At 61.8% G+C, this 57,671-nt stretch carries 48 protein-coding genes and 2 tRNA genes (1 of these 50 only partly in view); 16 read left to right on the forward strand and 34 right to left on the reverse strand.

The genetic code is table 11. From position 1 onward, the window contains the following. Positions 1-317, forward strand: partial view of a 4-aminobutyrate--2-oxoglutarate transaminase gene (gene gabT, locus HJD22_RS01815; RefSeq protein WP_208655479.1) — the end only. 982 nt of this gene lie to the left of the window's left edge; only the last 317 of its 1,299 coding nucleotides appear in the window; its start codon lies beyond the left edge, outside the window; its stop codon occupies positions 315-317. 260 nt (positions 318-577) lie between these two features. After that, the gene (locus HJD22_RS01820; RefSeq protein ID WP_208655480.1) at positions 578-1,987 is read left to right on the forward strand and encodes an amidase; all 1,410 of its coding nucleotides are present in this window, start codon (positions 578-580) and stop codon (positions 1,985-1,987) included. Positions 1,988-2,450: 463 nt separating this feature from the next. Here the strand turns inward: HJD22_RS01820 and HJD22_RS01825 are convergent, their stop codons facing one another. From HJD22_RS01825 to HJD22_RS01870, 10 genes are all read right to left on the reverse strand, one after another. Beyond that, entirely contained in the window at positions 2,451-3,863 is a 1,413-nt protein-coding gene (locus HJD22_RS01825) for an amidase family protein (RefSeq protein ID WP_208655482.1), read from the reverse strand. Positions 3,864-3,897: 34 nt separating this feature from the next. Further along, complete coding sequence (locus tag HJD22_RS01830) at positions 3,898-4,599, reverse strand: cyclase family protein (protein ID WP_208655483.1); 702 nt, start codon at positions 4,597-4,599, stop codon at positions 3,898-3,900. A gap of 60 nt (positions 4,600-4,659) precedes the next feature. After that, positions 4,660-5,391 carry an ABC transporter ATP-binding protein gene (locus tag HJD22_RS01835; RefSeq protein ID WP_208655484.1) on the reverse strand — a complete coding sequence of 244 codons (732 nt, stop codon included), beginning with the start codon at positions 5,389-5,391 and terminating at the stop codon, positions 4,660-4,662. Beyond that, entirely contained in the window at positions 5,388-7,160 is a 1,773-nt protein-coding gene (locus tag HJD22_RS01840; protein WP_208655485.1) for an ATP-binding cassette domain-containing protein, read from the reverse strand. Before HJD22_RS01840 ends, HJD22_RS01835 begins: the two co-directional genes overlap by 4 nt. After that, positions 7,157-8,032: a branched-chain amino acid ABC transporter permease gene (locus HJD22_RS01845; protein WP_208655486.1), complete on the reverse strand. Its 876-nt coding sequence runs from the start codon at positions 8,030-8,032 to the stop codon at positions 7,157-7,159. Before HJD22_RS01845 ends, HJD22_RS01840 begins: the two co-directional genes overlap by 4 nt. A 46-nt stretch (positions 8,033-8,078) precedes the next feature. Further along, positions 8,079-9,203, reverse strand: coding sequence for an ABC transporter substrate-binding protein (locus HJD22_RS01850; protein ID WP_217267802.1), 1,125 nt, complete (start codon positions 9,201-9,203; stop codon positions 8,079-8,081). Positions 9,204-9,513: 310 nt separating this feature from the next. After that, positions 9,514-10,476, reverse strand: coding sequence for a LysR family transcriptional regulator (locus HJD22_RS01855; RefSeq protein ID WP_208655488.1), 963 nt, complete (start codon positions 10,474-10,476; stop codon positions 9,514-9,516). Positions 10,477-10,703: 227 nt separating this feature from the next. After that, positions 10,704-12,854: a catalase HPII gene (katE, locus tag HJD22_RS01860; RefSeq protein ID WP_208655489.1), complete on the reverse strand. Its 2,151-nt coding sequence runs from the start codon at positions 12,852-12,854 to the stop codon at positions 10,704-10,706. A 168-nt stretch (positions 12,855-13,022) separates the two neighbouring features. Further along, entirely contained in the window at positions 13,023-13,265 is a 243-nt protein-coding gene (locus tag HJD22_RS01865; RefSeq protein ID WP_208655490.1) for a GlsB/YeaQ/YmgE family stress response membrane protein, read from the reverse strand. A gap of 48 nt (positions 13,266-13,313) precedes the next feature. Continuing rightward, on the reverse strand, positions 13,314-13,862 hold the full coding sequence (locus HJD22_RS01870; protein ID WP_208655491.1) for a DUF924 family protein: 549 nt from the start codon (positions 13,860-13,862) through the stop codon (positions 13,314-13,316). A gap of 97 nt (positions 13,863-13,959) precedes the next feature. Between HJD22_RS01870 and HJD22_RS01875 the strand changes: the two genes are divergently transcribed. The 6 genes from HJD22_RS01875 (at position 13,960) to HJD22_RS01900 (ending at position 19,683) form a co-directional block, all read left to right on the forward strand. Further along, entirely contained in the window at positions 13,960-14,166 is a 207-nt protein-coding gene (locus HJD22_RS01875) for a hypothetical protein (RefSeq protein WP_208655492.1), read from the forward strand. A gap of 281 nt (positions 14,167-14,447) precedes the next feature. Further along, entirely contained in the window at positions 14,448-15,464 is a 1,017-nt protein-coding gene (locus tag HJD22_RS01880; RefSeq protein WP_208655493.1) for a GlxA family transcriptional regulator, read from the forward strand. A gap of 19 nt (positions 15,465-15,483) precedes the next feature. After that, positions 15,484-16,662 (forward strand): MFS transporter, encoded by a 1,179-nt coding sequence (locus tag HJD22_RS01885; protein WP_208655494.1) that lies wholly within the window; start codon positions 15,484-15,486, stop codon positions 16,660-16,662. A gap of 24 nt (positions 16,663-16,686) precedes the next feature. Beyond that, a complete protein-coding gene (locus tag HJD22_RS01890; protein WP_208655495.1) occupies positions 16,687-18,090 on the forward strand; it encodes a YcjX family protein in 1,404 nt (467 codons plus the stop codon). After that, on the forward strand, positions 18,087-19,142 hold the full coding sequence (locus tag HJD22_RS01895) for a YcjF family protein (protein ID WP_208655496.1): 1,056 nt from the start codon (positions 18,087-18,089) through the stop codon (positions 19,140-19,142). Before HJD22_RS01890 ends, HJD22_RS01895 begins: the two co-directional genes overlap by 4 nt. Positions 19,143-19,242: 100 nt before the next feature. Then, complete coding sequence (locus tag HJD22_RS01900; protein ID WP_208655497.1) at positions 19,243-19,683, forward strand: universal stress protein; 441 nt, start codon at positions 19,243-19,245, stop codon at positions 19,681-19,683. A 245-nt stretch (positions 19,684-19,928) separates the two neighbouring features. Here the strand turns inward: HJD22_RS01900 and HJD22_RS01905 are convergent, their stop codons facing one another. Then, a complete protein-coding gene (locus HJD22_RS01905; RefSeq protein WP_208655498.1) occupies positions 19,929-20,729 on the reverse strand; it encodes a Cof-type HAD-IIB family hydrolase in 801 nt (266 codons plus the stop codon). A 170-nt stretch (positions 20,730-20,899) separates the two neighbouring features. Between HJD22_RS01905 and HJD22_RS01910 the strand changes: the two genes are divergently transcribed. Both HJD22_RS01910 and HJD22_RS01915 read left to right on the forward strand, forming a co-directional pair. Next, on the forward strand, positions 20,900-22,840 hold the full coding sequence (locus HJD22_RS01910; RefSeq protein ID WP_208655499.1) for an exoribonuclease II: 1,941 nt from the start codon (positions 20,900-20,902) through the stop codon (positions 22,838-22,840). A 379-nt stretch (positions 22,841-23,219) separates the two neighbouring features. Continuing rightward, on the forward strand, positions 23,220-25,076 hold the full coding sequence (locus HJD22_RS01915) for a cellulose binding domain-containing protein (RefSeq protein WP_208655500.1): 1,857 nt from the start codon (positions 23,220-23,222) through the stop codon (positions 25,074-25,076). Positions 25,077-25,147: 71 nt separating this feature from the next. On the opposite strand, the gene sucD is transcribed toward HJD22_RS01915, so the two are convergent. From sucD to sdhC, 9 genes are all read right to left on the reverse strand, one after another. Beyond that, positions 25,148-26,020: a succinate--CoA ligase subunit alpha gene (gene sucD, locus HJD22_RS01920; RefSeq protein WP_208655501.1), complete on the reverse strand. Its 873-nt coding sequence runs from the start codon at positions 26,018-26,020 to the stop codon at positions 25,148-25,150. After that, positions 26,020-27,186 carry an ADP-forming succinate--CoA ligase subunit beta gene (gene sucC, locus HJD22_RS01925; protein WP_208655502.1) on the reverse strand — a complete coding sequence of 389 codons (1,167 nt, stop codon included), beginning with the start codon at positions 27,184-27,186 and terminating at the stop codon, positions 26,020-26,022. The genes sucD and sucC overlap by 1 nt, the downstream gene beginning before the upstream one ends. 143 nt (positions 27,187-27,329) lie before the next feature. Further along, positions 27,330-28,769, reverse strand: coding sequence for a dihydrolipoyl dehydrogenase (gene lpdA / locus HJD22_RS01930; protein ID WP_208655503.1), 1,440 nt, complete (start codon positions 28,767-28,769; stop codon positions 27,330-27,332). 54 nt (positions 28,770-28,823) lie between these two features. Continuing rightward, complete coding sequence (odhB, locus tag HJD22_RS01935) at positions 28,824-30,398, reverse strand: 2-oxoglutarate dehydrogenase complex dihydrolipoyllysine-residue succinyltransferase (protein WP_208655504.1); 1,575 nt, start codon at positions 30,396-30,398, stop codon at positions 28,824-28,826. Between the two features lie 37 nt (positions 30,399-30,435). Then, on the reverse strand, positions 30,436-33,270 hold the full coding sequence (locus tag HJD22_RS01940; protein ID WP_208655505.1) for a 2-oxoglutarate dehydrogenase E1 component: 2,835 nt from the start codon (positions 33,268-33,270) through the stop codon (positions 30,436-30,438). Positions 33,271-33,529: 259 nt separating this feature from the next. After that, positions 33,530-34,240, reverse strand: a complete 711-nt coding sequence (locus tag HJD22_RS01945; RefSeq protein WP_208655506.1) for a succinate dehydrogenase iron-sulfur subunit — start codon at positions 34,238-34,240, stop codon at positions 33,530-33,532. Positions 34,241-34,249: 9 nt separating this feature from the next. Next, positions 34,250-36,019 carry a succinate dehydrogenase flavoprotein subunit gene (gene sdhA, locus HJD22_RS01950; RefSeq protein ID WP_208655507.1) on the reverse strand — a complete coding sequence of 590 codons (1,770 nt, stop codon included), beginning with the start codon at positions 36,017-36,019 and terminating at the stop codon, positions 34,250-34,252. 3 nt (positions 36,020-36,022) lie between these two features. Further along, positions 36,023-36,370: a succinate dehydrogenase, hydrophobic membrane anchor protein gene (gene sdhD / locus HJD22_RS01955; protein ID WP_208655508.1), complete on the reverse strand. Its 348-nt coding sequence runs from the start codon at positions 36,368-36,370 to the stop codon at positions 36,023-36,025. Beyond that, positions 36,364-36,741: a succinate dehydrogenase, cytochrome b556 subunit gene (gene sdhC / locus HJD22_RS01960; RefSeq protein WP_208655509.1), complete on the reverse strand. Its 378-nt coding sequence runs from the start codon at positions 36,739-36,741 to the stop codon at positions 36,364-36,366. The genes sdhD and sdhC overlap by 7 nt, the downstream gene beginning before the upstream one ends. Before the next feature lie 403 nt (positions 36,742-37,144). On the opposite strand from sdhC, the gene gltA reads away from it, so the two are divergent. Both gltA and HJD22_RS01970 read left to right on the forward strand, forming a co-directional pair. Continuing rightward, the gene (gltA, locus tag HJD22_RS01965) at positions 37,145-38,431 is read left to right on the forward strand and encodes a citrate synthase (RefSeq protein WP_208655510.1); all 1,287 of its coding nucleotides are present in this window, start codon (positions 37,145-37,147) and stop codon (positions 38,429-38,431) included. 68 nt (positions 38,432-38,499) lie between these two features. Continuing rightward, a complete protein-coding gene (locus HJD22_RS01970; protein ID WP_208655511.1) occupies positions 38,500-39,384 on the forward strand; it encodes an NAD(P)-dependent oxidoreductase in 885 nt (294 codons plus the stop codon). 553 nt (positions 39,385-39,937) lie between these two features. Here HJD22_RS01970 and HJD22_RS01975 read toward each other — a convergent pair. The 7 genes from HJD22_RS01975 to zwf form a co-directional block, all read right to left on the reverse strand. Then, positions 39,938-40,013: transfer RNA gene (locus tag HJD22_RS01975), tRNA-Glu, on the reverse strand. 27 nt (positions 40,014-40,040) lie between these two features. Beyond that, positions 40,041-40,116, reverse strand: a tRNA-Ala gene (locus HJD22_RS01980). A 60-nt stretch (positions 40,117-40,176) separates the two neighbouring features. Next, positions 40,177-41,673 (reverse strand): glutamate--tRNA ligase, encoded by a 1,497-nt coding sequence (gene gltX / locus HJD22_RS01985; protein WP_208655512.1) that lies wholly within the window; start codon positions 41,671-41,673, stop codon positions 40,177-40,179. 71 nt (positions 41,674-41,744) lie between these two features. Next, on the reverse strand, positions 41,745-42,641 hold the full coding sequence (locus HJD22_RS01990; RefSeq protein ID WP_208655513.1) for a LysR family transcriptional regulator: 897 nt from the start codon (positions 42,639-42,641) through the stop codon (positions 41,745-41,747). Between the two features lie 242 nt (positions 42,642-42,883). Next, positions 42,884-43,546, reverse strand: coding sequence for a bifunctional 4-hydroxy-2-oxoglutarate aldolase/2-dehydro-3-deoxy-phosphogluconate aldolase (locus HJD22_RS01995; RefSeq protein ID WP_208655514.1), 663 nt, complete (start codon positions 43,544-43,546; stop codon positions 42,884-42,886). A 21-nt stretch (positions 43,547-43,567) separates the two neighbouring features. Next, positions 43,568-44,233 (reverse strand): 6-phosphogluconolactonase, encoded by a 666-nt coding sequence (gene pgl / locus HJD22_RS02000; protein WP_208655515.1) that lies wholly within the window; start codon positions 44,231-44,233, stop codon positions 43,568-43,570. 1 nt (position 44,234) lies between these two features. Continuing rightward, positions 44,235-45,728: a glucose-6-phosphate dehydrogenase gene (zwf, locus tag HJD22_RS02005; protein WP_208655516.1), complete on the reverse strand. Its 1,494-nt coding sequence runs from the start codon at positions 45,726-45,728 to the stop codon at positions 44,235-44,237. 266 nt (positions 45,729-45,994) lie between these two features. On the opposite strand from zwf, the gene HJD22_RS02010 reads away from it, so the two are divergent. The 3 genes from HJD22_RS02010 to HJD22_RS02020 all read left to right on the forward strand — a co-directional run bounded on the left by HJD22_RS02010 (position 45,995) and on the right by HJD22_RS02020 (position 48,487). After that, the gene (locus HJD22_RS02010; RefSeq protein ID WP_208655517.1) at positions 45,995-46,861 is read left to right on the forward strand and encodes a MurR/RpiR family transcriptional regulator; all 867 of its coding nucleotides are present in this window, start codon (positions 45,995-45,997) and stop codon (positions 46,859-46,861) included. A gap of 114 nt (positions 46,862-46,975) precedes the next feature. Continuing rightward, entirely contained in the window at positions 46,976-47,773 is a 798-nt protein-coding gene (locus HJD22_RS02015; RefSeq protein ID WP_208655518.1) for a hypothetical protein, read from the forward strand. A gap of 87 nt (positions 47,774-47,860) precedes the next feature. After that, positions 47,861-48,487, forward strand: coding sequence for a hypothetical protein (locus HJD22_RS02020; protein WP_208655519.1), 627 nt, complete (start codon positions 47,861-47,863; stop codon positions 48,485-48,487). 21 nt (positions 48,488-48,508) lie between these two features. On the opposite strand, the gene HJD22_RS02025 is transcribed toward HJD22_RS02020, so the two are convergent. The 3 genes from HJD22_RS02025 to HJD22_RS02035 form a co-directional block, all read right to left on the reverse strand. Then, on the reverse strand, positions 48,509-49,363 hold the full coding sequence (locus HJD22_RS02025) for a universal stress protein (protein WP_208655520.1): 855 nt from the start codon (positions 49,361-49,363) through the stop codon (positions 48,509-48,511). A gap of 330 nt (positions 49,364-49,693) precedes the next feature. Then, on the reverse strand, positions 49,694-50,512 hold the full coding sequence (locus HJD22_RS02030) for a slipin family protein (protein WP_208655521.1): 819 nt from the start codon (positions 50,510-50,512) through the stop codon (positions 49,694-49,696). A 58-nt stretch (positions 50,513-50,570) separates the two neighbouring features. Then, a complete protein-coding gene (locus HJD22_RS02035) occupies positions 50,571-52,025 on the reverse strand; it encodes a nodulation protein NfeD (RefSeq protein WP_208655522.1) in 1,455 nt (484 codons plus the stop codon). Positions 52,026-52,283: 258 nt separating this feature from the next. Between HJD22_RS02035 and HJD22_RS02040 the strand changes: the two genes are divergently transcribed. After that, on the forward strand, positions 52,284-52,469 hold the full coding sequence (locus HJD22_RS02040; RefSeq protein WP_208655523.1) for an ATP-binding cassette domain-containing protein: 186 nt from the start codon (positions 52,284-52,286) through the stop codon (positions 52,467-52,469). Between the two features lie 4 nt (positions 52,470-52,473). Here the strand turns inward: HJD22_RS02040 and HJD22_RS02045 are convergent, their stop codons facing one another. The 4 genes from HJD22_RS02045 to HJD22_RS02060 all read right to left on the reverse strand — a co-directional run bounded on the left by HJD22_RS02045 (position 52,474) and on the right by HJD22_RS02060 (position 57,498). Then, positions 52,474-53,418 carry a cyclodeaminase gene (locus HJD22_RS02045; RefSeq protein WP_208655524.1) on the reverse strand — a complete coding sequence of 315 codons (945 nt, stop codon included), beginning with the start codon at positions 53,416-53,418 and terminating at the stop codon, positions 52,474-52,476. A 29-nt stretch (positions 53,419-53,447) separates the two neighbouring features. Continuing rightward, positions 53,448-54,446, reverse strand: a complete 999-nt coding sequence (gene eutB, locus HJD22_RS02050) for a hydroxyectoine utilization dehydratase EutB (RefSeq protein ID WP_208655525.1) — start codon at positions 54,444-54,446, stop codon at positions 53,448-53,450. Between the two features lie 88 nt (positions 54,447-54,534). Next, entirely contained in the window at positions 54,535-55,941 is a 1,407-nt protein-coding gene (locus HJD22_RS02055) for an aminotransferase (RefSeq protein ID WP_208655526.1), read from the reverse strand. 78 nt (positions 55,942-56,019) lie between these two features. Further along, the gene (locus HJD22_RS02060) at positions 56,020-57,498 is read right to left on the reverse strand and encodes an NAD-dependent succinate-semialdehyde dehydrogenase (RefSeq protein ID WP_217267803.1); all 1,479 of its coding nucleotides are present in this window, start codon (positions 57,496-57,498) and stop codon (positions 56,020-56,022) included. Positions 57,499-57,671: the final 173 nt, after the last annotated feature.

Genomic DNA, 57,671 nt, shown 5'->3' on the forward strand with positions numbered 1-57,671 from the left:
ACAAGCTGGGCAAGCGTTTCGCAACTTGGCAGCAAGAGCTCGACTGCATCGACAATGCCCGCAATCTGGGCGCCATGGCCGCCTTCGAACTGGTCTCGGACAAAACCCAGCGCACTCCCAATGCCGAGCTAGCTGCGGCACTGTGCAAGAAGGCCCGCGAGAATGGCCTGATCCTGCTCTCCTGCGGCATGTATGGCAACACCATCCGCTTCCTGATGCCGGTCACCATCGAGGACGAAATACTGGAAGAGGGTCTTGACATCGTCGAGTCCTGCCTCAAGGCGCTGATTGGCAACACCGCCACGGCTCCCGCCTGATCGCAAGACCAGTACCGCACGGTCTCTGTCGCCCGGCTGAATAGCCGGGCGTTTTTTGTGACACGCTGCCAGAGGGCTCTATTTTTTATACAAATACTGCACATTTACAAATACTAAAGATCATCTGTACAAAGATAATGCCTAAGCGCCACCTAGTCCGGATCCTCAACGCCTAACCCGACGAACGGTTTTTACTGAGCGTGTCATGGCCTAGTCTGATGGCAGAGATCAGGGAGAACTCAGGCTGACAAGGAGGTGATGTGAAGGATGCCGATCTAGGGTCGATGAACACCGGCCAACTCTTCGACCTCTTCCAAGCCGGAAGGGCATCACCGCTGGAAGCGGTCCAAGCCGCTCTCGAGCGCATCGAGCGCTTTAACCCAGTGGTCAACGCCTATACCCATGTGGACCGGGAAGGCGCCGAGCGCGCCGCCCGCGACTCGACGCAGCGCTGGACGCGTGGTGAGCCATTGAGCACCATCGACGGGATGTCTGTCTCACTCAAGGACTTGACCGAAGTGGCGGGCATGCCGGCACGCAAAGGCTCGCGTACTGTCGCGGATACTCCTTGCAACAAAGATGCCCCGGTGGCGCGCATGCTGCGCGAGGCTGGCGCAATCTTGCTCGGCAAGACCAATACCCCGGAATTCGGCTGGAAGGGGCTGACCGACAACCGCGTCTATGGCACGACCTGCAACCCCTGGAATACGCGTCTGACCCCCGGCGGCTCCTCAGGTGGCGCCGCCGTGGCGGCCGCCCTGAACATGGGCGTACTGCACCAGGGCGGCGACTCGGGCGGCTCGATACGCATTCCCGCAGCATTCACCGGCGTGTTCGGGTTCAAGCCCACCTTCGGCTGGATTCCCCAGTGGCCGCCGGCCAACGAACCGACGCTATCGCACCTCGGCCCGTTGACCCGCAGCGTGCCGGATGCGGTGCGCATGCTCAACGTGATCGGGCGTTACGACTATCGCGATCCTTACATGATACGGGGCATGCCCGATGATTGGGGGATGAATCTCGATCAGGGGCTGAATGGCCTACGTATTGCCTACTCCCCCGACCTGGGCTATGCCACGGTGGACGAACAAGTGGCCCAGCGCGTGCGCGAGGCGGCCCGAGCGCTCGAAGCGCTTGGCGCGGAGGTCGTAGAGGTCGACCCCGGCTTCGAGTCACCCCTCGAGACGTTTCAGACGCTGTGGTTCACCGCCTCCCTGGAAGCATGGACACAGTGCGACGAGCGCCAGCGGCTCGACCCCGGCATGGTCGCCACGGCCATGCGCGCGCGGGACTTCAGCGCACTCGACCTGTTCCAGGCCGTCAAGGCTCGCGCTCGGCTGGCCGCAAGGCTCGAGTACTTCAACCAGCAGTATCATCTATTGATGACGCCAACGGTGCCGATCGCTCCCTTCGAGACCGGCCACGACGTGCCGCCGGGCAGTGGCCTGCGCGACTGGGAGGAGTGGTCGCCCTTCACCTATCCGTTCAACCTTACCCAGCAACCCGCCGCCTCGGTGCCGTGCGGCTTTACCGACGTCGGCCTGCCGGTGGGGTTCCAGCTCGCCGGCGGCAAGTTCGACGATGTGCGCATCCTGCGCGCCTGCCACGCCTACCTGAGCGCCCATCCGCCACGCTTTCCGAGCGGACCGAGCCCGGCGAGGCCCGACTGAAACGCTCAAGGAAGCCGGAAAGCGGCCAGGACGGCACTCATACATCATTAATATATCATCAATGAATTCCACTCATTGAGCATCCTCATGTATAACGAAAGCCAATAGGTACCCCTTTGTTAAGCTCTGTGTTCATGAGGGGCTCGCCCCCTGTCCGCGCCGGTAACGGTGAAAACGCCGTGCAACGTCTCGGAGGGTTGCCGCATCGTGGGCGAGGGGCACCTCAGCAAGGCCCTGGACGCCTTCTGCCGGGAGCGCGAAGCCATCGTCAGCGAGAACGACAGCCGCGGCGGCGAGATAATGACTTGCCTGGAGCATCAACGAGGACTCGGAGGCTCCATCGGCACGCTGGCCGAATCTATTCTTGCCATCATCCATCAGCCTTTCTTCGGCCCCGCTCCATGCTTCCCTTCCCTTTAAGCCCACCCCTTACGTTTCCCTATCAAGGGAAGACAGTAGCCGCTTACACCACCGGCGACTTCAAGTTGTAACCGTGGGGCTGAACGCGCTCGAGGGCGGCGGCGGCGCGGATGACATCGGCCTCGCCGTGGGGGCTTCCGGCAATCTGCAACCCGACCGGCATTTCGGCGGCGGTGAGCCCCGCGCAGACGGAGGCGGCAGGTTGCCCGGTGAGGTTGAAGGGATAGGTATAGGAGGCCCAGGTGACGAGACTTTTCTCCTCGTCGTAATCGGGCGGGACGTTCCGTCCCGCCTCTAGAGAGGAAACCGGCAGTGTGGGTGAAAGCAGCAGGTCGTGGCGCTCGAAGAAGGTCCGCATCCTCTCGCGCAGGGCGTAGCGCTGAAACACGCTGTCGTAGTAGTCGCGCATCTCCTGGGCGAGGGCGATGTCGAGTACCCTGGCCACGGCGGGGTCGAGCAGTTCCCTTTGATTTTCCAGTACCGGGCGCAGACGGGCGCCGACCCCGGCATAGAACTCCGCCTTCCAGAGCTCGGCGGGATCCTCCTCGAACACCGCTTCGACCTCCTCAATCTCGGCGCCCTGCTCCGCCAGTTGCCGCGCCGCGCGCGTGGTGATCTCCACCACCTCGTCATCGGGTCTGGCATAGCCGAGGGTAGGACTCCAGGCGATGCGCAGCCCCTTGAGCGACGCCTGTGCCGCCTGGCCAAGATCCGGCAGCACCCCGGCCACCGCGAAGGGGTCTCGGGCGTCATAACCGGCGATCACCTGGGTCAGCAGCGCCGCGTCGGCCACGTTACGCGCCAGCGCCCCGACATGGGCCAAGGTCGGCGTGGCCGAGGTGGGCCATACCGGCACTCGTCCGAAATGCGCCTTGAAGCCGACCAGGCCGGTGAACGCCGCGGGAATGCGCAGCGAGCCGCCGCCATCAGTACCCAGGGCAATCGACGTGATGCCCGCCGCCACCGAGGCCGCCGCCCCGGCGCTGGAGCCACCGGGCGTCTTGTCCAGATTCCAGGGGTGGCGGGTGATGCCGGTCAAGGGCGAGTCGCCCACCGGCTTGCAGCCAAACTCGCTGGTGGTGGTCTTGCCGATGACGATGGCGCCCTGCGCCTTGATGCGCTCCACCGCCGGTGCGTCGTCCTTGGCGATGTTGCCCGCCATGGCCCGCGAGCCGGAGGCGAAGGGCTGCCCGGCCACGGCGATGAGATCCTTCACCGAGATCGGCAGGCCATGCAGCGCGCCGAGCGGCTCGCCGCGCATCACCGCCCGCTCGGCGCGCCGGGCGGCGTCCAGCGCCTCTTCCGGCATCAGCACGAAAAAGGCGTTGAGGGAATTCTGCGTCTCTTGTGCTCGTTGCAGCGCCCGTTCGGTGAGCTCCACCGGCGAGACGTGCCGGGTGGAGACGAGGCGAGCCAGCTCATGGGCACTCATGAAGTCCAGTTCATTCGATGACATACTGCGGCCTCCTGTTTACCGAACGGGCTATCGCTCACTCTTCGACGATGGCGAAGGCGCGTACCGGCGAGCCGGAGCCGCCCTTGAACTTCAGCGGCGCGCCGAAGAACTGGAATTCGCCCTTGCCAAGCAGCTCTTCCAGATTCACCAGCCACTCCCAGTGGCTGATGCCCAGTTCGCGGCAGAGACGGTGCTGGGCGAAGATGTCGTCCGTCGGCTTGTCGGTGGAAGGCCCTTCGACGCCATGCATTTTCGAGCCACGATCATAGAGCCACTGAGTGGCGTCGGCGGTCAGCAGCGGGTTTTTCCATACCGAGTCCAGGCTCGGATAGTTACGCTTGTGGAAGCCGGTGCAGAGCAGCACGATATGCCCATCCACCTTGACTCCCACCTTGGCTTCGGCCTCTTCCATGTCCTTCACGGTGATTTCACCGAGATCGGGAATATGCTGGAGGTCGAAACAGACCGCCTTGCCCATGAACATTTCCAGCGGCATTTCGTCGATGGAGGCGCCATCCGGCTTGACGTGACGGAAGGCATCCACGTGGGTGCCCACATGATCGAGCATGGCGATGAAATTGGTCTGGAAGGTCATCGCATCTCCCGGCACACCGAGACCAAGCGCCTTGGAGCTTTCGTGGCTCAAGTGAGTGGTCATCACCGGGCGCTGGAAGAGTTTGTGCGCCGGCATGTTGTCTTCGAGCAGTAGGCTGAGGTCGATGATACGTTGTGACATTGTTTTCTCCTTCAGGGTGGACAAGCGCCACGGGTTAGTGGGCGCACAGCAGGTTTTTCCTCAATGGGCTTTCTTGCCTAGAAACGACTCCATCACCTCGGGATCATTGGCGATCTGCGCGCTCGGCCCCGACACGGCGATGCGGCCGTTGGAGACGACATAGGCGTGGTCGGCGATGCTCAGGGCGTAGGAGGCGAGCTGCTCGACGAGCAGAATAGTGAGCCCTTCCCGGTTAAGCTCCGCCAGCACCTCGATCAGTTGGGTGACGATCTTCGGCGCCAGGCCCAGGGAAAGCTCGTCGATGATCAACAGCTCGGGATCGGCCATCAGGCCGCGGGCGATGGCCAGCATCTGCTGCTCACCGCCCGACATGGAGCCCGCCTGCTGGTGTAGCCGCTCCTTGAGGCGCGGGAACAGTTCCAAGGCACGTTCGAAGGCCGCCTGCGTCTTGTCGCTCTTGAGCCCGCCGTGGACGTAGGCGCCGAGGATCAGGTTGTCCTCCACGCTCTGATCGGGAAACAGCAGCCGCCCTTCAGGCACCATCACCAATCCCTGCGCGGCCTTCTTGTTCGCCGACAAGCCGATGGTCTCCTTGCCCTCGAACAGCACCTTGCCGGCGGAGGGCTTCACCAGCCCGGTGGCGCCCTTCACCATCGATGATTTACCGGCGCCGTTGTTGCCGATCACGGCGACGAGTTGGCCTCGCGCCACGCTCAGACTGATGTCGCGCACCGCAATGGCAGCGCCGTAGCGCAGTTCCATGTTGCGAATGTCCAGGAGCGTTTCACTCATTGTCCGCCTCCGAAATAGGCCTCGATCACACGTGGGTCTTCCTGCACGACGGAGGGCGCGGCGCTGGCGATGACCTGGCCGTAATCGAGCACGGTCACGGTATCCGCCACCGCCATGATGAGATCGACGTGGTGCTCGATGAGCAGCACCGTGATGCCGAATTCGGCGATTTTCCGGATCATCTCGCCCAACTCGTCGATCTCCTGGGTGGTCAGCCCCGCCGCCGGTTCATCCAGCAGCAGAATGCGCGGCTCCGAGGCCAGCGCACGGGCGATCTCCAACCGTCGCTGCATGCCAAAGGGCAGAAAGCGTGCCCGCTCGCTGGCATAGGCCGCCAAACCAACGAAATCGAGCAGATCGATGGCCGCCTGCCGCGCCGCGCGCTCCTCTCGGCGCATCCGCGGGGCATGCAGTAGCGCATGGAGGAGGCCGTAGCCGAGGTGGCGCTGACGCCCGACAATGACGTTCTCCAGCACACTCATCTCGCCGAACAGCTCGGTGTTCTGGAAGGTGCGGGCCATGCCGAGATTGGAGAGTTCATGGGAGCCCTTGCCGTCGAGCGCCTCACCGTTCAGCTCAAAGCTGCCGGAGGTGGGGCGATAGAAGCCCGAAATGGTATTGACGAAGGTGGACTTGCCCGCTCCGTTGGGTCCGATGAGAGCGTGAATCTCGCCGGGCTTGACCCGCAGGTTGGCATCGGCAAGCGCCGTCAGGCCACCGAACTTCACCGTCAGCCCCTGGGTCACCAACTCCGCTCGCTGGGCGGGCTTGAGCATCCCCACCCGCTGGCTGATCATCTGCGGATCGGACACCGGCATCGCCTGGCGCTTCTCGGGCAGGTAGCGCTTCATCAAGCTGTCCAGCGAGCCCATGATCCCCTGCGGCAGCACGAACATCACGATCAGCAGCAGCGCGCCGTAGGCGAAGGTCTGCCAGATGGAGAACTGCTGCAGATATTCCGGCAGGTAGGTCAGGATATAGGCACCGATCACTGGCCCGAAGGTGGAGCCCGCGCCGCCGAGGATCACCATCAGCAGGAAGCGGATACTGTCCCCGAAGGTAAAGATGTCCGGCGAAATGTAGGCATTCATGAAGGCGTAGAAGACCCCCGCGATGCCCGCCAGCATCGAGGAGATGACGAAGGCCAGGGTACGCAGGATCGTCACGTTGATACCCAGCGCCCGTGCCGCGATCTCGCTCTGGGCGGAGGCGCGCATGGCGCGTCCGTAGCGCGATGTCATCAGGTTGTGGATCAGCAGCGTTGCAGCAAAGAGCCCCACCGCCAGCACCGCGTAGAAGGCGTAACCGGTGAGCGCGATACCGAATAGATTGGGCTGGGGAATGCCGCTCAGTCCCGTGGTGCCGCCGGTCAGTGCCGACCATTCGATCGCCACGTTCTCGACAATGATGCCGAAGGCAATGGTAATGACCGCCAGGTAGACGCCCCGCACGCGCACAGTCGGATAGGCGAGAACGGCGCCGAACAGTCCCGAGATCAGCGCCGCTGCCACGCTCGCGGTGACGATGTCGAAGCCAAAGCGTATCGCGGTGATACCTCCGGCGTAAGCGCCCAAGGCAAACAGGCCTGCCTGCCCTAGCGACACCAGGCCGGTGAGCCCCACCAGCACGTTGAGCCCCACGGCGATGATGCCGTAGATCAGAAAAAGCATGAAAACGCGTAGTTCGTACTCGTTGGCGGCGTTCATGGGCACGATGATGAGGATCAGCGCGAAGAGCAGGAAGCCGAGGGTGTGAAGATGCCGGGTCATACCTTGAGCACCTCGCGCTTACCGAATAGCCCCTGTGGCGCCATCAGCAGCACCAGGATCATCAGACTGAAGCCGATGATCTCGCGAGCCGCGGTGGAGATGTATCCCTCGACAAAGCGCTCCACGATACCGAAGACCAATCCCACGATGACCACGCCCGGCGCGCTGGTGATGCCGCCGACGATGGCCACCACGAAGCCCTTGAGCCCGAGCAGCACCCCCATGGTGGCCGATGCCTGGACAATGGGCGCGATCAGAATGCCGGCGGCGGCACCCATCAGGCTCGCCAGACCAAAGGAGAAGGCGACGATGGCATTGACGTTGATGCCCATCAACGCCGCCGCGTTCGGGTTGTGCGCCACCGCCTGCATCGCTCTCCCCACCAGGGTATGGCGCTGCATCAGCTTCAGTCCCAGCATGGCGAGCACGGCGATGATAGGGATCATCAACTCCTGCGGATAGATGCCGGCGCCCAAGATACGCATCGCACGCTCTACTCCCGGTGTAGGCAACGGCAGTGAATAGCCATCGGTGCGGATGGTGGCGAGGCTCTCGATCATGACGCCGATGGCGATGGTCGAGAGCATCCAGCCGATGGACCCCGAATGGGAGGCGAAGGGACGCACGGCGATACGCTCGAGTACGACGCCGAACAATGCCCCCGCTGCGATGGCGATCACCGCCGCGAGCCACAGCGGCAAGCCGGCGGCCATCATGAAGATGGTGAGCAACGCGCCGATCATCAGGGTGTCGCCATGAGCGAAATTCACCGCCTTCGCCGACGACCACATGATGTGAAAGCCCAGCGCAACCAGCGCGTAGATGCCGCCTATCGCCAATCCCGACAGGACGTATTGCATGATAGTGGACATGACTTACCTCAAGCGACGTGGAAGCCGCATCGAATGGGGAGACGGCTCAGTCGTCGGTGTCGTAGGGAGAACCTTCGAAGGGAATCAGAATGCCGTCGTGCCAGACGGTGAGCAGATAGTGCTCCGGCAACAGCGCATCCTGACGCTCTTCGTTGCCGGCTTCGAAGGCCGGGCGGTAGTCGGTGACCAACCCTTCGCGCTCCACTTCGTAGAGTGCCTGCTGCACCGCTTCCCATTCGAAGGTGCCGGCAATTTCGATGGCGTCGGCCAGCAGATAGACGCCATCGTAGGCGTTGGCGATACCGGATCCGGCGCGGATTTCACTGGGATCGCCGATTCCATAGTCGGACTGGAGCTTCTCCAGAATGGAAGCACCGAGTTCGCTCTGCTCGCCCATGAAGGAGTAGGTCTGCATCACCCGTACATCGTTGGCCAGCGGGCCGGCCAACTCGCCCAGATTGCCGCTGATGCCCCAGGCGCCGATCACTGTCGAATCGAAGCCTACCCGGTCCATGGAACGCAGTAGCTGGTTGCCCTCGCGGTCCAGTGCCCATACGATCACCACCTCTGCTCCCGCATCGCGTGCGCGGATGGCCTGGGGCGACATGTCCTGGTCGTTCCAGTTGAAGGTCTCGGCGACGGTGAGCTCGAGCTCCGCCTCGGCCATGGCGGCCTCGATGTCGGGCAGCGCGCCGTTGCCCCAGCCGGTGTTCTCGTAGAAGAAGGCGATGCGCCCCTCCGGAGAGACCTTCAGCGCCTCGTCGACCAGGAACTGCGCCACCCACTTGTCCTTGGCCGAGATGCGGAACATGTAATTGGGATCCTGGCCGTTCTCGACGATGGTGGTGTTGGCCGCCCACACGCCCATATAGGGAATGCCAATAGCGTGCACGGGATCGACCTGAGCCAGCGCCGCCGTGGAATGGTAGCCGCCGAGGATGGCGATGCAGTTGTCCGCCAGGGCGATGCGGCGGGTATTGTCCACGGCTCGGGGCGGCGTGCCGGCATCGTCGTACTGAACGAAGCGCAATTCCTGGCCCAGCACACCGCCCTGTTCGTTGATCTCGTCGATGGCGATTTCGGCGCCGATGGCGATGGCTCGGCCGCTGAAGGCCGCCGGGCCGGTGATGGCGGCGGAATTGCCTATACAAGCTTCCCGCTCATTTGCCATCAATGGAGAAGAACTCAGGGCAGCTCCGGTTGACAATGCGGCTATCATAGCCGTGGAGCGAAAGAGCCCAGTTTCATATTTATATTTATTAAACATGATCAATTTCCCATTATTAGAGATGTTGGAAGGGTAGTCTGCAAAGGCAAACCCGAATCAACTCGGAATCTCACCGAAAGGTGATAAAAGATATACGCGCAAGCCTTGGAAACAACAAATACCGATTTCGGATACTGGGTATAGGACTCCCCTATACCCAAAAATTTTATAAAGACTTCATGTATCTATGGTTAAAATACGGGAAGTGGGCACATCACGAGCCCGTGAAGCGAACAGCACTTTTCTGATTGACCGCACTACTTAGTTGAGCTCGCCATTTCCCCGTCTCGACCATACCGGCGATGACGTCCGCCATGGTTTCCGCGACGGCCTGGCTACCGCGTATATTCAAGGTGCGCTTGGAGACGACCACCGAAAGGCGCCAGGAAGGGGTCGGATCGACAATGGGGATGGCGGTCATGGTGCCCTGATCCACCTCCTCCGAGAAGGCGAAGTGCGGCATCACCGACATGTAATCCGACTCGCAGATCATCTTGGCAATGGCGGGCAGACTGTCGCAGTCCAGCGCCTTATAGTGAATGCCATGGCGAATCGCGAGCTGTTCCATGACGATGTTCATGACATTCGGTCGCCCCGGCAGCACGATGGGAAGATCGAACAATTCACGGAACGAAATCGATTCGACAGTGTGTATAGGATTATCCGGACGGACGAAGAGCATGAACTGTTCCACCATCATTTCAGTCCAGGCCACATGCTCATAAGCCTTGTGATTGTATAATAGAGCGACATCCAAGCGTCCCGCTTGAATCAAATCATCGAGATAGCTGGTCATCGCCTCGACGATATGCAGCCTAATATTCGGATAACGATCGGCTAGAGTCCGGAAAAGAGGATGAGAGAGTCCTCGACATGCAGAAGTCGGTATGCCAACCAAGAGTTTACCCGAAGGATTAACCGACTTCTCCCACATGGCATCCTTGGCATTTTCTGCTTCTTGAAGGATCCGATGAGCGCGACCATAGAATTCTTTTCCAAGCTCTGTCAAAGCTACTCCGCGGGGATGCCTGACCAAAAGATCAACTTCCAGCTCTTCTTCCAAATTCTTGATTTGCTGACTAAGAGAAGGCTGCGATATATGTAAAAGCTCCGCCGCGCGTGAAAAGCTTTCGCTATCGGCAACTTGAGTAAAGTACTTCAACTGCTTAAGTTCCATGTCCAGCCTCGTTGGCTTTTCTTTATAATCCAGCGAAAGTTATCATCCTTATATCCACCCCTTTTCCTCCCGCCGTTCTTGTTTTGCGGAAAGTCAATACGCCTTTAGGATATTCCACCCCCGACGGTATGTCACCGCAGCAGAAATTTCCCTGCGAGAGAACAAGACACAAAAACGCCGCCGAGTCTCCCCGACGGCGCGGGCCTTGCTTGGCCGGGATCAGAAGATCAAGCCGGCATGTTGTTGGCCTTGTCGTCACGCGCCCATACGCGATGCTGGCCCATGGCCTCGACCATGGGAGTGAAAATATCCCCCACGGTAGCGCCCAGCACGATTCCCTCCTCCTGGGTGGGAACGCCGGCGGCGTCCAGCAGGGTGCTTCCTTCGGCAAGCGCGACGATTACCTTGAGATGCTTGTAGGCCTCCTGCACGTAGTAGCGCCCCTGGCCGGACTGGGCGAGCGCCTTCACGCTCGCCTCACCCCCCGCAACGATCACCGCATCCACGGTCACCGAGGGCTGGCCGTTGAGCATCGCGTCGGGAGTGACCGGTCGCCCATCCTTGGCCTTGACCGGTGCCATGGTGGGCGCGATCACCATGCCCTGAGCGCCTTCGGTCTCGAGCTTGGCCTTGGTTGCCTCGACCTCGTCGGCATCGACGCCATCGGCGATCAGGATCGCCACCTTGCGATACTTGATGTTACCCGGCAACCGTGCCATCAGGCTCAGGGCGGTAGACTCCTGCTGCGAGCTGTGGCCCAGCTCCTCGGGGGATGCGGGCTTCGATGTCGGCGCCTCGATGCCGTGATTCTCGCCGACCCGTCGCGCCAGTTCGAGATCGATGTTGGGCAGGATCTCCTTGATCACCCGCTCGCGGATCCAAGGCCGCTTTACCTTGGAGAGCTCGAAGGTGTAGGCGGCGATGATGTGCTCCTTCTCCACCTCCGTCTGGCTGTTCCAGAACAGCGTGGCCTGGGAATAGTGATCGCCGAACGATGGGCTGCGTGCACGCACCTTGTGCGCATCGATACGTTCGTAGTGAGATTCGAAGCCGCCATTCTCCGGCGCCGCCGGCGTCTCGCTCGGCCAGCCGCCATCGATCGAGTTGGGCTCGTAGGAGGCCTGGCCCTTGTTGATGGTCTGGCGATGCATGGAATCGCGCTGGTTGTTGTGGAACGGGCAGACCGGCTGATTGATCGGGATTTCGTGAAAGTTCGGTCCGCCCAGGCGCAGCATCTGGGTATCAAGATAGGAGAACAGCCGGCCCTGTAACAACGGGTCATTGGAGAAGTCTATCCCCGGTACGACATGGGCCGGATTGAAGGCGACCTGCTCGGTTTCGGCAAAGAAATTGTCCGGGTTGCGATTGAGCACCATCTTGCCGATCGGCGTGACCGGCACCTGCTCTTCAGGAATGATCTTGGTGGGATCGAGAATGTCGAAGTCGAATGCCTGCTCATCCTCCTCCTCGATCACCTGAATGCCGAACTCGTACTCGAGAAAATCGCCGTTCTCGATGTCCTCCCACATATTGCGGCGATTGAAGTCGGGATCGCGTCCCCACAGCTTCTGCGCCTCGTCCCAGATCAGCGATGCCGTGCCGGCCAACGGCTTCCAGTGGAACTTGACGAAACGCGACTTGCCCTGCTTGTCGATCAGCCGGAACGTGTGGACACCGAAGCCCTCCATGTTGCGATAGTGACGAGGGAAGGCACGGTCCGACATAGTCCAGAGCACCATGTGGGTCGATTCTGGCATCAGTGAGACGAAATCCCAGAAGGTGTCATGGGCCGACTGTCCCTGGGGGATCTCGTTGTGCGGTTCGGGCTTCACCGCATGCACGAAGTCGGGAAACTTGATCGCATCCTGGATGAAGAACACCGGCATGTTATTGGCGACAAGATCCCAGTTGCCCTCGTCGGTGTAGAACTTGGTGGCGAAGCCGCGCACGTCGCGCACGGTATCGTTGGAGCCACGCGCGCCCTGCACGGTGGAGAAGCGCACGAATACCGGCGTCTTCTTGCCCGGGTCCTGAAACAGCCCCGCCTTGGAGTATTGCATAGCGTTCTCGTAGGGCTGGAAATAGCCATGCGCCGCGGAGCCCCGGGCATGCACGATACGCTCGGGAATACGCTCGTTGTCGAAGTGGTTGAGCTTCTCGCGAAAGGCGAAGTCCTCGAGCAGCGTGGGGCCCCGCTCTCCCGCTTTCAACGAGTTGTGGTTATCCGAGATCCGAGTGCCGTGATTGGTGCGCAGGTCATGCCCCTCGGCATCGCTGCGGTACTTTTCGAGATTTCTGGATTTGCTCTGTTCGTCAGTCTTGAAGTCCGTATCGTGCGGCCCGCTGCTGTTGGGGCTGGTATGGGGATTGTTCGCCATGCTCGCACACTCCTTTTTTACAGTCGTACATCCTTTTATAAGCCTAATGAAAGGTAGTTAACCGAACAGCAAGTGCACAAATTAATATAGGTTAATCGATCTGATAGGCATCGATTATAAAAAAACGCCCGGGCGATGCCCGGGCGTTCATAAACAGGATATCTACCGTCAGGTCGACCTTACCTTGGAGATGATCCACAATAGCACTATCGCGCCTACCGTGGCGGTCACCAGCGAGCCGACCATACCCCCAGCCTGCAACCCCAGCAGACGGAACATGAAGCCGCCAAGCACCGCCCCGACGATACCCACACCGATATTGCCAATGACACCAAAGCCCCCGCCACGCATGATGTTTCCGGCAATCCAGCCTGCCAGGCCACCGATGATCAGCCACAGAATCAAACCCATTGCGTTTCTCCTCTTCCTGATGAAAGGTCCACCAGCATGCGCCGCATGCTAGAAGGATGAACCCGGTTCCTGTAAAAACTCACGCTCTTCCGCGGTAGTGTCACGTCCCAGTATGCCATTACGATGGGGATAACGCCCAAAACGCGCAATGATCTCTCGATGCCGCTGCTCGTAATGCAGGTTCTCCTCCAGGCCGGGCTGGTCGAATAGTCTCAGCGCCTCGTCATGAATCAATAACGATTCACTATGCATGTAGGGCATGTAGAGAAACGGCTTCTGAACGATCGATAGATGACGATCGACCTGGTGGGCAACCGCTTCCTGGGAGAGTGCCAGTGCCTGGGCGTCCTGGGCGAAGGCGGCGGGAGTGTCGCGATAGGCATTGCGCGAGAACTGGTCGAGCACCAGGATCTCGGCCAAGCGGCCCCGAGCCGAAAGGCGCCAGCGCCAGAGCTCGCCGCGTGCGGCGGCCACCAGCAGCTCACCGAAACGCGAGCGAATTTCCCGATCCAGCGCATCCTCCTTCACGAACCAGCGTCGCGGCTCGAGTTCATCGAACCAGAAGGAGAGCACCTCCTGTACCTCGGGCAATGGCATTGCAACTCCTCCAGAGACATGCCCCTGCGTGACGATACAGTCACCAGAAGATATTGATATCATGAGGGTAGTCGAAAATCGCACATAAGGAACAAGCATGATCGAGATACTCGCTATGGTTAGCTTCATCGCCCACCTGGTGGGGCTCGTCGTCTGCCTGATAGGGCTGACCACGGCCCGCAACCCGGAGCGCCGCAAGCTGGGCTACTCCCTGGCGGTGCTGGGCTTCCTGATTGCTGCCCTGCCCATGCTGCTGCAGATGTTCGGCGTGATCACTCCCACCCCCGCCTCTCCCCCCAGATAAGCCAGACATCTCTTGTGGCACCCGGTTGCGGCGCCGGCTTGTCAGCGGCACTTATCCCCCATGCGTCAGCCATTGCGCGCGAACGCCCAACCTGCCCGAAGGCGGCGGGGAGCGCGTCTCGACCAGCCCCAGAGGCTGGCGAAGCGCAGTTGGATGCTCTGACTAGGCTGCGAGGCCAATAGAAGTGACGGTCTGAAATGTCCCTATCGGTGGGATATCGGTCGTTGCGGACATAACCCCCCCGGTGGAGACTGGCATCTCGCTCGTCGTGAGAGATCGCCATGTCCCGCACCATCGCCATCCTCGTCTACCCCGATTGCCAGTTGCTCGATGTGAGTGGACCATGGCAGGTGTTCGCCTCGGCCAACGATCTAAGCGGCCGTGAACTCTATCGTCTGCACTTGACTGCCGATACGCCGGGCAGCGTGGCGACCAACGGCGGGCTCCCCTTGCTGGCCGACACCGGCTGGCGAGACATCTCCACCCTTGGCCCGCTGGATACACTGATCGTCGCGGGTGGATGTGGTGTCACGGTGCAGCGTCAGCGCCTTGAGCTTCTAGCGGCACTGCGCGACCAAGCGCGGCGGGTTCAGCGGTTGGGATCGATCTGTACCGGCGCCTTCCTGCTCGCCGAATCGGGCCTGCTGGATGGGTACCAGGCCACGACGCACTGGCGACACTGCAGCCAGCTGGCCAACGAATATCCCAAGATTCGGGTCGTGCCCGACGCCCTGTATATCGAGTCCGGGGGGCGCTTCACCAGTGCCGGGGTCACCGCCGGCATCGATCTCGCCCTCTCCCTGCTCGAGGCCGATCATGGCAGCGCTCTGGCCGGCCAGGTCGCCCGCGAGCTGGTGCTGTTCCTGCGCCGCCCCGGAGGGCAGTCGCAGTTCAGTGAAGTGCTGGCCACCCAGCACCGTGCCAGCGGTGCGCTGCGCCAGTTGCTCGATCGCCTCCACGCCGACCCCAGCGCTCCCCACCGCCTGGAAGAGCTGGCCGACTCGATCGGGGTCACATCGCGCCACCTGTCCCGCCTGTTCCGTCAGCAGCTCGCCACCACACCCGGCGCCTACCTGACCCGCCTGCGCCTGGAGCAGGCCCGCCAGGCATTGGTGGCAAGCGAACGTCCACCGCCGCTGGAGCGTCTCGCCCGCCAATGGCGGCTAGGGAATGCAGAGCAGTTGCGTCGACTGTTCCAGCGCCACTATGGCGTTTCTCCCACGCTCTATTACCAGCGCTTCGGCCCAAGAGGCCAGAGCACCACAACGTCAACTCCCTCTGTTTCACACGATGGATGAACGCGCCCAGGAGACCGCCATGCCCTTCAACGTCATGCTGCTCTCGCTATGCCAGGCCCTGCTGGTCAGCGGCAATATCCTGCTGATCGCGATCTCGCCGCTGATCGGTGCACGCCTCGCTCCCGACCCGATCTGGTCCACCGCGCCGGTCGCCACCCAGTGGCTGGGATTGATGTGCGCCACCATCCCCGCTTCGCTGATCATGGCGCGCCTGGGGCGCAAGCGCGGTTTCCTGCTGGGCAATCTGCTCGGGCTCGCTGGTGTGCTGGTGGCCGCCCAGGCCCTGGTAGTCGAGGCCTTCTCGCTCTTCATGCTGGGCACCTGGCTGATCGGCATCGGCATCGGTTTCGGCCAGCTCTACCGCTTCGCCGCCGTGGAGGCAGCCCCACTGGCGCTGCGTGACCGCGCCATCGGTCTGGTGATGGGGGGCGGCGTGCTGGCGGCCTTCTTCGGCCCGTGGCTGGCCCGTATCAGTCGCGAAGCGGCGGGTACCCCCTTTCTCGGCAGCTTCCTCGGCCTGGGGGCGCTCTACCTGTTGGCCCTGCTGATACTGCTGGCGACTCGGCTGCCGTCACCGGAGAAGACCCATGGCGAAGGCCAGCCACGGCCGCTTGGCGAGATCGTGCGTCAGCCGGTGTTCGTGGTAGCGGTACTCTCGGCGCTGATCGGCTACGGTGTGATGAACCTGGCGATGATCGCCACCCCACTGGCGATGGCCGGTGCCGGCCACCACTTCGACCATGTCGCCACCACGATCCAGTGGCACGTACTGGCGATGTTCCTGCCCTCGTTCGTGACCGGGCACCTCACCGCACGCTTCGGCGCACCGCGCATGATCGCCGCCGGCTGCGTGCTGCTGGCGGCGAGCGGTCTGGCCGCCCAGCTCGAGGCCGGAGTGGCGGGCTTTCACTTCGCCCTGATCCTGCTCGGGCTGGGCTGGAACTTCACCTTCCTGCCGGCCACCGGGTTGCTCACCGAGGCGTATCGGCCGGCAGAGAAGGCCCGCACCCAGGCCGCCAACGAATTCCTGGTGTTTTCCACCGTGGCCATCACCGCGCTGTTGGCCGGTCCACTGGTCAGCCAGCTCGGCTGGGCGCTGCTCAATGCCCTGCTGGTGCCGCTGTCGCTGATTCCCATCGCGCTACTCGGCTGGCAGCGCCTTGCCAGACGCCGCCAAGACCCGCACATTAGTGGCTGAATCTCACGGACGGGGCCGTCACTCATGCGTCAGCCACTGGCTCGCGAATTTACCAACCTGCTCGAGCGCGGCCGTGACCGCCAGCTACGCCTGGCGGTCACCGGCCTGTCGCGCGCCGGTAAGACGGCCTTTCTCACCTCGCTGGTTCACCAGCTGCGTCATGCCGGCCTGGAGGCGCGCCTCGACCTGCTGCCAGCCGCTCGCGAAGGGCGCCTGCTCGGCGCCCAGCGTATCAGTCAGCAGGACCTCGACGTGCCGCGCTTCCCCTACGATCAGGCCATGACTGCCCTGGACGATACACCGCCACGCTGGCCCGAACCCACCCGCGGGATCAGCGAGTTGCGTCTGAAGATCCGCTATCGCCCCGCTCGGGGGGGGCTGCTGAAACGCGATGTCGCCCACCTCACCCTTGATCTGTTCGACTACCCCGGCGAGTGGTTGCTCGATCTTCCCCTGATGGCGCACGACTTCCTGAGCTGGAGCGAAACGCAGACCCGGGAGCTTGCAGGGCCCCGACACAGCGAGCGCCAGGCGCTGTTTCGCGACTGGCTGGCGGCCGTCGACGGTCTCGATCCCGCCGCGCAGGCCGACGAAGCACAGCTTGCCGCCATTGCCGAGCACTACGCCAGGGGGCTGCGCAGCGCTCGCGAAGCGGGCTTCGCCAATCTCCAGCCAGGGCGCTTCCTGTTGCCCGGCGATCTCGACGGCGCCCCGGTGCTGCAGTTCTTCCCCCTGCCGGGCATCACCAGCGACGATCGCAAGCACCTCGAGAAACTGCCCGAGCAGAGCCTCTACCGCACCCTGGTCAAGCGCTTCACCCATTATCAGCAGCATATCGTCAAGCCCTTCTACCGCGACCATTTCCGGCGCTTCGATCGTCAGATCGTGCTGGTCGACGTACTTGGCGCGCTGAATGCCGGGCCCGAGCGCTTCGAGGATCTCTCCCGGGCCCTGGGTACGCTGATGCAGAGCTTCAACTACGGCAAGCGCAGCCTGCTGACTCGGCTGTTCGCCCCGCGCATCGACCGGCTGGCGATTGCCGCCACCAAGGCCGACCACGTCACTCCCGAACAGCACCCTAACCTGGTTGGTCTGCTCGAGGCGCTGCTCGCCGAGCCGTTGACCGAGCTGCGTTTCGCCGATGTGCCGGTACGCGCCCTGTCGCTTGCCTCGATACGCTCCACCCGCGCCCAACAGGTCGAGCATCAGGGCAAGCGCACGGCGGCCCTGCGCGGCACCCTGCTGGATGAGAGCGAGGTGTTGATATTCCCTGGAGAAGTGCCGGCGACGCTGCCCGACGCCGACTTCTGGCACCGCCAGGGGTTCGACTTCCGGCCCTTCCGCCCCATGCCGCGAGGCACCGCGGCACTGCCGCATATCCGCATGGACGCGGCCCTGGAGTGGCTGATCGGAGACAAGCTGCAATGAACGAGCGACGCAACGACCCGCTGCCGGGGCAACACTTCAGCCTTGACGAAAGCGGCACTATCCCCGAAAGCGAGCGGCGCGACCCGCGTCCGGGACTCGCCTTCGACACCACGGCAGCGACACACCCGCTTGAGGAGGAGGAGCGCCTCGACCACCCCGCCGAGGCGGCCGTCGTCGCCAGCCTGGCCAGGCCGCGCAAGCGCCGCTGGGGACTGCTGACCCTGCTCGCCGGCTCCCTCGGCCTGGGCGCCCTGGAGGCCGGCGGTACGCTCTATGCCGCAAGCCTCGGGGGCGACTGGCTGAGTGGCGCCTGGAGCGTGTTGATCTTGCTGGCCTTGGCTCTTGGTGCGCGGGCATTGGGCCGGGAGCTGTGGCGTCTCAAGCGGCTGCGCCGCCATGGCCGGCTACGCCAGCGCCTGGAGGGTCTTGATGAGGCGACACCCGCCAAGGCGCTCGAGCTTGCCGAGGCGCTGCGCGATCAGCTCAAGCTGGATCGCGACCACCCCCACTGGCAAGGCTTCCTGAGCGCCCATGAATCGCATCACGATGGTCGCGAGACACGTCAGCTGCTGGCCCATCATCTGCTCGTCCCGCGCGACCGCGAGGCGCGCCGGCTGGTATCGCGGATGTCCGGTGACACCGCGATCCTGGTCGCGATCAGCCCGTTGACGCTTGTCGACATGGCGCTGGTGGCGTGGCGCAACCTGGCCCTGATCGACCGGTTGGCACGCCTCTACGGGCTCGAGCTCGGCTATGCCAGCCGGCTGCGGCTGTTTCGCGCCGTGCTCTATAACATGGCCTTTGCCGGCGCCAGCGAGATGGCCAGCGAAGCGAGCATGGAGCTGCTCTCGATGAACCTCGCCGGCAGGCTCTCGGCTCGCGCCGGCCAAGGCATGGGGGTCGGACTGCTGAGTGCGCGGCTGGGTCTGCGCACGCTGCGCCTAACCCGCCCGCTGCCCTTCGATGAGCGCGAGGCGCCGCGTATCAGCGACCTGCGCCGCGAGCTATGGAATCGCCTGCGCCGCCTCGAGCAGGAGGAGCCCAAGCGCTAGATGCGCCTTCTTCTATCCATTACGTCATTCTTGATTTCGATCAAGGCACGGCGATAGCCTTCTACTAGGCTGAAAGTGACTACAATTATGGAGGTACGCCATGTTCGATTCCGTTCTGATTGCCGTCGATGGATCTGAAAATGCCAAGAAGGCGCTGAGCGTTGCCTGCAAGCTGGTAAGAGGCGAGCAGAGCAAGCTGCATATCCTGCATATTCCGGAAGCACTGACCCATGAGACCACCCTGGTATGGGGCATCGGCGCCGTGCCCATGGAGTCCACCCAAGAGGTACTGGAGGAGGCAGGCCGAGAGGTGATCGTACGTGCCACTGACGCCGCCCGTGAAATGGGTGCGCAGCAGATCGAGACGCATCTGGCCCGTGGCGAGCCTGCACGCACCATCCTGCGCCAGGCCGAACTGCTCGGTGTCGACGCCATTGTGATGGGTAGCCGCGGGCTGGGCGACTTGGGCGGTTTCATCTTGGGCAGCGTCTCGCACAAGGTATCGCATAGCGCCAAGTGCACCGTGATCACGGTACGCTGAGAGGGTCCTCCAGCTGCGTCTCGCCAATTGGCGTTCGGCGTGGCAGTGGTAGAAAAATGAGCCTATGTGCATCAGGTCGAACTGGGGCCTGTAGTGGGGGCGGAGCTCCTCGACGCGCTCATAGAGGACCAGCACCGCTCGGGCCACGTCGCCGAAGGCCACCAGACGGGCCTGCTCCGGCTCGCCGGCCGATGCCCGGGTGCGGCGCAGCACCGTCTTGATGCGTGCCAGCAAGGTCTATACATTCACGTCAGGGAGAAATACTCCCGCAGCTGACGGGCCACGGCCATCTCGTCATGATGTCCGATACGCTGGGCGCTCGGCACCCGGTGGGGGAGCTCGGGGTGGGCATTGGCCATCATGAAGGCGTTGCCGGCGAGATTGAGCATCTCGGTATCATTGAGATTGTCGCCGAATGCCAGGCACTGCGCTGGCGACAATTGAAGTGTATCGAGCAGTTGCTGCAACGCCGCGCCCTTGTTCACTCCACCGGCCATGATCTCCAGTGAATCGGGCAGCGAATAGGTGATATGCAACCGTTCCCCGTGGCGCGTGCGCAGCTGGCTTTCGATGCCGGCCAGCAGGTCGGGGTCGCCAATATAGAGCACCTTGCCGATACCGCTGCCATCCAGCGCATCGAGGTCCGCGACCCGGTAGCTGAAGCCGGTATGCGCATGCAACTCGAGCAGGCGTGGATCGGGGGCGTCGATCAGCCACTCGTCGTCACAGTAGAGATTCAGCCGCACTGATGCCGGCCGCTCGAGGCCGATCAACGCCTTGACCAGAGGCGCCGGCACGTGACTGGCCGACATCAGCTTGCCTTGGGAATCATGCAGGTAGGCTCCATTGGTACTGATGATGTGGGCACTGGTGCCAAGCCGCTCGCGAATCGCCGCAATATCGTGAAAGTGCCGGCCCGAGGCCAGCGCCAGAGGGTGGCCGCATGCCGCGAGGCACTGGAAGGTCTCGATGGTCAGCACGTCAAGATCGTGATCGGCGTTGAGCAGGGTACGGTCGAGGTCGGTAACTATCAGTGGCGGAGTCATGCATCTTCCCGGTGGTGGTCACGTCCTGCTCAAGACTACCGCATCACGGGGATAAGCGGACACCCGGCACTCGATGAAAGGCCGAAAGGAGGTGTATTGGTCAGCGTGATTGGCGCCGCCGCCGTGAATCCGTATAGTGGCTTCTATCCCCCGCCATGCAAAAGTGTCCGATGCTGCAGAATAATTCGCTGCTTGCTCAACTCAAGCAACAGATCCGTGAAAGTACGCCGCGTGTCGAAGGCGTTATCAAGGCCACCGACAAAGGTTTCGGCTTTCTGGAAACCGACAGCGGTGACTCCTATTTCGTACCACCTCCCGCCATGAAGCTGGTGCTGCATGGTGACCGTGTCGAAGCGATCATCAAGGAGGACGGCGACAAAAAGTCGGTGGAGCCCGAGAAATTGCTGGAGATCGGCCTGCAGCGCTTCATTGCTCGCGTTCAGAAACGCGAGGGGCGCCTGGCCGTCGTGCCCGACCACCCGTCGGTGAAGAACGTGCTCAAGGCACGCATCAAGAACAGTCTCGACGAAGCGAGCATCGGCGATGGCGACTGGGTGGTGGCGCGTCTGGTGCGTCACCCGCTCAAGCCTGACGACCGCGCCTTCTTCACCCAGATCGACGAACTGGTGGCCAAGACCGACGACCCTGCCGTACCGTGGCGCGTGACGCTGGCCCGGCATGCGTTAGAGCAAGCCTCTCCCGTGGCCGGCGACGACTGGCCGCTGCGTGATGAGGGACTCGAGCGCAGCGACCTGCGCGATGAGCCGCTTTTTACCATCGACAGCGAAAAGACCCGCGACATGGATGATGCCCTGCGCATCGAACCGCGTGCCGAGGGTGGCTGGCGCCTGACCGTGGCGATCGCCGACCCCACGGCCTATGTCGACGAGAACCACGCTGCTGACCTGGAGGCGCGCACCCGCGCCTTCACTGTCTACCTGCCTGGCCAGAACGTGACCATGCTGCCGGAGATGCTCGCTGACGATCTCTGTTCGCTCTGGGAGGGCAAGGATCGTCCGGTGCTGGCCTGTGCCCTCGAGGTGAACGCCGACGGCAGCCTGGGGGAATACCGTTTCTTCGCCGCCATTGCCCGTTCGCATGCCAAGCTTGCCTATGACACTGTCTCCGACTGGCTGGAAGGCCAGGGCGACTGGTCACCGGCGGAGGCGATCGGCGAGCAGCTGAAGGCGCTGCGCGACCTGACCGAGGCCCGCAGCGCCTGGCGTGCCGAGCATGCCCTGGTCTTCAAGGATCGCCCCGATTACGTCTTCGACCTCGACGAGGCGGGCAACGTGCTGGACATCCGCACCGAAGAGCGACGCATCGCCAATCGCATGATCGAGGAGTCGATGATCGCGGCCAACGCCTGTTGCGCCGATCTGCTCGCCGATAAGGTCGGTCATGGCATCTTCAACGTGCACCGCGCCTTCGAACCGGAAAAGGCTGAATCCGCCCACGAGTTCCTGGCCAGCCAGCAGGTCGAGGTGGAGCGCGAGGCGCTGCTCGAGCTGCCCCGCTACCGTGAGCTCAAGCGCGCCCTGGAGAGCCGGGACGATGCCTGGCTGGACGCGCGTCTGCGCCGTTTCCAGGGTTTTACCAGCATGTCGGCACTGCCAGGCCCGCATTTCGGGCTGGGGCTTTCCGCCTACGCCACCTGGACCTCGCCGATCCGCAAGTATGGAGACATGGTCAACCACCGCCTGATCAAGCGCGTGCTCAAGGGCGAGCAGGCACCCGCCGAGGCGAGCCAGGCGCTCACCGAACAGCTCACCGAGCGCCGCCGCCTGAACCGCATGGCCGAGCGCGACGTCAAGGATTGGCTCTATGTGCGCTATCTCGCCGAAGCCGCCAGGCAGCAGCAGGAGTTCGAGGCCGAGATCGTTGCCATCAACCGCGGCGGCATGCGTGTGCGCCTGAATGTCAACGGCGCCACGGCCTTCGTCCCCGCTCCGCTGATGCACAGCGACCGCGACAAGGTGGTGATCGACGACAAGGAGGGACGTGTGCAGATCGAAGGTGTGGAGCGCTTCAAGCTCGGCGACGTGATCCGCGTGGCCCTCACTGAAGCCCGCGAGGAGACCCGCTCGCTGGTGGCCCGTCCGGCCGTTTAGCGGCCTTACCAAAATAATTGAAGCAATTGCGCCCTGGCCTGCTAAGGCCAGGGCGCACTCCGTTGTGAACGCTATTTTTGACGCCTCGAGAGAAGTCAGTGATCCTTTTCTCACCATTTCGGTATCAAAAAGTAACTTATGTTATTAACCTGGATTGATAAATTTTCTTCCGATCTAGTTATCTAAATAAAAATTAGTCATATCAAATAAATAGAAAATAGTCGATTCGCTTCGATATCGAGGGAGGCATAATTGTGTATCCAACGCTCCCAGCCTTGGATTAACCACCCTATACCCAAGCGATATCAATCGGTAGCATGCGCACCCAATGGACCCGTATCATCGCAATGATAATCAATATGAAACTCAGGAGTAGGGAATGTCTGTTATCAAGGCCGGCAATTCGACGACGGCGTCAGAACTTCAGGAATTGATCGATATGGCGCCCAAGGGCGCCACTATCGAACTGAGTGAAGGCAACCACATACTTGATGAGAGCCTTGTCATCAGCCGTTCCGATATCTCCCTGGTGGGAGCTGGCTCGGATGAGACAACCCTTACGTTCAGCCAGCAAGCGCTCGATGCCGACGATCATTACGGCCTGCTGGTGGATGGCACCCTTGATGACGAAACGATAGGGAGGCTGAACGCCTCCTTGGATGTCGGGGATAAAACAATGTCGCTGGATTCAGCGCATGATCTTGAAGCCGGCGATACCGTACGCATCTGGCAGGATAACGACGAAGCGTTCTTCTCGCTGATCGGCGATACCTCCTGGCGCAAGCAGCAGCATGCCGAGCTGCGCACCAGCATGGCAAAGGTAGAGTCGGTCAATGGCAGCACCATTACCCTCGACCGCGGCGTACACTTCGATTTTGACGGCGGCAAGACTCAGCTCCAGCGACTCGATAGTGCCAACAATGTCTCGTTGCAGGGTTTCAGTATCGGTTTCGAACTGGGCACCCCCGATGATGCGCTCTTTCGCAATACCGAGGGCGGGCTGACGGGGTACCAGGCCGTGACGCTCGACGGCACCGTCGATGCCCAGCTATCCGATATCACAGTCGAGCATGGCCCCTCCACCGCGTTTCACTTCTCACGTACGCTGGATGCCGAAGTGGAGGGCCTCAGGGCGAATGGCGCTTTCAACAAGGGTGCCGGTGGCAATGGCTACGCCTATGAGTTGAGAGAGAGCTATGACAGCACCTTTACCGGCCTCGAGGATAGCGGCATGCGCCATGGGCTGGTATTCGCATCCTGGCGCTCCTCGGTGGACAATGATGTCAAGGTGGCGTTTACCGATCGCGACATCAATTTCCATGGTGGCCGCGATCAGGGCAACCAGGTCAGGGTGGAGCAGTCGCTACGTGATCCGCAAGCCGATGGACTCTCCACCACCGTATGGACCAACGAGGAGGGGGAAGGCTTTGGTGCTCCCACCGATGCCGATGCCAACGAGGTTCGCTTTGACTATGTCATCGGCTCGCGCCGAGATGATGAAATCGTTGGCACCGATGACGGCGTTTATCTCAATGGCGGCCTCGGCCACGACATACTGATCGGCGGCGATGGTAACGATATCCTGCAGAGCGGGCCAGGCGACGATTGGCATGACGGCAGGGATCTGCTCATCGGCGGCATGGGCACCGACACGGCACTCTATGCTCAGGATTACGATCAGTACAGTGTCTCCTTCCAGGGCGACAAGGTAAGGATCAAAGATCAGAAAGGCAGTGACGATACCCTGGAGGAGATGCAGTATGCCGCGTTCGCCGACGGCACGCTTTTGCATATTGCCTCACGCAGCCTGCTTCTCGACGATCCCATGACAAAGCCCTCCCCTGAAGAAGTGCTCGATAGCGATGGCCTGCTGCCAAGAATCATCGACGACTCGACAGCATTGGTCGCCACCGGCAATACCATGGTCAGCTGGAATGGCGGCTACGTAGCCGAAATCTTTATCGAAAATGTCACCAACGAGCTCATCGAGGACATCGAGATCGATTTTGATCTTCCTGTCGATATCGATAATGTCTGGAATGGTGAGATGAGCGAAAAGGAAGGCGCCTACCGAGTCGATGGCGATCGCTCGCTGGACCCTGGCGAAGCCTGGCGGTTTGCCTTCAGGGCCTATGGCGATGATGACGCCTTACCGGACGCGATCAAGGCGGCGCAGGGAGTGGAAGTTCAAGTGCTCGGCATGGACGCCCCTCGTTATGATGACGCCATTGCCTGAGAGGCCAGCCCGACAGGCCCGCACGAAAAAAGGGCGCCCAAGGGCGCCCTTCTCGTCGACCGACAGCAGACTTACCAGCCGGTGACTTCCTTGAGTGCATCGCCGATCTGGGCGAGCGAACGCACCGTCTTGACACCGGCCGCTTCCAGGGCGGCGAATTTCTCGTCCGCGGTGCCCTTGCCACCGGCAATGATCGCACCGGCATGGCCCATGCGCTTGCCCGGAGGTGCCGTGACACCGGCGATGTAGGAGACCACCGGCTTGGAGACGTTGGCCTTGATGTAGGCAGCGGCTTCTTCCTCGGCGGTGCCGCCGATCTCGCCGATCATCACGATCGCCTCGGTCTGCGGATCCTTCTCGAACATCGCCAGAATGTCGATGAAGTTGGAGCCCGGGATCGGGTCGCCGCCGATACCTACGCAGGTGGACTGGCCAAAGCCGTGATCGGTAGTCTGCTTGACCGCTTCATAGGTCAAGGTGCCTGAGCGCGACACGATACCGACCTTGCCCGGCTTGTGGATGTGGCCCGGCATGATACCGATCTTGCACTCACCTGGGGTGATCACACCGGGGCAGTTCGGCCCGATCAGACGCACGCCCAGCTCGTCGCACTTGACTTTGGCTTCGAGCATGTCCAGCGTCGCGATACCTTCGGTGATGCACACGATCAGCTTGATGCCGGCATTCGCGGCTTCGAGGATCGAGTCCTTGCAGAACGGGGCCGGTACGTAGATCACGCTGGCCTCGGCACCGGTCTTCTCCACCGCTTCGCGCACGGTATTGAATACCGGCAAGCCCAGATGCTCCTGGCCACCCTTGCCCGGGGTCACGCCGCCGACCATCTGGGTACCGTAGGCGATCGCCTGCTCGGAGTGGAAGGTGCCCTGGCCGCCAGTGAAGCCCTGGCAGATGACCTTGGTGCTCTTGTCGATCAGGATACTCATTACTTGCCCTCCGCCGCTTTGACGACCTGCTGTGCCGCGTCAGTCAGGCTGGTAGCAGCGATGATGTTCAAACCACTGGAGGCCAGCTTCTCGGCGCCCAGTTCGGCGTTGTTACCTTCGAGGCGTACCACGACCGGCACATTGACGCCTACTTGCTCGACGGCACCGATGATGCCCTCGGCGATCATGTCACAGCGCACGATACCGCCGAAGATGTTGACCAGTACGGCCTTGACGTTGTCGTCGGAGAGGATGATCTTGAACGCTTCGGCTACGCGCTCCTTGGTGGCGCCACCGCCGACGTCAAGGAAGTTGGCCGGCTTGCCGCCGTTCAGGTTGACGATATCCATGGTGCCCATGGCCAGACCGGCGCCATTGACCATGCAGCCGATGTTGCCATCGAGAGCCACGTAGTTGAGCTCCCACTTGGCGGCGTCAGCTTCACGCTCGTCCTCCTGGGAGGGATCGCGCATCGCCTGCAGGTCGGGGTGACGGTACAGCGCGTTGCTGTCCAGCCCCAGCTTGGCGTCGAGGCAGTGCAGGTTGCCTTCGCCAGTGATGACCAGCGGGTTGATCTCGAGCAGTGCCAGGTCCTTCTCATGGAACAGCTTGGAGAGCCCCAGGAAGATCTTGGTGAACTGCTTGATCTGGTCGCCTTCTAGGCCCAGCTTGAAGGCCAGCTCGCGCGCCTGGTACGGCTGTGCGCCGACCAGCGGATCGATCTCGGCCTTGAGGATCTTCTCGGGAGTCTCCTCGGCGACCGTCTCGATTTCCACGCCACCCTCGGTGGAAGCCATGAACACCACGCGGCGCGTCTGGCGGTCGACGACTGCACCCAGATAGAGTTCATTGGCGATATCGGTGCAGGTCTCGACCAAGATCTTGGCGACCGGCTGGCCATGCTCGTCTGTCTGGAAGGTGACCAGGTTCTTGCCCAGCCACTGCTCGGCGAAGGCCTTGGCCTCCTCCGGACTCTTGATCAGCTTGACGCCGCCTGCCTTGCCGCGGCCACCGGCGTGAACCTGGGCCTTGACGACCCACATATCACCGCCGATCTTCTTGCAGGCTTCGGCAGCCTCTTCGGGGGTGTCAACGGCGAAGCCCTTGGACACCGGCAGACCATAATCGGCAAACAGTTGCTTGCCTTGATACTCGTGAAGGTTCATCGATTCATGCCATTGGTTGCATGTGACTCGAACGATGACCGCGGACGCCCACAGATGGAGCGAGTATCCCGGTCACCCCCGTTTGCCTCCGGTACATAGCCGGAAGCAAGGCGCCGCCCAAGGCGGCGCTTGTTGTCCAGAACTTACTTGCGCTTTTTGCGATTGGCCATGTGAATGGCGTGGCCATCCACCGCCAGGGCCGCTTCGTGCACGGCTTCCGAGGTGCTCGGGTGGGCATAGCAGGTCAGTGCCAGGTCTTCGGCACTGGAGCCGAACTCCATGGCGATCACGCCCTGGGCGATCAGCTCACCGGCATGCTGGCTGACGATATGCATGCCCAGGATGCGATCGGTCTCGGCGTCGGCGATGATCTTGGCCATCCCTTCCGGGGCGTTGTTGGCCAAGGCGCGGCCGTTGGCCGAGAAGGGGAAGCTGCCCGTCTTGATTTCGATACCGGCGGCCTTGGCGTCCTGCTCGGTCATGCCGACCCAGGCGACTTCAGGCGAAGTGTAGATGACGCTGGGGATGGCATCGTAGTTCATCTCGGCCTTGTGACCGGCAATGATGTCGGCGACCATCACGCCCTCTTCCGAGGCCTTGTGGGCGAGCATCGGGCCGCGCACGCAGTCGCCGATGGCATAGATGCCCGGTACGCTGGTGCGGCACTGGTCATCGACAAAGATGAAACCGCGCTCGTCGAGCTTGACGCCGGCATCGTCACCAACCACGCCTTGGGTATAGGGGCGACGGCCGACACACACGATCAGCTTGTCGAAGGTCTGCTCCTGCTCACCCTTGGCATCAGTGTACTTGACCACGACCTCGTTGCCCTTGACTTCGGAGCCAGTGACGCGCGCGCCCAGCTTGATGTCCAGCCCTTGCTTCTGCAGCAGCTTCTGGGTCTCCTTGGCGATGGCCGTATCGACCATTGGCAGGAAGGCGTCCATCGCCTCGAGCACGGTGACCTCTGCACCCAGACGGCTCCATACGCTGCCCAGCTCCAGGCCAATGACGCCGGCACCGATCACGCCCAGTCGCTTGGGCACTTCAGTGAACTCCAGGGCACCCGTGGAGCTGACGATGATGTCGTCGGTCAGCGGCGTTGGCGGAATCTCGACCGGCACGGAGCCGGCGGCGATGACGATGTTGTCGGCGTCATAAGCCGCCTTCTCGCCATCGTGGCCGGTGACTTCGACCTGCTTGCTGGAGAGCACCTTGCCGGTACCCTCCAGAGCGGTGACGCCATTGGCCTTGAACAGGGCGCTGATACCGCCGGTGTTCTTGGCAATGACCTGGTTCTTGAATTCGAGCATCTTGGGCACGTCGGCAGTCACCTCACCGACATTGATACCCACCTCGGCGAAATGGTCGCGCGCCTCGACGAACTTGTGCGAGGACTCGAGCAGCGCCTTGGAAGGGATACAACCCACATTCAGACAGGTGCCGCCGTGTACCGTCTTGCCTTCCTTGTTGACCCACTTCTCGACACAGGCGGTCTTGAGTCCCAGCTGGGCTGCCCGGATCGCGGCAACGTAGCCGCCAGGGCCTGCACCGATGACGATCACATCAAATTTATCGGCCATGAATTCGTTTCCTGTTTCGTCGGTTCGCTGAAAAACGGTGGCAGTCGCGTGACGTTACACGTCCAGCAGCAGGCGTGCCGGATCCTCGAGCAGTTCCTTGATGGTGACCAGGAACTGCACCGCGTCCTTGCCATCGATCATGCGGTGGTCATAGGAGAGTGCGAGATACATCATCGGACGAATCTCGACCTTGCCGTTCACCGCCATGGGACGCTCCTGGATCTTGTGCATGCCCAGGATCGCCGTCTGCGGCGGATTGATGATCGGCGTCGACATCAGTGAACCGAAGATGCCGCCGTTGGTGATGGTGAAGGTGCCGCCCTGCATCTCGTCGATGCCAAGCTTGCCGTCGCGGGCACGCTTGCCGAAGTCGACGATGGTCTTCTCGACATCGGCGATCTTCATGCTGTCGGTATCGCGCAGCACCGGCACCACCAGACCACGCGGCGTGGAAACGGCAACACCGATATCCTGGTAGCCATGGTAGACGATGTCGCTACCGTCGATGGAAGCGTTGACGTCAGGGAAACGCTTGAGCGCCTCGGAAGAGGCCTTGACGAAGAAGCCCATGAAGCCGAGCTTGGTGTCGTGCGCCTTGAGGAAGGTATCCTTGTACTGCGCGCGCAGGCCCATCACCGCGCCCATGTCCACCTCGTTGTAGGTGGTGAGCATGGCAGCGGTCTGCTGAGCCTGGACCAGACGCTTGGCGATGGTCTGGCGCAGGCGGCTCATCGGCACCCGCTTCTCAGGACGTTCGCCCTCGAATGCCGGGACGGCAGCCGCCGACTTCTGCGGCGCTGCCGCCTGAGCCGTCTTCTTGGCATTGCCTGCCTGCACGGCACGCTGGACGTCCTCCTTGAGGATACGTCCGCCCTTGCCGGTACCTTCGATCTTGTTCACGTCGAGATCGTGCTCGGCGACCAGCTTGCGTGCCGCCGGCGCCAGAATCTTGTCGCCGACCTTGGTGTCGCCCTCTGCGCTTGCGGCATTGGCTTCGCTCTCGTCGTCACGCGACTCGGCGGAAGCACCAGCGTCGGCGCCACCCTCGCCACCGGCACCTTCGACGAAGATCGCCAGGATCGCTTCGGACTCGACCTGCGAGCCCTCTTCGGCCTTGATCTCCTTGAGTGTGCCATCGACCGGTGCCACGACTTCCAGCACGACCTTGTCGGTCTCGATGTCGGCCAGCACTTCGTCACGCTTGACCGCTTCGCCGACCTTCTTGTGCCAGGTCGCCACGGTGCCTTCCTGGATCGACTCGGGGAAGGAAGGTGCCTTGACGTCATGACTCTTGCCACCGCCCGCCGACGTGGCGGCCTTGGGCGCAGGTTCGGCGGCCTTCTCGGTCTTGGCATCGGCATCGGCGCCGGACTCGGGCTTGGCCAACTCACTAGCCTCTCCGATCACCCCAAGCAGCTGCTCGGACTGAACGGTCTCGCCCTCTTCGGCCTTGATCTCACTCAGAACGCCTGCCTCGGGTGCCACTACCTCAAGCACGACCTTGTCGGTCTCGATTTCGACGATCAGTTCGTCACGCTCAACGCTGTCACCCGGCCTCTTGTGCCATGCGGCCACGCTGCCCTCGGCAACGGATTCCGGAAAGGTTGGCGCTTTGATCTCGGTAGCCATTTCGGTTCCTTATGTGTTCTCTCGTCCAGTGGGCGCCTTAGCTATTGAAGGCGTCGTCCACCAGTTGGCGCTGTTGTTCGACGTGCACGGACATGTAGCCCGCCGCGGGTGCTGCCGATGCCGGACGGCCGGCGAACTTGAGTTCTCTGCCCATGCCATTGGTCAGCGTGTCGGCGACCACTCGCATGTGGTGCTGACTCTGATACCAGGCCCCCTGGTTGAGCGGCTCTTCCTGACACCACACCACCTGCTCCAGGTTGGTGTAACCCTTGAGTGCGTCAAGTAGCTCATCCTTGGGAAAGGGGTAGAGCTGCTCGAGCCTCACGATGGCGGTGTCGTCACGTTCGTTCTCGGCACGATAGGTCGCCAGGTCGTAGTAGACCTTGCCCGAGCAGAGCACCACGCGCTTGACCTTGTCGGCCTCGAGCTTGCCCTGATCCGGAATCACCATCTGGAACTTGCCATGGGCCAGCTCCTCGAGCGTCGAGGTCGCCTCCTTGTGGCGCAGCAAGCTCTTCGGCGTCATGACCACCAGCGGTTTTCTCAGCGGACGAATCACCTGACGGCGCAACAGGTGGTAGATCTGCGCCGGGGTGGTCGGCACACACACCTGCATGTTGTGCTCGGCGCACAGCTGCAGGAAGCGCTCGAGACGTGCCGACGAATGCTCGGGACCCTGCCCCTCGTAGCCGTGCGGCAGCAACATGGTCAAGCCACACAACCGCCCCCACTTGCTTTCACCGGAGGAGATGAACTGATCGACCACCACCTGAGCGCCATTGAAGAAGTCGCCGAACTGCGCTTCCCAAATGATCAGGGCATTGGGCGTGGTCGTCGCGTAACCGTACTCGAACGCCAGCACTGCCTCTTCCGAGAGGAAGGAGTCGCGAATCGTAAAGCGCGGCTGTCCCTCCTTGATGTACTCGAGAGGGACATGGGTGGTGCCATCCTTCTGGTTATGCACCACGGCGTGACGGTGGGAGAAAGTGCCGCGCCCTACGTCCTGCCCTGTAATGCGTACGGGATGTCCCTGATCGAGCAGCGTGGCGTAGGCCAGGGTTTCAGCGAAGCCCCAGTTGAGCGCCATGCCACCGGCAAGCATCTTGCGGCGATCTTCGTAGATCTTGGCGACCTGACGCTGCACCTGCACACCAGCGGGAATCTCGCACATCTTGGCGGCGATCTGCTGCATGCGCTTCATGTCGAAGGTGGTATCGGCATCGCCGCTCCACTCATGCCCCAAGTAGGGTGCCCAATCGACGAACAGCTCGGCATTGGGCTCCTTGACCAGGGCGTTGGCGACATGGTTGCCGGCCATCAAGTCTTCGCGATACTCCTCGGCCAGCGTCTTGACGTCATCCTCGGAGAGCACGCCCTCCTCGACCAGGCGCTTGGCATAAAGAGTGCGCGTAGAGGGGTGATCCTTGATCTTGCTGTACATCAGCGGCTGGGTGCCGGAGGGCTCGTCCGCCTCGTTGTGACCACGGCGGCGGTAGCAGACCAGGTCGATGACGACGTCGCGCTTGAACTGCTGACGATAGTCGATGGCGACCTGAGCGGCATGCAGCACCGCGTCCGGATCGTCGGCATTGACGTGGAAGATCGGCGCCTGAACCATTTTGGCGATATCGGTCGCATACTCGGTGGAGCGAGCATCCAACGGGTGCGACGTAGTGAAGCCGACCTGGTTGTTGATGACGATGCGCACCGTGCCACCGGTCTTGTAGGCACGCGTCTGAGACATCTGGAACGTCTCCATCACCACGCCCTGCCCGGCGAATGCCGCATCGCCATGAATGGTGATCGGCAACACCTTGCTGCCATCCAGATCATCGCGACGATCCTGACGGGCACGTACCGAACCTTCGACCACCGGAGAGACGATCTCCAGGTGCGAGGGATTGAAGGCCAGCGCCAGGTGCACTTCGCCACCAGGGGTCATCACGTTGGAGCTGAAACCCTGGTGATACTTGACGTCGCCGGAGCCACGCTCGATGACCTTCTTGCCATCGAATTCCTCGATCAGTTCCGAAGGGCTCTTGCCGAGGATATTGATCAGCAGGTTGAGGCGGCCACGGTGTGCCATGCCGATGACGACCTCCTTGGTGCCGTAACCGCCGGCACGCTGGATGATCTCGTCCATCATCGGAATGAACGACTCGCCGCCCTCGAGACCAAAGCGCTTGGTACCCGGGTATTTGGAAGCCAGATAGTTCTCGAGGCCCTCCGCCGCGGTCAACCGCTCCAGCACATGCTTGCGCACCTCACCGCTGAACTCGGGCTTCGAGCGCACCGACTCGAAACGCTGCTGCAGCCAGCGCTTCTCCTCGGTATCGACGATGTGCATGATTTCGCAGCCGATCGAGCGGCAGTAGGTCTGCTCGAGCGCGCCAACGATCTCCTTGAGCGGCGCCTTGTCCTTGCCCAGGAAGAACGAGCCGGTCTGGAACTCGCTATCCAGGTCAGCATTGGTCAACTGATGAAAGGAGAGGTCGAGGTCAGGAACCGGAACTGGACTGCGCAGGCCGAGCGGATCGATATTGGCCTTCTGATGGCCACGGAACCGGTAGGCATTGATCAGTTGGAGAACCTTGACCTGCTTCTTGTTCTCGCCACTGTCCACCGCGGCGGATGCCTGAGCGGTCCGTCGGCTCCTGCCCAGCTGATAGAACTGATCGCGAATCGGGCTTAGCGGAACATCGTGGGAGGCGCTGCCATCGGGACGCGGTAACTGATCGAAATAGTTGCGCCACTCGTCGGGGACAGCATTGGGATCAACGAGGTACTGCTCGTAGAGTGCTTCCACATAATGAGCATTGCCGCCGCTCACATGAGAAGTACGCCACATCAACTCCATTATGCCTTCTTGCATCTCTCGGTCACCCTGCACTGATGGGGTGTTGTCGGCGCCTGACACGGGCTCGCCGCATCGGCGTTTCGGTGCCCTGCCGGCAGGGCGGTCATGCATTCCGGCGTCAACGGCAAGCGCCTTTGCTTACCGGTGACCTTGCCACTCATCGTCAAAAGCCGGTGCACTGGGCACCGGCTCTCGGCTTACGAGGCCGGCTTGCCTGCGACACTTGGTCACAGCCGGAAGCCTGTGCCCATGATAGCAAGCTAACCGCCACGTTTTAAGTGGCATTGGCCAGTAACATCTCGCGTATCTTGCCGATGGCCCGCGTCGGATTGAGTCCCTTGGGGCAGACCGCGACACAGTTCATGATGCCCCGGCACCGGAACACGGAAAACGGATCCTCGAGTTCTGCCAGACGCTCGCGGGTCGCCTCGTCACGGGAGTCGGCGAGGAAACGGTAGGACTGCAGCAGGCCGGCAGGGCCGACGAACTTGTCCGGGTTCCACCAGAACGACGGGCACGAAGTGGAGCAACAGGCGCACAGGATACACTCATACAGACCATCGAGCTTGTCGCGATCTTCCGGCGACTGCAGACGCTCGATCGCCGGGGCCGGAGTGTCGTTCTGCAGATACGGCTGGATACGCTCGTACTGCTTGTAGAACAGCCCCATGTCGACCACCAGGTCACGTATCACCGGCAGGCCCGGCAGCGGACGCAGCACCAGCTTGTTGCCTTTGACCACGTCGGAGAGCGCAGTAACGCAGGCAAGGCCATTCTTGCCGTTCATGTTCATGCCGTCGGAGCCGCAAACACCCTCGCGGCAGCTACGGCGATACGCCATCGAGCTGTCCTGCTCCTTGGCCAGGTGCAGCACGTCGAGCACCATCAGATCGCGACCCTTGGTATCGATCTGGAACTCCTGCATGTAGGGCGCGGAGTCGGTTTCTGGATTGTAGCGGTAAATGGATACCTGAAGCGTGGACATCGTGCCCCCTTAATATGTACGGATCTTCGGCTCGAAGGTGGCGACCGTCTTCGGCGCGAAATTCACGTCGCGCTTGCCAAGCGTCTTATCGGTCGGGAAGTACAGCGAGTGCTTCAACCAGTTGGCATCGTCACGGTCCGGATAGTCATAGCGTGAGTGAGCACCACGACTCTCCTTGCGCTCCAGTGCTGAGATGGCAGTCGCCTCGGCCACTTCCATCAGATTGTCGAGCTCGAGCGCCTCGACACGGGCAGTATTGAAGGCGTTGGACTTGTCACCCAGGCTGGCAGTGGCAATCCGCTCACGCAGTTCGGCGAGCTTTTTCACCCCTTCCTGCATATGGTCTTCCTGACGGAACACTCCGAAGGCATTCTGCATGATGTCCTGAAGCTCGGCCTTGAGCGCCGGCACGGACTCACCGCCACTGGACTCGTTCCAGCGGCTCATGCGCGCCATGGCGGTGTCGACATCGGAGTCGGAGGCATCGAGATAGTCGACACCTTCATTGAGCGCTCCCTCGATGAACATGCCGGCGGCGCGACCGAAGACCACTAGATCGAGCAGCGAGTTGCCGCCCAGGCGGTTGGCACCGTGCACCGAGACGCAGGCTGCCTCGCCACACGCGAACAGGCCATTGACGATCTGATCCTTGCCGTCGACCTGCATGATCGCCTGGCCATGCACGTTGGTGGGAATACCCCCCATCATGTAGTGGCAGGTCGGCACCACCGGGATCGGTTCCTTGGCCGGATCGACATGGGCAAAGGTCTTGGAGAGTTCGACGATACCCGGCAGACGCTTGCCCAGGACCTCTTCGCCAAGATGGTCGAGCTTGAGGAACACGTGGTCGCCCTTATCGCCGCAGCCGCGACCCTCGAGAATCTCCATGACCATGGAGCGGGCCACGACGTCGCGACCGGCCAGATCCTTGGCGTTGGGGGCATAACGCTCCATGAAGCGCTCGCCATCCTTGTTGACCAGATAGCCACCCTCGCCGCGGCAACCTTCGGTCACCAGCGTGCCGGCACCGTAGATGCCGGTGGGGTGGAACTGCCACATCTCCATGTCCTGCATCGGGAAGCCCGCACGCAGCGCCATGCCGATGCCGTCGCCGGTGTTGATCAGGGCATTGGTCGTGGAGGCGTAGATGCGGCCGGCGCCACCGGTGGCCAGTACCGTCGCCTTTGACTTGATATGCACCACTTCACCGGTCTCGATGCACAGGGCGATGCAGCCCACCACATCGCCGTTGGCGTTCTTGACCAGGTCGACCGCGAACCACTCGTTGAGGAACACGGTGTCGTTCTTCAGGTTGTTCTGGTAGAGCGTGTGCAGCAGCGCGTGGCCGGTACGGTCGGCGGCGGCACAGGTGCGTGCGGCCTGGCCACCCTTGCCGAAGTCCTTGGACTGACCGCCGAAGGGGCGCTGATAGATACGGCCGTTATCGAAGCGCGAGAACGGCAAGCCCATGTGCTCGAGCTCGAATACCGCCTTGGGTCCTTCGGAACACATGTACTCGGCCGCTTCCTGGTCAGTGATGTAGTCGCCGCCCTTGACGGTGTCGTACATGTGCCAGCGCCAGTCGTCATTGGGGTCGGCAGAGGCAATCGCGCAGGTGATGCCGCCCTGGGCGGAAACCGTGTGCGAGCGCGTCGGGAACACCTTGGAGAGCACGGCGGTCTTCTTGCCGGACTTGGCCAGCTCGAGCGCGGCACGCAGGCCGGAGCCGCCGCCACCGATGATGATTGCGTCGAAGGTCAGGCTACGCATACTAGACATGAATCAGGCTCCCCACAGGACTTGAATGCCCCACACCAAAAAGACGAAGATGGCTAAAATGACGACTGCCTGCACGGCAAGGCGGATGTTGGTCGCTTTCAGATAGTCGGTCGACACCGTCCACAGACCGATCCAGGCGTGCGCGGCAAGAGAGATGAATGCCAGCAGCGAGAAGATGCGCATCCACGTCTGGGCAAACAGTCCGCTCCAGGTGACGTAATCGAGACCGGGATTGAAGAGCAGATAACCCACGATGAAAAGGGTATATAATGCCAGAATGACGGCCGAGACCCGCTGAATCAGCCAATCGGACAGCCCGCTGCGGCCAAAGCTCGTAATATTGGTTACCATACCCAAACCCCCGCCAGAATCACCAGAACCGCACTGACCACGACGGTGATCTGTGCCTTACGCATGCCACTCTCCAGGGTGACGCCAATGTTGATGTCCATCAGCAGGTGCTGGAAACCGGCCACCACATGAAAGATCAAGGCGGAGAGCAGGCCCCAGGCGATCAGCTTGGCCAGGATGTTGTTGGCCAGCGTATCTTGCACCGCCAGAAAACCCTGAGGAGATGACAATGACTTGTCGAGCGCCCAGAAGGCGAAGATCAGGCCAATGAACAGGATAATGCCGGTAACACGGTGGGTGATCGACGTCAGCGCCGGGAGAGGAAATTTGATCGTCGAAAGATCGAGGTTTACGGGTCGTTTACTATTCACGGCTCTTTACACACTCTCTTGGCCCGCTCTTGCGCGGCGTCGGGCATGGCCCGAGCGGGCGGTGGTTTTGAGGGAAGGGCTCGGCCGTCTGCCAAGTCGGCGCGACGCATACTTCTGCCAGTCGCGCGGGAGGATTATAGGGACTCGCCGTATTCATGACAAATCGTCGTGCACTCATGCGACCAAGGTGGAGCTATGGCAGGCTTGCCGAGACCGGCACAATGATGCAATGCATCAATATTTATACAAACAATCAACATGCAGTATAGGAGTGTACAGCAACACGCGCCATAGGCTAATTGACAATCGTCGACACGCTTCTATAGTGGGCGAACCTTTTTTAGCGGCTCGGCATGCGAGACAACGACTTATCGTCTGACACATGAAATAGAGGAGGCCACCCATGGCTGACAGGAAAGCAACGTTGAAAGTAGATGGACTTGATAAGCTAATCGAGTTTCCTGTCTATTCCGGCACCGCGGGCCCAGATGTGATCGATGTCCGCGGACTGGGCGCCGAGGGCTTTTTCACTCATGACCCGGGCTTTATGGCTACCTCCTGCACGGAATCGGCGATCACCTTTATCGATGGCGGCAAGGGCATACTGCTGCACCGTGGCTACCCCATCGACCAACTGGCCCATGGGTCCAATTTTGTCGAGCTGTGCTATCTGCTGCTATTTGGTGAACTGCCTAAAGAGCAGCAATACGCCGACTTCGAGTCGCGCATTCGCAACCACACCATGGTCCATGACCAGATCAACAACTTCTTTAAAGGGTTCCGCCGCGACGCCCACCCGATGTCGATCCTATGCGGCGTGGTCGGAGGCCTGGCGGCCTTCTATCACGATCATATGGACATCACCAAGGAGGAGGATCGCGAGATCAGCGCGATTCGCCTCATCGCCAAGATGCCCACCATCGCGGCGATGTCCTACAAGTATAACATCGGCCAACCATTCAACTATCCGCGCAACGATCTGAGCTATGCAGAGAACTTCCTCTACATGATGTTCAGCAACCCCTGCGAGGAGTACAAGATCAATCCCATCTTCGCCAAGGCGATGGATCGGATCTTCATGCTGCATGCCGATCACGAGCAGAATGCCTCGACCTCCACCGTGCGTCTGGCAGGCTCGACCGGTGCCAATCCGTTCGCCTGCATCAGCGCCGGTATCGCGGCGCTGTGGGGGCCCGCGCATGGCGGCGCCAACGAGGCGGTGCTCAACATGCTCGACGAGATCGGCGAGGATTCCGAAGAGAACATCCAGCGCTTCGTCGACCGCGCCAAGGACAAGAGCGATCCTTTCAAGCTGATGGGCTTCGGTCACCGTGTCTATCGCAACTTCGACCCGCGCGCCAAGGTGATGAAAGAGACCTGCGACGAGGTATTGGCGGAACTCGGCATGGCCAACGATCCTCAGCTCAAGATCGCCAAGCGCCTCGAGCAGATCGCCCTGGAGGATGAGTACTTCATCGAGCGCAAGCTCTACCCCAACGTCGACTTCTACTCTGGCATCATTCTCAAGGCGATGGGCATTCCGACCAACATGTTCACGGTGATCTTCGCCCTGTCGCGCACCATCGGCTGGATCTCCCACTGGCATGAGATGCTCAGCAGCGAGTACAAGATCAGCCGCCCACGTCAGCTCTACACCGGCCACCCGCAGCGGGACTTCCCACGCAAGTGAGCCGCACCATCGAGGCCGCCCCAAGGGCGGCCTCTTTCGTTCGCCACTGATTCAACAGGAGCACGCCCATGAGCAGCGACACTTCCCGCATCGCCTTCATCGGACTTGGTGTGATGGGTTATCCGATGGCGGGCCACCTGGCTCGCGCCGGACTCGAGGTTCGAGTCTACAATCGCACTTCGGCCAAGGCCGAGGCTTGGGTGGAGGAGCACTCGGGCAGCGCGCACGCCACGCCACGCGAGGCAGTCGAGGGCGCCGATCTGGTATTGATCTGCGTGGGTAACGACGACGATGTCCGCCAGGTCACCCTGGGCGAGGACGGTGCCCTGCAGGGCATGCATGAAGGGAGCCTGCTGGTCGATCACACCACGGCCTCCGCCAGCCTTGCACGTGAGCTCTTCGATGCCTGTCGGGCTAGCCAGGTAGAATTCATCGACGCCCCCGTCTCCGGTGGCCAGCAGGGGGCCATCAACGGCGCTCTGACGATCATGTGCGGCGGTGAAGAGAGCGCCTTTGCACGCGCCGAATCGACGCTTGGTCACTATGCCCGCTCGGTCAAGCTACTCGGCCCCAGCGGCAGTGGCCAACTCACCAAGATGGTCAACCAGATCTGCATTGCCGGCGTGGTACAGGGGCTGGCAGAGGGACTGCATTTTGCCGAGCAGGCAGGCCTCGACCGCGAACAGGTCATCGAGGTGATTTCCCAGGGTGCTGCTGGCTCATGGCAGATGAACAATCGTTACCAGACCATGCTCCGCGACGAGTATGACCATGGCTTCGCCGTGAACTGGATGCGCAAGGATCTGGAGATCGCCCTCACCCAGGCGCGCGAACTGGATGCCCGGCTACCACTCACGGCACTGGTCGATCAATTCTATGGCGATGTGCAGGCAATGGGTGGAGGACGCTGGGACACCTCCTCGCTACTGAAACGTCTACAGAAAGCCCATTGACAATAACTCTTGTCCAACTCTGCGCAGGCATTTTTAGGATCGAAACGATTCTCAACATGCCTGCTGCACTGCAACGAACAAGTCTCTAGCCAAGCCTCGCCAGGCCCCCGCCACTGTTTTCCACACTTTCTGTGGATAACACTGTTCACAACCCTGAGATAAGCTCCAACAGGCGCCATGACAAGCGGGTTACGCTTAAATTGATCACTTTTTGATCAAAATTAACTCATTGTTTTACAAGAAATAATCGTGAAATATCCCATTGGGAGGGGTTGTATGAAGGTTGTGCACAACACAGTCACGCCCAGAAACCAACGTGGACAACTTTTTGCCCTGTCAAGCCTTTCAGGGCAAAAACGGGCTATTCAAAAGGATCAGGGAGGGTGTTTGAGAGGCGGCGCAGCGAAGACCACGCCAGCACATAGGACAAAAAAATAGACGCGCTAGGCGTCCGATTCTGATGACTTGATTGTGCCCATACTTCGCACATCTTCCCAAGGGCTATTCGCTAACCAGAGCACCAAAAAGAGTATGCAGTAACGGAAGAAGCAAGTGGCGTCCCATAGGGGGTTCGAACCCCTGTTCCCGCCGTGAAAGGGCGGTGTCCTAGACCACTAGACGAATGGGACGCACGATAGGTCGTCTTGGCAGACTTTTGGTGGAGCCTAGCGGGATCGAACCGCTGACCTCGACACTGCCAGTGTCGCGCTCTCCCAGCTGAGCTAAGGCCCCATCGTTGCTGCTAAAGTCTCGCAAGAACGGGGCGTATATTACTTATACACCCCTGAGACGTCAAGCTTTTTTTGCTTCATCCAGCTCGCGGTAGACCTTTTCGAAACGCTTGGCCTGCTTCTTGGAGACCCCACCCATCACCTCGATGGCGTGACGCAGACGCGCCCGCGTCATGTCGGAGCCGAGAATGGCCATGGCGTCCATCACGGAGGTGGAAGTGACCGACCCCGTAACGGCAATGAACACCGGTGCCAGAAAGGCCTTCATCTTGAGTTCGAAATGCTCGGCCAGCATCTTCACCTCCTCGAGCAGCAACGCCTTCTCCCAGCGCCCTACCCCCTCCATACGCCAGACCAGGAATTGCAGCAGTCTGACGAGCTCCTCTCGCTCGAGCTTGACCGACTCGAAACTCGCCTCGTCAATCTTCGGCAGCCCTGAAAAGAAGTGGCCGGCCAGCGGTATGACATCGGAGAGCGTATCGACCCGCGGCCGCACCTGGGGCAGGATCTCTTTCACGTATGCCTCGTTGAAGGCCCACTCGCGCAGCGCCTTGAGGAAGGCGACATCGTCGAGATCCTCACGGATATAGACACCGTTGAGCCAGGTGAGCTTGTCGAGATCGAATACCGGGCCGCCCAGGGAAACGCGCTGGATGTCGAAGTTCGCCATCATCTCGTCGAGGGAGAACTTCTCGCGCTCGTCGGGCATCGACCAGCCCATGCGGCCGAGATAGTTGATCACCGCCTGCGGCAGGAAGCCCATGCGCCGATAGTAGCTGATCGAGGTCGGGTTCTTGCGCTTGGAAAGCTTGGATTTGTCGGGGTTGCGCAGCAGCGGCATGTGGCACAGTACCGGCATCTCCCAGCCGAAGTACTCATACAGCAGCTGATGCTTGGGCGCCGAGTTGATCCACTCCTCGCCGCGCAGCACATGGGTGATCCCCATCAGGTGATCATCGACTACGTTGGCCAGGTGGTAGGTAGGCATGCCATCCGACTTGAGCAGGATCTGGGCATCGACCTGGGACCACTCGACCTCGATGGTACCGCGCAGCATGTCCTCGACCCGGCAGGTGCCCTCCCCCGGCACCTGCATGCGCACCACATAGGGCCAACCTTCGCGCTCGCGTCTTTCTACCTCGTCATCTGGCAGGGCCAGGTCGGCCGGCTTGAGCGCCATCTGCAGGCCTTCGGCCTTGCGCGCCTCGCGCAGCTCGTCGAGCTCCTCACTGGTACGGTAGCACTTGAAGGCGTGGCCGGCGTCGAGCAGCCGCTGGGCATGCTCGGCATATATCTCGCCGCGCTCGCTCTGGCGGTAGGGGCCATGAGGGCCTCCCACGTCCGGCCCTTCATCCCAATCCAGCCCCAGCCAGCGCAGCGAATCGAGAATCATCTGCTCGGACTCCGGCGTCGAACGCACCCGGTCGGTATCCTCGATGCGCAGGATGAACTGACCGCCGTGCTGGCGCGCGAAGCAGAGATTGAACAGGGCGATATAGGCGGTGCCTACGTGGGGGTCGCCGGTGGGCGACGGCGCGATGCGGGTACGTACGGTCATGTCCTTGCGATCCCTAGGCTGATGGATGGACGGCATTATACGCACCTGAGGCCACACCATCAGCCCAAACGCTACAGTGCCAGATGCTCGCGAAACCAGTCGGTGATGAAATCCAGGTAGGTGCGCGTCTTGTCCGGCAGGTATTTACGCGAGCGAAACAGCACCAGCATGCTGCCATGCTCGTTCCAGTAGGGCTGCAGCAACGGCAACAGCAATCCCTCCGCCACCGCCTGACGCGCGGCGAAGGTCGGCAGATAGGCAAGCCCGAAGCCGGCCTTGGCTGCCTCCACCACTCCCAGTAGATTGTTGATCACCAGGCGTGACTGCGGCTCGACATCCAGCGGCTGGCCGTTGAGCGAGAAGCGCCAGTGCGCACCCAGGTCGTAGTTGCCATAGAAGATGCTGTCATGTTCGCGAATGTCCTGAGGATGCAGCGGACGATTGACCCGGGCCAGATACTCGGGCGCGGCATAAAGCCCATAGACGACCTTGCACAAGGGACGGGAGACGAGACTCGACGGCGGCAAGGGACCCATACGAATCGCCAGGTCGACCGAATCATCGATAGGCTCGAAGCGCTGGTCCTCGAGTAGGATCTCCACCGCCACATCGGGATAACGACGCATGAAAGCAGTGGTCGGTGCGGCCAGGTACATGAAGCCGAAGCTGACCTGGGCACTCACCTTGAGCTGGCCGCGCGGACGTGCGGTAACCGACTGCACCTGAGCCTCGGCGGCGGCCAGCTCCTCGCGAATGCGCAAGCCATGCTCGTAGTAGATCTGCCCCGCCTCGGTCAGATGCAGCGATCGGGTGGAGCGATTGAGCAGGCTGACGCCCAGCTCCTCTTCCAGCGCCGCGACGCGCTTTGAGGCAAGCGACTTGGAGATGCCGAGGCGACGTGCCGCAGCAGTGAAGCTACCGCTGCGCACCACTTCGATAAAGACTCTCAATGCATCCAGTGTTGCCACGCCACACCCATCGCCATCCAGTTTCCATTATGGAAACACTGGATTTCAATTGTACCCACTTATTACGCAAAGAGAGTAGCTCTATACTGACGGGGCATCTTCGGTAGCAGTTTGCCGAAGGTGTCAACGCCATCAGGTTGCTGCAATCCCGCCGCGACCTGGATGACGCCTTCAGTGCAAATCTCTTCACGCAGCCGGCTGTTAAGCAGCAACCGGCGCGTTTTTTTGTGCTTACCGAGCAATCAGCGTGGGAAGCGCTCAGTGGCTTGCCGTGCCAGCTCGCGGATGCCTTGCCAATCCTCGGCTTCGATCATCGCCTTGGGCGTCAGCCAGGAGCCCCCTACGCACATGACGTTGGGCAGGGCCAGATACTCGTGCGCATTGTCGACGGTGATACCGCCAGTGGGACAGAAGCGCGCTTCGGGGATCGGCGCGCCGAAGGCCTTGAGCGCCTTGACTCCGCCGCTCGATTCGGCAGGAAAGAACTTGAAGCGGCGGTAGCCATATTGCCAGCCGGCCATCAGCTCGGAGATGGTCGAGACGCCAGGCAACATGGGTACCGAACTTGCCACCCCATGGCGATATAGCGAATCCGTCGCCCCCGGCGTGACCACGAAATCGGCTCCCACCTGCTCGGCCTGGCGGTACTGAGCCGTGGTCAGTACCGTTCCCACGCCAATACTGACGCCCGGCAGCGCTTCTCGAACGCGCTTGATTGCCTCCAGCGCGCAGTCGGTACGCAACGTGATCTCCAGTACCCGGAGCCCACCCTCGGCAAGCGCACGGCACATCGGCACCGCATCTTCGACGCGCTCGATGGTGATGACCGGGATCACTTCGGTCTTGGTGCAGATGCTGTCGAGCTCGGTGGTTCGAGTGGATGGCAGCTGTTTTTCAATGGTCATGAGTAGACTCCAAACATGAATTCAGGGCGCCCAGTAGATGGCCAGAGGACAGGCCAGGAAGGCACGAATCGGCAGAGAGCGCGCGTCATCGCCAGCCATGGCGGAGGCCAGCACGGAGCGCTTGTCGTCACCGGTAATATGCAGCGCATGGCGCTTCGCCTGGTGCAGGCGGTCGGCGCTCAAGGAGATTCTGGGTTGCGGCTGGCTAGGGGTACGTACCGCCACCACCGATACCTCGGTGCTCAGTGCCAGCGAAAGCTCTGGGCTGTCGGGAAACAGCGAGGCCGTATGCCCGTCGCTCCCCATCCCCAACACCACGACACTGGCTGGCCAGGCCAATGCCTCCAGCCGAGGCGCGATCGCCTCGACACCCTGCTCGGGGGTGCCGTCATCGGTCGTCAGTGCAGTGAACGAGGCCGACGAGGCCGGCCCCTGCAAAAGATGCTCACGCACCAGGCGCGCGTTGCTGTCAGGACTTGTCTCGCCGACCCAGCGCTCGTCGGCCAGGGTAACGTCGACACGCGTCCAGGGCAGCTCCATGGCCGCCAGCGCCTCGAAGAAGGGCACCGGCGTCGAGCCGCCGGAGACCACCAGCAAGGCGCGCTCCTGAATAGCCAGATCCTGGCGCAGGGCTTCGGCTACGGCCTCGGCGAGTTGCCGAGCCAATTGTTCACGGGGCAGGCTCATGTCAATAATCCTCGTACCAGCTGCGGCCATCCTGGGTGATCATGGCGATGGAGGCCACCGGCCCCCAGGAGCCCGCAGGGTAGCGACGCGGCGGCATGTCCCGCGCTTCCCAACCAGCAATCAGGTGATCGCACCACATCCAGGCATGCTCTACTTCGTCGCGCCTCACGAATAGGTACTGCTGGCCCTTCATTACCTCCAGCAACAAGCGTTCGTAGGCATCGGGGATGCGCGACTTGGGAAAGACGCTGTTGAAATCGAGATGCAGCGGCCCCGGGCGCAGTCGCATGCCCTTGTCCAGGCCGCTATCCTTGGTCAGCACCTGCAGCGCGATCCCCTCCTCGGGCTGCAGGCGGATGATCAGCTTGTTGGCCGCCAGGCTGCGCTGGTCGGGGTCGAAGATATAGTGCGCCTGCTGACGGAAGTTGATCACGATCTGCGAAAGCTTCTCCGGCATCCGCTTGCCGGTGCGCAGATAGAATGGCACACCGGCCCAGCGCCAGTTGGCCACCTCGGTCTTCATGGCAACGAAGGTTTCGGTATGGCTCTCGAGATTGGCCCCCTCCTCTTCCAGATAGCCGGGCACGCTGAGTCCGTAGCTGTTGCCGGAAGTGTACTGGCCGCGTACCACATCACGGCCCAGGGCCTCCGCGGTAAACGGCTTGAGGGCCTTGAGCACCTTGACTTTCTCGTCGCGGATGGCGTCGGCATCGAGATTCGACGGCGGATCCATGGCGATCAGGCAGAGCAGCTGCAGCAGGTGATTCTGCACCATGTCGCGCAGCTGGCCCGCCTTGTCGAAATAGCCCCAGCGCCCTTCAATACCAACCTCCTCGGCAACGGTGATCTCGACGTGGGAGATATGGTTCTGGTTCCACTGGGTACCGAACAGGGGGTTGGCGAAGCGCAGCGCGATCAGGTTCTGCACGGTCTCCTTGCCGAGGTAGTGATCGATACGATAGATGCGATCCTCAGGAAAGACCTCGCCTATGGCGTCATTGATCACCTGGGAGGAGTGCAGGTCGGAGCCGATCGGCTTTTCGACCACGATACGGCTATCGTCGTCCACGCAGCCGCTGCTCTTCAGACAGCCGCAGATGTCTCCGTAAATGCTGGCCGGCACGGCCAGGTAGATAATCATCGGATGTGGCGACCCCTTGCGCCACTCGCAGATAGCCTCATACCCGACGCTATCGGTAAACTCGACTTGGGCGTAGTCGATACGTGCCAGGAATCGCTCGAGACAGGCTTTCTCGAGCTCACTGGCCTTGACCCGCTTGTGCAAGGCTTCCGAGACGCGTGCCTGGAAGGATGCCGCGTCATATTCGTAGCGGGCCAGGCCGAGGATGCGTGTTGCCTTGGGCAATAGTCCTTCCCGATCGAGCTGATAGAGAGCGGGATAGAGTTTGCGCAGGGCCAAATCACCCAAGGCACCGAACAGAGCCAGATCGGCCTCGGTATCGGTTATGCCTGATGATGCGCTCTTATAGGTCATGCCACGCTCCCTGGAAACTGGTTAATTTACTGATAAAGTATGCCGCCAATGCTCAAGATACATCGTAGGGTGGCTCCTAACACTAAAGCACTATTTGCTTTTCACGTATTGGTGAGCTCGATGCCCCTACTAGGATAACGAATGAAATGTAGTTTTATCACCACATTAAGACATTCCTTAGTCGGAAGCACTACCCCTGGATGCTCGAGGTCACCTATGCCCTTCGGCAGTGCCACACCCTTTATTGCACGGAGAGCCCTGTCAACATGGCCAGCCATGACCTGATCGAGCGCATTCGCAACCGTCTGGACGAACTCAACCGCTCGGAGCGCAAGGTGGCCGAGGTCATCCTGCGTGACCCCGCCTCGATCACCAGCATGAGTATCGCCACCCTGGCACAGGCCGCCTTGGTCAGCGAGCCCACCGTCAATCGTTTCTGCCGCAATTTCGAGGCCAAGGGATACCCCGATTTCAAGATCAAGCTGGCTCAGAGCCTGGCGGGTGGAACGCCCTATATTAGTCGTAGTGTGGAACGCGATGACACGACTGCCAACTACAGCGACAAGATATTTGGCGCCACCATCGCTGCTCTCGACGATGCTCGTCGGGCACTGGACGCCTCACGGGTGGAGCGCGCCGTCAACTACCTGATCCAGGCCAAGCAGATCCACTTCTTCGGTCTCGGCGCCTCGGGTCCTGTCGCCCAGGATGCCCAGCACAAGTTCTTCCGCTTCAACCTGCCGGTGATGGCCTATGAGGATGTGCTGATGCAGCGCATGGTCGCGGCGTCATCGCATACCGGCGATGTGATCGTGATCATCTCCTATACTGGCAGAACCCGAGAGCTGGTCGAGATCGCGCGGCTTGCCCGCGACAATGGCGCCGTGGTGCTGGGCATCACCGCCGACGGTTCGCCCCTGGCGGCCGCGTGCAGCGAAACGCTGGACGTCACCACCCCGGAAGATACCGATGTGTACATGCCAATGACCTCACGCATCATCCATCTGGCACTGATCGATGTGCTGGCGACGGGCATGACGCTACGTCGTGGCGAGGAGTTTCTCATGCATCTGAAGAAGATCAAGGAAAGCCTGAAGCCGACGCGCTTCCCCCAGGCGGACCACGATTCCTAGCAGCGCTTGCCAATGCCGGGCATCAGCCGATTACCGAACAACAATAAAACCCGTAGAATGCGCCGGGCAGCCTATCACCCCTGCCCGCTGCTTCGTTTCACTACCGGAGACATCATGCTCCTCGACAGCTTGCCACGCCGCTTACCGCTCACGCTCGCCATGGTCGGCCTAGGCCTATCCTTTTCACTTCAAGCCTTCGAGATCGACGATTTACAGCGACACCTTGCCATTCCCGATTGGCTACATGGCAACTTCGAGCAGCGTCACTGGCTCGAGGAGAGACAGACGCGCCTCTATAGCGATGGTCGTTTCCTTTACCAGCGTGGCCAGCAGTTGGTCTTGCACTTCGTCACGCCGGAAGAGGAGGTAGTGATACTGCACCGTGCTCAAGAGGGCGATGAAGCTCAGACGGGCGGGACGCTTCCCCAAGAAGACAATGGCACCGATGAGCTGCCTACCCAGACCGAGCTTGGGCATCTGATCGACCTGCTGGGTAGCGATTGGAACAGGATGTCTGCCTATTATGCCATGCGCCTCGAAGGCGGGCCGGATGACTGGCAGTTGCTGTTGAGCCCACGCGCACCGGTGCTGGACGCCATGCTCAGCGATCTGCGCCTGACCGGTGGGACAAGCTGGGAGCGCTTGGAGCTGAAAGCGCTGAATGGCAACGAGTTGGTAATCGAATTCAGCCAGGTGTCGCCGGCCGTCGACGAGACGCTGGCGATATTTCTCGGCGAGTGGCTCGCAAGGGACATCGAAGCGAGAGCTATCGATCCCGACGGCGATGAAGAGAGTCTCGAAGAGGAGCGCATCCAGGATAGCGCTGTAGAGGAAGAGGATGTCATGGCCGAGGAAGTGCCCAGGGAGAGCCTCGAGAGCGAGGAGGAACAAGACGGGGAGAATAGCGCCTGACCTTGCGCTGCACTCAAGTCGGCTCCGCATTGGCCGATAAGCTGTTACCCGGCCCTGATTCGAGTTCGGGAGTGACAGGAGTCCAGCATGAAAGCCAAGGCGACCCCCTCCGCCACCGCGAGTGTATTGATCGTCTTCGCGACCCTAGGTCTTGGCGCACTGGGCGTGGCGGTAAGCGAGTTGCGCCTGCCGCTCGACGGCCACGATTTGGCGATGCTCTCCATCATGGCACTGGCACTCGGAATGCTGATGGGTCTGTTGTTACTCGTCGCGACCCTGATGGCAGGCCTGGGCGCCCAACATCAGGCCTTGGCACGCAGCATCGCCACCCAGAGCCGCCAGCTTCAAGCCGCGGAAACCGCGCAGTTGATGGAGCGTTTCGTGCATCAAGCCGAAGCGCTGCTCGACAAGGAGAGCCTGGACCCCAACAAGCGCAGCGTGCTGCGCTGCCTGGCGGTGGATGCCCTGCGTGGCAATACCGGACGCGGCGATCCCAACATCTCGCGGCTGGGCCGGCTCTTCGAGTGGCTGGCCAACGAGGCCGAGGCAGCGCAGGCCGACACGACGCGAATGCGCCTGATCGACCCGGTACTGCGCCAGTATGCCGAGATTGCCGAGCAGCTCTGCCAGGTAGGCGAGTCGGATGCCGAGCGGCTGGCAGTGTTCCTGCGCTACCAGCCGATGCGGGTGACAACCAAGGAGGAGGCGCGCTAGCACGCCTCACTTAGGCTCGGCCTAGCGCAGCAGCAGCACGGGCACTGATGCCTTGCGCAGCATCGCGGTAGTGGTACTGCCAACCAGCAGGTGGCGGATCCGCGAGTGCCCATAAGCCCCCATGATCAGCATATCGAGTGCATGCTCGTGCTGGTACTCGTCGAGCGCCTTGCCAACGCCACCGGCGCGAATCTCGCCATGGGCCGTGAAGCCCGCCTCGGCAAGCTCTCCCAGTGCCCAATCCAATTGGGAGCGGGTATCGGCGACATCGGCGCCGACCATTACCACATGGCACTCCACCCCCTTGAACAAGGGGATTGCGGCGATCATCTCCACTCCCTTGCGGGTAGTCTTGCTGCCATCGAAGGCGATCATGACCCGTGTCGGCGCCCGATACTCCCCCGTGACGATCAGTATCGGCCGGTGCAGGCTTCGCACCACTCGCTCCAGGTTGGAGCCCAGGTGCTCGCGGGCCTGATGTGCCGTCTCACCGCGCTTGCCGATCACCAGTAGACGAATGTCGTTCTCCAGCCCGCTGAGCGTCTCGACCAGCTCGCCGTTGCGCTGCTGGGTTACCGCTTCGGTCACGCCATGCTCGGCGGCGCGCTGCTTGGCCGCGGCGAGTCTGTGCCGCCCCTGTTCCTGGGCCAGCTTGGTGCGCCGCTCGTCCAGCGTCGCTAGCTCCTCGAGCAGGTGCTCGCGCGACCCAAGGTCGATATTGCCAGAAAGATTCGCCTCCGCCGTCTGCGGATGGTTGTTGACCACATGCAACAGCGTCAGCGGCGCATTCAACGCCTGGCTGGCCCAGGCGGCATAATCGCAGACAACAGCCGAGAATTGCGAACCATCGATGGCGGCGATCACTTGTTCGGTCATGGTCTTGTTCCTTGCTGGCGTTTCAGAATGGCTCACGTCGAAGCCACATCGAACTGTCTCGTTCTACCGCATGCAGGAGCGCCATAGGCGCAGACGACCCGGAGTGCCAAGCGGTAATCGCAAAGAGAAAGATCGCGCTAGGGCGGAGCGCAGCCAGACAAGGACATGATAGATAGAGTCGTTGAATTCACGGCATCGATTCCGGTTCGCGGCGTTCGTTTCTTGCGAGGCTTCGATGCCAAGTGCAAGGTTGCTCCCGGGCCGCGGATTCTACCAGCAAAGCGCCCCTGTGCATCGTCCAGGGGCCACCGAACAGAAGATGAACAAGCATCAGGGTGCGGGGATGTCCCCAGACGGTTCCTTGCCGAGTCCCGCTGACGACTCATTGCCGCGTCCCGCCGCCGATGCCTTCATGTGCTTGAAGGCCTCCATGATATCCATCGGCAGCGGAAAGACGATGGTGGAGGCGTTCTTGTTGCTCATGTCGCTCATGGTCTGTAGATAGCGCAATTGCAGCGCCGCGGAATTCTCGGCCATGACGTTGGCCGCCTCGACCAGCTTGCGTGAAGCCTGCAGCTCGCCCTCGGCGTGGATCACCTTGGCGCGACGCTCACGTTCGGCCTCGGCCTGGCGGGCAATGGCACGAATCATGGTCTCGTTGAGATCGACATGCTTGATCTCGACATTGGCGACCTTGATGCCCCACTCCTCTGTCTGGGTATCGATGATCTCCTGAATATCGTCATTGAGCTTGTCGCGTTCGGAGAGCATCTCGTCGAGGTCGTGCTTGCCGAGCACCGAGCGCAGCGTGGTCTGTGCCAGCTGGCTGGTGGCCACGGAGAAGTTCTCGACCCTGATGATCGCCTTTTCCGGGTCGACAACACGGAAGTAGAGCACCGCATTGACCTTGACCGTCACGTTGTCCTGGGAGATGACATCCTGCTCCGGCACGTCCATGGTGATCACGCGCAGGTCCACCACGCTCATTTGCTGGATGCCGGGAATCACGATGATCAAGCCCGGCCCCTTCACCGACTGGAAGCGACCCAGGAAGAAAACCACGCCGCGCTTGTACTCCGGCAGAATGCGAATCGACGCCGCCAGGATCATTATCACCAGCACGACGGGAACGAGATAGGTGATCAACATGGCTCTACTCCTTGTCTGACCTTGTCTGTTGCGGTTGATGTTCGAATGATCATCCTGGTCACCTTGCTTTGGGCGCAGGCATCGACTCCTCGGGAACCACATCGACGACCAGGCCGTCGAGCGTGGTGACGATGAGCACCTGCCCCTTGTGCACCGGTACTGACGAGCGCGCCTTCCAGCTCTCGCCATGCAGCCTGACGCGCCCCTCGCGCTGGAAGTCGCCCAGCGCCACGGCCCGCGAGCCGATCAGCTCCTCGCGTCCCGTTCGGGCGCGACGCTTGCGCAGCCCCATGAAGCGCGTCACGGTCCACAGCATGAAGCCGGCGGCCAGCAATGCCACGCCCGCGATCATCGGCAGCGAAATCGCCAGGTTGTCGGCATCCATCAGGATCACCGAGCCGATCACGAAGGCGACGATACCGCCGACTCCAAGTATCCCGAAGCTCGGCATGAGCGCCTCGCCCACCATCAGGGCCAACCCCGCCAGGATCAGCGCCAGGCCGGCGTAGTTGATCGGCAGCACCTGAAAGGCAAACAGCGCAAGGATCAAAGAGATGGCACCGATGGTGCCGGGAATCAGGCTGCCCGGGCTTGCCAGCTCGAAGATCAAGCCGTAGAAGCCGATGATCATCAGGAAATAGGCCACGTTGGGGTTGGTGATCACCGCCAGCAACTGGGTGCGCCAATCCGGGGCCAGGCGCTCAATGGCGAGTTCGCCGGTATCGAGCACTCGCTCGCCACGTGCCATGACCACACTGCGACCATCGATCTGCTCAAGCAGGTCATCGATGTCGCTTGCCACCACGTCGATCACCCCAAGCTCCAGTGCCTGGCGCGAGGTCAGGTTGACCGCCTCGCGCACGGCTTCCTCGGCCCAGTCGGCGTTACGCCCATGGCGCTCGGCCAGCCCGCGAATGTAGGAGACGGCATCCTCAAGCACCTTGCGTTCCATGGCGCTCTCGCCACGCCGGGTGGACGGCGCGTCGCCACTCGCCTCATCAGGTGCCGGCTCCTCTGCCCCCTCACCGCCCTCGGTAGGCTCGCTCTCGTCATCATCTTCGCCGATGCCGGGAAAGCCGCCCCCACCACCTATCTGCACCGGCGTGGCGGAGCCCAGGTGGGTGGCCGGCGCCATGGCCGCCACGTGACTGGCATAGAGCAGGTAGGTGCCGGCACTGGCCGCCCGCGCGCCACTCGGCGAGACATAGATGGCGATCGGCACCGACGAGCCCAGCATGGTGCGGATCATGTCGCGCATCGAGGCGTCGAGCCCGCCTGGGGTATCCATCTCGACGATGACGATCTCGACATTGCGCTCACTAGCCTCACGCAGGCTGCGCTGGAAGTAGTCGCTGGTAGCGGGACCGATGGCTCCCTCGACACTCAGCACCAGGGCGGTGCGCGGCGCCTCCTGAGCATGGGAGTACCAGGCGAGAAGCGTGCCGATCACAAGGGACGCCAGACTGAATAGCAACAGCCCCCGGCGATAAGCGGTTCCACGGGTCACGAACATGGCTTCCTTCCATTCGCGTGCATGGATGATCTATCGTGATCTCAGGTTAGACGCTGGGACGCCAATCATCGACTGTCTCAGATCAACAAGTGCCTCGCTCTCACCAAGGTAATGACATGCCTCTGCCCCGCTTTCGCCAGCTGAGCCTACTTCTGCTTCGGCAGCGTCGACCTGATCTGGCTCAACGGCGAAATTTCGCCGCCATGCGCGCCAATGACCTGCTGTTCGCCCCCATCGACACGACATGCAAGGTTCGCCATGAGCCAAGGCTCTCTGGTCCTGAAGGATGTGCGGCTCTCTCTTGGCGAGATGCGGCTGATTGCTCTGAATACCGAGATCGCCCCCGGCGAGGTGCTCACCGTGATGGGCCCCTCCGGTTCGGGAAAGTCGACCCTGCTGGCCTGGGTGGCGGGATTTCTTTCCCCCGACTTCAAGGCCTGGTGAAGCCTCAATCAGCGCAAAGGCGCGACAGGGCGAAGTTGGCAATCGCCGTGTCCTGCACCCCGGTACCGGTGAGATCGCACACCGTGATCCCAGCCTCCGAGACACGCAGCCGCTGGCCTTCGGCGATGACCTTGCCCAGCTCGTAGACAGTGAACGGCGGCGAACCGGCGAACGCCTTGAGTTCGCCATTGTGCTCGCTCTGGGCACGCGTATCGCAGACGAAGGCGCCTGCGCGGGTCATCACCGACTCGTCGAGTTCGCGCTTCTCCGGGCTGTCCGACCCCATGGCGGTGACATGCACACCCTCCGGCAGGTCCTTGCCATGCAGGATCGGCTCCCGCGCCGGCGTGGTGGTGACGACGATGTCGGCACTGGCGCAGGCGGCCTTGACGCTGTCGTGCACGTTCACTTCGAGCCCCCGGCCACGCAGCATCTCGGCATAGGCCTCGGCCTGCTCGCGGCGGCGCGCCCACACATCGACGCTGGCGATATCGCGCACCAGGCGCAGCGCCTCGACCTGCAGTTCGGCCTGTTCGCCGGCACCCAGCACCGCGACACGGCGGCTACCTTCGCGGGATAGATGCTTGGCGGCGATGGCACCGGCAAGCGCCGTACGCACCGCGGTCAGATACCCCTCGTCGAAGAGCACCGCATCGACCACCCCAGTCCTTGCCGAGAACACCATCATCAGGCCATTGAGGCTCGGCAGGCCAAGCTTGGGGTTGTCGAAGAAGCCGGGGCTGACCTTGATCGCGAAGCGCTCGAAGCCGCGAATGTGTGCGGTCTTGACATCGACCTCGCCATTGGCCTCCTCGATGCTCATCGACAGGATCGGTGGCTGCACCACCTCGCCTCGGCCGAGCGCGGCAAAGCCCGCCTCGACGATGGCCAGGGCTTCGCTGTCGATCTTCACCGCCGCGGCGATGGCCTCGCGTTGATAGAGCTGCATGATCTCTCCTCTACTTGCAATCGTTTCCTCTAGCGTTGCGCCAGGCGCCTCGCCTGGTCGAAGGTCTCCAGCGAGACGCCATTGCCGGAGAGAATCAGCGCGACCTTCTGGCCACGAATGTCGATGGCGTGTTCGACAAGCGCCGCCAGACCGACGGCTGCGGCTCCCTCTACCAGCAGCTTCTCATGTTCGAGAATATCGACCATGGCGCAGGCGATAGCCCGCTCGGAGACCTGATGGTGATCGTCCATCATCTCGCGCACCAACGCGAGACTGCAGCGGTTGGCAAGGCCGATGCCGCCGCCCAGCGAATCGCCGAGACTCTCGACCTCTTCCACCTCGACTGGGGAGCCGGTGCACAAGCTCTCCCACATCGCTGCACCCTGAGTGAGGCTCACCCCGGTGATACGCGTCTGCGGACGGATCGCTTTTAGTGCCGCGCCGATGCCCCCCAGCAGACCGCCACCGGAGAGCGCCACAATCACTTGGTCGAGGTCTGGCTCATCCTCGAGAAGCTCGAGACCGATGGTGCCCTGACCGGCGGCGATCAGCGCATCGTCGAAGGGGGGAATCGAGATCATGCCCTGTTCCCGCACCAACCGCTCGACTTCGCCGAAGGCTTCGTCCTGGCTCCTGCCGACCAGCTTGACCGTAGCGCCCAGCGCTTCGATGGCAGCCACCTTGTTGCGAGGCACCAGATTCGACAGGCAGATCGTCGCCGGCACGCCCAGGCGCGCCGCGGCAAATGCGACTGCTCGGCCATGGTTGCCGGTGGAGGCAGTCGTCACGCCACGCACGAGCTTGTCGAATTCGGGCCGCTGTATTAGCGCGGCGATCATGTTGGTCGCCCCGCGCAGCTTGAAGGCACCGGTGGGCTGGAGCGTCTCGAGCTTGAGAAACACCTCGCCCTCGAAGCGCGCGGAGAGCGCCTGGGAGCGCACCAGCGGCGTACGTCTCACTTGGCCGGCGATGCGCTTGCGCGCCTCGAAGATCGCGGCCAGCGTCACGCCGTGCTCGGGTGTGGACATAATCTTCCTTGGGGTTAGAAACGAGAACGCTGCAATTCAATTGCAGCGTTAGCATAGCAGTTGGCTCTCGTCTGGCGATTATCGGTGATCAGGTAAGATCGCGCGCATTGACCAGCTCGTCGAGTACTCGATCCACCGCACGCCGGGCCCGCGCCACGATCTCGTCGACCTCGTCGCGGCTGGTGACCAGCGGTGGAGCGAAGCCGAGGATCTCCCCCTGGGGCATGGCCCGGGCGATCAGGTTCTCGTCGAGCGCAGCGGCGGCGATGCGGGGGCCTACCTTGAGCGACGGGTCGAATGACTGGCGCATCGCCGGGTTCGGCGAGAACTCCAGCGCCGCGAGCATCCCCACGCCACGCACGTTACCGACGATAGGATGATCACCGAAGGCCGTGTGCATGGCCTGCTGCAGATAAGCACCGGTCTCGGCAGCGTTCTGGGTCAGCCCCTCACGCTCGATGATCGCCAGGTTGGCAAGACCGGCGGCACAGCCCAGCGCATGGCCCGAGTAGGTCCAGCCGTGGCCGATCGGGCCATACTCGCCGGTGCCCTGCTCCAGCACCTGCCAGACGCGATCGCCGACGATCACCCCGGAGAGCGGCTGATAGGCGCTGGTAAGCCCCTTGGCGACGGTGATGAGATCGGGCTTGATGCCGTAGAAGTGGCTGCCGAAGTCGGTGCCGATACGCCCGAAGCCACACACCACCTCGTCGGCGATCAACAGCACGTCGTACTTGGCGAGCACCGCCTGGATCGCTTCCCAATAGCCCTCAGGCGGCGGCACGATGCCGCCGGTGCCGAGTACCGGCTCGCCGATGAAGGCGGCCACGGAGTCGGGGCCTTCATCGAGAATCATCGCCTCGAGCTCGGCGGCACAGTGGCGGGAGAACTCCCGCTCGCTCATGCCCTGCTGCTCGTCGCCGCGATGATAGTAGGAGGGCGCCAGGGTATGCCGGATGGTGTCGATCGGCAGGTCAAAGTGGTCATGGAACGCCTTGAGTCCGGTCAGCGAGCCGGTGGCAATGCCGGAGCCGTGATAGCCGCGCATCCGCGAGATCACCTTCTTCTTTTGCGGACGGCCAAGTACGTTGTTGTAGTAGCGCACGATCTTGAGCTGGGTCTCGTTGGCGTCGGAGCCGGAGAGACCGTAGTAGACCTTGGACATGCCGGGGCCGGCGAGTGCGAGGATCTTCTCGGAAAGCGCGATCTGCGGCTCGTTGGAGTGGCCCATGTAGGTGTGGTAGTAGGAAAGCTCGAGGGCCTGCTGGTAGATCGCCTCGGCGATCTCGGTGCGCCCGTAGCCGATATTGACGCAGTAGAGGCCGGCAAAGCCGTCGATGAACTCGCGGCCATCCTTGTCGACGATCGAGATACCCTTGCCTCCAGTGATCACGCGCCCCGGCATGTCGCCGTGAGCGAAATCACGCAGGTGCGTGGAGGCGTGGAAGGTGACCTTGCGGTCGCGCTCGATCAGATCGCGGTGCTGCTGGTTCATTATGCTCTCTCTTTTTCCAGGTCCCCGCCGCGGCGAGGAGGTGTTCGTATTCGCAATGTGTCGCTAATGCAAGCGCAGCTAGCTCCCAGACACAGACCCCAATGCGCCGAGGCAGTAATACTTCGTCTCCAGAAACTCCTCGATCCCTGCAGCGCCGCCCTCGCGCCCAAGGCCCGACTGCTTGACGCCACCGAAGGGGATCGGCGGGCCGGTCATCTTCACCGAGTTGACCGAGACCATGCCGTACTCCAGGCCGCGCAAGAGTTTCCAGATACGCCGAATATCGTGGGTGTAGACGTAGGCCGCCAGGCCGTACTCGGTGTCGTTGGCCATCGCGATCACTTCGTCGTCATTGCGGTAGGCGGTCACTCCCGCCACCGGGGCGAAGTTCTCCTCGCGCCACACCTTCATCTGTGGCGTGACCCCGGTCAGCAGCACCGGCATGAAATAGTTCGGCCCCGGCGCCTGGGCCTGGTCACCGGCGACCAGCGTCGCGCCACGCGAAATGGCATCATCGACGATGCTCGACGCCTTCTCCACCGCCTGACCATGGATCAACGGGCCGAGATCGACCTCGCCCTGCATGCCGTTACCTACGCTCAGCGCTGCCATGCGCTCGGCGAAATGGCTGACGAACGCGTCGTGGATCGACTCATGCACCAGGATACGATTGGCCGCCAGGCAGTCCTGGCCAGCGGTCTGGAACTTGGCCGCCACCGCGGCGAGCGCCGCCTCCCTTGGGTCCATGTCCGGGCCGACGATGAACGGAGCGTTGCCGCCAAGCTCGAGCGAGATGCGCTTGACGGTGGCTGCGCTCTGCTCGTAGAGCAGCCGACCGACGCGGGTCGAGCCGGTGAAGGAGAGCGCCTTGATGCGTGGCTCGGCGCACAGGAGCTTCGATACCTCCGGGGCATCGCCCAGCACCACGTTGAAAATCCCCGCAGGAATGCCGGCACGCTCGGCGAGCTCGGCCAGCGCCAGCGCCGAATAGGGCGTCTCGCCGGCCGGCTTGACGATCACCGGACAGCCGGCCGCCAGCGCCGCGGCGGCTTTTCGGGTGATCATCGCCAGCGGGAAGTTCCATGGCGTGATCAACGCGGCGATGCCCACCGGCTCCTTGAGCGTGCCGAGCGCGGTATTGGGAATGTGGCTGGGGATGGTCTCGCCAAAGGTGCGCTTGCCCTCCTCGGCGAACCAGCGGATGAAGCTCGCGCCATACTCGACCTCACCACGCGCATCCGTCAGCGGCTTGCCCTGCTCCAGCGTCATGATGGTCGCCAGATCCTCGCGATTGGCGAGCAGCAAGTCGTACCAGGCCAGCAGACGCTCGCAGCGCTCGTCGGCGCGTAGCGAGCGCCACTGGGCGAAGGCGGCATCGGCGGCATCCACTGCACCACGGATCTGTGCCGGCTCGAGCCAGGGAACATGACCCAGCACCTCGCCGGTGGCCGGATTGATCACGGCCTCCTCTCGTCCACCATCACCATATGTCCATTTGCCGCCGACATAAGCGTGTTCGCGAAACAGGCGCGGATCGCTTAGCTTGGAATGAATCACTGGACATCTCCCCTGACGCACCGAGCCTGGGTGGGGCCTCGGCCAAAAATGGCCAGGCGACACAAGGCCGCCTGTTGCCTACAGGATACGGGGTTAAGGCGGGAGAGACTTTTCGTTGCGTCGTCGGCAGGATACGTTTTTTTTCGAGTCGCACGTCATAGGCGTTTTTTTTT

Origin of the sequence: Halomonas sp. TA22, from assembly GCF_013009075.1 — a bacterium.
Lineage (GTDB): Bacteria > Pseudomonadota > Gammaproteobacteria > Pseudomonadales > Halomonadaceae > TA22.

What these genes read in the sequence shown, in the direction of transcription:
- gltX (WP_208655512.1), bottom strand. Translation starts at nt 41,673, where the DNA reads ATGACCGTACGTACCCGCATCGCGCCGTCGCCCACCGGCGACCCCCAC.
- HJD22_RS01940 (WP_208655505.1), bottom strand. Translation starts at nt 33,270, where the DNA reads ATGCAAGAAGGCATAATGGAGTTGATGTGGCGTACTTCTCATGTGAGC.
- sucC (WP_208655502.1), bottom strand. Translation starts at nt 27,186, where the DNA reads ATGAACCTTCACGAGTATCAAGGCAAGCAACTGTTTGCCGATTATGGT.
- HJD22_RS02030 (WP_208655521.1), bottom strand. Translation starts at nt 50,512, where the DNA reads ATGTTGATCACCTATCTCGTTCCCGTCGTGCTGGTGATAATGATCCTG.
- HJD22_RS02025 (WP_208655520.1), bottom strand. Translation starts at nt 49,363, where the DNA reads ATGACCGAACAAGTGATCGCCGCCATCGATGGTTCGCAATTCTCGGCT.
- HJD22_RS01900 (WP_208655497.1), top strand. Translation starts at nt 19,243, where the DNA reads ATGTTCGATTCCGTTCTGATTGCCGTCGATGGATCTGAAAATGCCAAG.
- HJD22_RS01850 (WP_217267802.1), bottom strand. Translation starts at nt 9,203, where the DNA reads ATGGCAAATGAGCGGGAAGCTTGTATAGGCAATTCCGCCGCCATCACC.
- katE (WP_208655489.1), bottom strand. Translation starts at nt 12,854, where the DNA reads ATGGCGAACAATCCCCATACCAGCCCCAACAGCAGCGGGCCGCACGAT.
- HJD22_RS01945 (WP_208655506.1), bottom strand. Translation starts at nt 34,240, where the DNA reads ATGTCCACGCTTCAGGTATCCATTTACCGCTACAATCCAGAAACCGAC.
- HJD22_RS01890 (WP_208655495.1), top strand. Translation starts at nt 16,687, where the DNA reads ATGCGTCAGCCACTGGCTCGCGAATTTACCAACCTGCTCGAGCGCGGC.
- HJD22_RS02010 (WP_208655517.1), top strand. Translation starts at nt 45,995, where the DNA reads ATGGCCAGCCATGACCTGATCGAGCGCATTCGCAACCGTCTGGACGAA.
- HJD22_RS02035 (WP_208655522.1), bottom strand. Translation starts at nt 52,025, where the DNA reads ATGTTCGTGACCCGTGGAACCGCTTATCGCCGGGGGCTGTTGCTATTC.
- HJD22_RS01835 (WP_208655484.1), bottom strand. Translation starts at nt 5,391, where the DNA reads ATGAGTGAAACGCTCCTGGACATTCGCAACATGGAACTGCGCTACGGC.
- HJD22_RS01875 (WP_208655492.1), top strand. Translation starts at nt 13,960, where the DNA reads ATGATCGAGATACTCGCTATGGTTAGCTTCATCGCCCACCTGGTGGGG.
- HJD22_RS02040 (WP_208655523.1), top strand. Translation starts at nt 52,284, where the DNA reads ATGAGCCAAGGCTCTCTGGTCCTGAAGGATGTGCGGCTCTCTCTTGGC.
- sucD (WP_208655501.1), bottom strand. Translation starts at nt 26,020, where the DNA reads ATGAGTATCCTGATCGACAAGAGCACCAAGGTCATCTGCCAGGGCTTC.
- HJD22_RS01880 (WP_208655493.1), top strand. Translation starts at nt 14,448, where the DNA reads ATGTCCCGCACCATCGCCATCCTCGTCTACCCCGATTGCCAGTTGCTC.
- HJD22_RS01845 (WP_208655486.1), bottom strand. Translation starts at nt 8,032, where the DNA reads ATGTCCACTATCATGCAATACGTCCTGTCGGGATTGGCGATAGGCGGC.
- sdhA (WP_208655507.1), bottom strand. Translation starts at nt 36,019, where the DNA reads ATGTCTAGTATGCGTAGCCTGACCTTCGACGCAATCATCATCGGTGGC.
- HJD22_RS01865 (WP_208655490.1), bottom strand. Translation starts at nt 13,265, where the DNA reads ATGGGTTTGATTCTGTGGCTGATCATCGGTGGCCTGGCAGGCTGGATT.
- HJD22_RS02055 (WP_208655526.1), bottom strand. Translation starts at nt 55,941, where the DNA reads ATGAACCAGCAGCACCGCGATCTGATCGAGCGCGACCGCAAGGTCACC.
- HJD22_RS02015 (WP_208655518.1), top strand. Translation starts at nt 46,976, where the DNA reads ATGCTCCTCGACAGCTTGCCACGCCGCTTACCGCTCACGCTCGCCATG.
- odhB (WP_208655504.1), bottom strand. Translation starts at nt 30,398, where the DNA reads ATGGCTACCGAGATCAAAGCGCCAACCTTTCCGGAATCCGTTGCCGAG.
- eutB (WP_208655525.1), bottom strand. Translation starts at nt 54,446, where the DNA reads ATGTCCACACCCGAGCACGGCGTGACGCTGGCCGCGATCTTCGAGGCG.
- HJD22_RS01970 (WP_208655511.1), top strand. Translation starts at nt 38,500, where the DNA reads ATGAGCAGCGACACTTCCCGCATCGCCTTCATCGGACTTGGTGTGATG.
- HJD22_RS02045 (WP_208655524.1), bottom strand. Translation starts at nt 53,418, where the DNA reads ATGCAGCTCTATCAACGCGAGGCCATCGCCGCGGCGGTGAAGATCGAC.
- HJD22_RS01840 (WP_208655485.1), bottom strand. Translation starts at nt 7,160, where the DNA reads ATGACCCGGCATCTTCACACCCTCGGCTTCCTGCTCTTCGCGCTGATC.
- HJD22_RS01910 (WP_208655499.1), top strand. Translation starts at nt 20,900, where the DNA reads ATGCTGCAGAATAATTCGCTGCTTGCTCAACTCAAGCAACAGATCCGT.
- HJD22_RS01855 (WP_208655488.1), bottom strand. Translation starts at nt 10,476, where the DNA reads ATGGAACTTAAGCAGTTGAAGTACTTTACTCAAGTTGCCGATAGCGAA.
- HJD22_RS01905 (WP_208655498.1), bottom strand. Translation starts at nt 20,729, where the DNA reads ATGACTCCGCCACTGATAGTTACCGACCTCGACCGTACCCTGCTCAAC.
- HJD22_RS01830 (WP_208655483.1), bottom strand. Translation starts at nt 4,599, where the DNA reads ATGTCACAACGTATCATCGACCTCAGCCTACTGCTCGAAGACAACATG.
- zwf (WP_208655516.1), bottom strand. Translation starts at nt 45,728, where the DNA reads ATGACCTATAAGAGCGCATCATCAGGCATAACCGATACCGAGGCCGAT.
- HJD22_RS01995 (WP_208655514.1), bottom strand. Translation starts at nt 43,546, where the DNA reads ATGACCATTGAAAAACAGCTGCCATCCACTCGAACCACCGAGCTCGAC.
- sdhD (WP_208655508.1), bottom strand. Translation starts at nt 36,370, where the DNA reads ATGGTAACCAATATTACGAGCTTTGGCCGCAGCGGGCTGTCCGATTGG.
- pgl (WP_208655515.1), bottom strand. Translation starts at nt 44,233, where the DNA reads ATGAGCCTGCCCCGTGAACAATTGGCTCGGCAACTCGCCGAGGCCGTA.
- HJD22_RS01825 (WP_208655482.1), bottom strand. Translation starts at nt 3,863, where the DNA reads ATGTCATCGAATGAACTGGACTTCATGAGTGCCCATGAGCTGGCTCGC.
- HJD22_RS01915 (WP_208655500.1), top strand. Translation starts at nt 23,220, where the DNA reads ATGTCTGTTATCAAGGCCGGCAATTCGACGACGGCGTCAGAACTTCAG.
- HJD22_RS01895 (WP_208655496.1), top strand. Translation starts at nt 18,087, where the DNA reads ATGAACGAGCGACGCAACGACCCGCTGCCGGGGCAACACTTCAGCCTT.
- gltA (WP_208655510.1), top strand. Translation starts at nt 37,145, where the DNA reads ATGGCTGACAGGAAAGCAACGTTGAAAGTAGATGGACTTGATAAGCTA.
- HJD22_RS01885 (WP_208655494.1), top strand. Translation starts at nt 15,484, where the DNA reads ATGCCCTTCAACGTCATGCTGCTCTCGCTATGCCAGGCCCTGCTGGTC.
- lpdA (WP_208655503.1), bottom strand. Translation starts at nt 28,769, where the DNA reads ATGGCCGATAAATTTGATGTGATCGTCATCGGTGCAGGCCCTGGCGGC.
- HJD22_RS02020 (WP_208655519.1), top strand. Translation starts at nt 47,861, where the DNA reads ATGAAAGCCAAGGCGACCCCCTCCGCCACCGCGAGTGTATTGATCGTC.
- HJD22_RS01870 (WP_208655491.1), bottom strand. Translation starts at nt 13,862, where the DNA reads ATGCCATTGCCCGAGGTACAGGAGGTGCTCTCCTTCTGGTTCGATGAA.